This is a genomic window from Streptomyces sp. BK208 (genome assembly GCF_004364245.1).
Classification (GTDB): Bacteria; Actinomycetota; Actinomycetes; order Streptomycetales; family Streptomycetaceae; genus Streptomyces.
In genome coordinates this window covers 515,182-572,852 of record NZ_SOAV01000002.1, presented here as the reverse complement: position 1 = coordinate 572,852, position 57,671 = coordinate 515,182, and the positions used below count along the sequence as shown (strand labels likewise).

45 protein-coding genes, 2 tRNA genes and 1 pseudogene (1 of these 48 running past the window's edge) are annotated in these 57,671 nt (G+C 73.0%); 17 read left to right on the top strand and 31 right to left on the bottom strand.

All coding sequences use genetic code 11. From position 1 onward, the window contains the following. Positions 1-1,253: the 5' portion of a 2-isopropylmalate synthase gene (gene leuA / locus EV562_RS07110; RefSeq protein ID WP_133885788.1), read on the bottom strand. Its footprint begins 469 nt before the window's first position; the window shows 1,253 of its 1,722 coding nt (coding positions 1-1,253); it begins with the start codon at positions 1,251-1,253; its stop codon lies beyond the left edge, outside the window. A gap of 373 nt (positions 1,254-1,626) precedes the next feature. Between leuA and EV562_RS07105 the strand changes: the two genes are divergently transcribed. From EV562_RS07105 to EV562_RS07075, 7 genes are all read left to right on the top strand, one after another. Then, positions 1,627-2,697, top strand: coding sequence for a M4 family metallopeptidase (locus EV562_RS07105; RefSeq protein ID WP_133885787.1), 1,071 nt, complete (start codon positions 1,627-1,629; stop codon positions 2,695-2,697). 21 nt (positions 2,698-2,718) lie between these two features. Further along, positions 2,719-2,985: a protealysin inhibitor emfourin gene (locus EV562_RS07100; protein ID WP_133885786.1), complete on the top strand. Its 267-nt coding sequence runs from the start codon at positions 2,719-2,721 to the stop codon at positions 2,983-2,985. A gap of 74 nt (positions 2,986-3,059) precedes the next feature. Then, on the top strand, positions 3,060-4,388 hold the full coding sequence (locus EV562_RS07095; RefSeq protein ID WP_133885785.1) for a GH1 family beta-glucosidase: 1,329 nt from the start codon (positions 3,060-3,062) through the stop codon (positions 4,386-4,388). A gap of 105 nt (positions 4,389-4,493) precedes the next feature. Continuing rightward, positions 4,494-5,573 (top strand): PhoH family protein, encoded by a 1,080-nt coding sequence (locus EV562_RS07090; protein WP_133885784.1) that lies wholly within the window; start codon positions 4,494-4,496, stop codon positions 5,571-5,573. 12 nt (positions 5,574-5,585) lie between these two features. Then, positions 5,586-6,083 carry an rRNA maturation RNase YbeY gene (gene ybeY / locus EV562_RS07085; RefSeq protein WP_133885783.1) on the top strand — a complete coding sequence of 166 codons (498 nt, stop codon included), beginning with the start codon at positions 5,586-5,588 and terminating at the stop codon, positions 6,081-6,083. Beyond that, positions 6,080-7,384 (top strand): hemolysin family protein, encoded by a 1,305-nt coding sequence (locus EV562_RS07080; protein WP_133885782.1) that lies wholly within the window; start codon positions 6,080-6,082, stop codon positions 7,382-7,384. The genes ybeY and EV562_RS07080 overlap by 4 nt, the downstream gene beginning before the upstream one ends. Then, positions 7,381-7,752 carry an MmcQ/YjbR family DNA-binding protein gene (locus EV562_RS07075; RefSeq protein WP_133885781.1) on the top strand — a complete coding sequence of 124 codons (372 nt, stop codon included), beginning with the start codon at positions 7,381-7,383 and terminating at the stop codon, positions 7,750-7,752. Before EV562_RS07080 ends, EV562_RS07075 begins: the two co-directional genes overlap by 4 nt. Here EV562_RS07075 and EV562_RS07070 read toward each other — a convergent pair. Continuing rightward, positions 7,714-9,171, bottom strand: coding sequence for an MFS transporter (locus tag EV562_RS07070; RefSeq protein WP_166661630.1), 1,458 nt, complete (start codon positions 9,169-9,171; stop codon positions 7,714-7,716). The two genes, EV562_RS07075 and EV562_RS07070, sit on opposite strands and share 39 nt — an antisense overlap. A gap of 103 nt (positions 9,172-9,274) precedes the next feature. Between EV562_RS07070 and EV562_RS07065 the strand changes: the two genes are divergently transcribed. The 3 genes from EV562_RS07065 to era all read left to right on the top strand — a co-directional run bounded on the left by EV562_RS07065 (position 9,275) and on the right by era (position 11,596). Beyond that, a complete protein-coding gene (locus EV562_RS07065) occupies positions 9,275-10,168 on the top strand; it encodes a helix-turn-helix transcriptional regulator (RefSeq protein WP_166661629.1) in 894 nt (297 codons plus the stop codon). A gap of 38 nt (positions 10,169-10,206) precedes the next feature. Further along, positions 10,207-10,560, top strand: coding sequence for a cytidine deaminase (locus tag EV562_RS07060; protein WP_133885779.1), 354 nt, complete (start codon positions 10,207-10,209; stop codon positions 10,558-10,560). An 82-nt stretch (positions 10,561-10,642) separates the two neighbouring features. Further along, complete coding sequence (gene era / locus EV562_RS07055; protein WP_133885778.1) at positions 10,643-11,596, top strand: GTPase Era; 954 nt, start codon at positions 10,643-10,645, stop codon at positions 11,594-11,596. Between the two features lie 335 nt (positions 11,597-11,931). On the opposite strand, the gene EV562_RS07050 is transcribed toward era, so the two are convergent. The 4 genes from EV562_RS07050 to EV562_RS07035 form a co-directional block, all read right to left on the bottom strand. Then, on the bottom strand, positions 11,932-13,068 hold the full coding sequence (locus tag EV562_RS07050) for a PfkB family carbohydrate kinase (protein WP_208298318.1): 1,137 nt from the start codon (positions 13,066-13,068) through the stop codon (positions 11,932-11,934). Between the two features lie 161 nt (positions 13,069-13,229). Then, positions 13,230-14,546, bottom strand: a complete 1,317-nt coding sequence (locus tag EV562_RS07045; protein WP_243859998.1) for an MFS transporter — start codon at positions 14,544-14,546, stop codon at positions 13,230-13,232. Between the two features lie 138 nt (positions 14,547-14,684). Further along, positions 14,685-15,980, bottom strand: a complete 1,296-nt coding sequence (locus EV562_RS07040) for a glucarate dehydratase family protein (RefSeq protein WP_133885777.1) — start codon at positions 15,978-15,980, stop codon at positions 14,685-14,687. Then, the gene (locus EV562_RS07035; protein WP_243859997.1) at positions 15,977-16,873 is read right to left on the bottom strand and encodes a 5-dehydro-4-deoxyglucarate dehydratase; all 897 of its coding nucleotides are present in this window, start codon (positions 16,871-16,873) and stop codon (positions 15,977-15,979) included. The genes EV562_RS07040 and EV562_RS07035 overlap by 4 nt, the downstream gene beginning before the upstream one ends. A 251-nt stretch (positions 16,874-17,124) precedes the next feature. Here EV562_RS07035 and EV562_RS07030 point away from each other — a divergent pair, with 251 nt between their 5' ends. Both EV562_RS07030 and EV562_RS07025 read left to right on the top strand, forming a co-directional pair. Next, on the top strand, positions 17,125-17,922 hold the full coding sequence (locus EV562_RS07030) for an IclR family transcriptional regulator (protein ID WP_133885776.1): 798 nt from the start codon (positions 17,125-17,127) through the stop codon (positions 17,920-17,922). A 176-nt stretch (positions 17,923-18,098) separates the two neighbouring features. Next, positions 18,099-19,454, top strand: a complete 1,356-nt coding sequence (locus EV562_RS07025; protein ID WP_133885775.1) for an MFS transporter — start codon at positions 18,099-18,101, stop codon at positions 19,452-19,454. 16 nt (positions 19,455-19,470) lie between these two features. Here EV562_RS07025 and EV562_RS07020 read toward each other — a convergent pair whose 3' ends face one another. From EV562_RS07020 to hrcA, 9 genes are all read right to left on the bottom strand, one after another. Continuing rightward, positions 19,471-20,469, bottom strand: coding sequence for an adenosine deaminase (locus EV562_RS07020; RefSeq protein ID WP_166661628.1), 999 nt, complete (start codon positions 20,467-20,469; stop codon positions 19,471-19,473). A 20-nt stretch (positions 20,470-20,489) separates the two neighbouring features. Continuing rightward, positions 20,490-21,395: a ribonuclease Z gene (locus EV562_RS07015; RefSeq protein WP_133885773.1), complete on the bottom strand. Its 906-nt coding sequence runs from the start codon at positions 21,393-21,395 to the stop codon at positions 20,490-20,492. 16 nt (positions 21,396-21,411) lie between these two features. Further along, positions 21,412-21,765, bottom strand: coding sequence for a histidine triad nucleotide-binding protein (locus tag EV562_RS07010; protein ID WP_133885772.1), 354 nt, complete (start codon positions 21,763-21,765; stop codon positions 21,412-21,414). A 237-nt stretch (positions 21,766-22,002) separates the two neighbouring features. Further along, positions 22,003-25,200 (bottom strand): S41 family peptidase, encoded by a 3,198-nt coding sequence (locus EV562_RS07005; protein WP_133885771.1) that lies wholly within the window; start codon positions 25,198-25,200, stop codon positions 22,003-22,005. Between the two features lie 80 nt (positions 25,201-25,280). Beyond that, positions 25,281-25,796, bottom strand: coding sequence for a hypothetical protein (locus EV562_RS07000; protein WP_133885770.1), 516 nt, complete (start codon positions 25,794-25,796; stop codon positions 25,281-25,283). Between the two features lie 170 nt (positions 25,797-25,966). Next, on the bottom strand, positions 25,967-26,716 hold the full coding sequence (locus EV562_RS06995; protein WP_133885769.1) for a 16S rRNA (uracil(1498)-N(3))-methyltransferase: 750 nt from the start codon (positions 26,714-26,716) through the stop codon (positions 25,967-25,969). Further along, complete coding sequence (locus tag EV562_RS06990; RefSeq protein WP_133885768.1) at positions 26,713-27,798, bottom strand: nitronate monooxygenase; 1,086 nt, start codon at positions 27,796-27,798, stop codon at positions 26,713-26,715. Before EV562_RS06990 ends, EV562_RS06995 begins: the two co-directional genes overlap by 4 nt. 88 nt (positions 27,799-27,886) lie before the next feature. Beyond that, positions 27,887-29,023 carry a molecular chaperone DnaJ gene (dnaJ, locus tag EV562_RS06985; RefSeq protein WP_003976250.1) on the bottom strand — a complete coding sequence of 379 codons (1,137 nt, stop codon included), beginning with the start codon at positions 29,021-29,023 and terminating at the stop codon, positions 27,887-27,889. Then, positions 29,024-30,040: a heat-inducible transcriptional repressor HrcA gene (gene hrcA / locus EV562_RS06980; protein ID WP_133885767.1), complete on the bottom strand. Its 1,017-nt coding sequence runs from the start codon at positions 30,038-30,040 to the stop codon at positions 29,024-29,026. It lies immediately after the preceding gene. 149 nt (positions 30,041-30,189) lie between these two features. Here hrcA and EV562_RS06975 point away from each other — a divergent pair, with 149 nt between their 5' ends. Together EV562_RS06975 and EV562_RS06970 are read left to right on the top strand one after the other, a co-directional pair. Beyond that, on the top strand, positions 30,190-30,924 hold the full coding sequence (locus EV562_RS06975; protein ID WP_133885766.1) for an MBL fold metallo-hydrolase: 735 nt from the start codon (positions 30,190-30,192) through the stop codon (positions 30,922-30,924). A gap of 34 nt (positions 30,925-30,958) precedes the next feature. Further along, a complete protein-coding gene (locus EV562_RS06970) occupies positions 30,959-31,762 on the top strand; it encodes a DUF3097 domain-containing protein (protein ID WP_133885765.1) in 804 nt (267 codons plus the stop codon). Positions 31,763-31,838: 76 nt separating this feature from the next. On the opposite strand, the gene hemW is transcribed toward EV562_RS06970, so the two are convergent. The 4 genes from hemW to lepA form a co-directional block, all read right to left on the bottom strand. Next, on the bottom strand, positions 31,839-33,071 hold the full coding sequence (hemW, locus tag EV562_RS06965; protein ID WP_133885764.1) for a radical SAM family heme chaperone HemW: 1,233 nt from the start codon (positions 33,069-33,071) through the stop codon (positions 31,839-31,841). A 40-nt stretch (positions 33,072-33,111) separates the two neighbouring features. Next, entirely contained in the window at positions 33,112-35,199 is a 2,088-nt protein-coding gene (locus EV562_RS06960) for a SpoIIE family protein phosphatase (RefSeq protein WP_133885763.1), read from the bottom strand. Between the two features lie 307 nt (positions 35,200-35,506). Next, positions 35,507-37,384, bottom strand: coding sequence for an AMP-dependent synthetase/ligase (locus EV562_RS06955; RefSeq protein ID WP_133885762.1), 1,878 nt, complete (start codon positions 37,382-37,384; stop codon positions 35,507-35,509). A gap of 333 nt (positions 37,385-37,717) precedes the next feature. Further along, entirely contained in the window at positions 37,718-39,586 is a 1,869-nt protein-coding gene (gene lepA / locus EV562_RS06950; protein ID WP_133885761.1) for a translation elongation factor 4, read from the bottom strand. 237 nt (positions 39,587-39,823) lie between these two features. On the opposite strand from lepA, the gene rpsT reads away from it, so the two are divergent. Then, positions 39,824-40,090: a 30S ribosomal protein S20 gene (rpsT, locus tag EV562_RS06945; protein WP_133885760.1), complete on the top strand. Its 267-nt coding sequence runs from the start codon at positions 39,824-39,826 to the stop codon at positions 40,088-40,090. A gap of 310 nt (positions 40,091-40,400) precedes the next feature. On the opposite strand, the gene holA is transcribed toward rpsT, so the two are convergent. The 9 genes and pseudogenes from holA to leuS all read right to left on the bottom strand — a co-directional run bounded on the left by holA (position 40,401) and on the right by leuS (position 53,172). Next, positions 40,401-41,390 carry a DNA polymerase III subunit delta gene (gene holA / locus EV562_RS06940; RefSeq protein ID WP_208298303.1) on the bottom strand — a complete coding sequence of 330 codons (990 nt, stop codon included), beginning with the start codon at positions 41,388-41,390 and terminating at the stop codon, positions 40,401-40,403. A gap of 74 nt (positions 41,391-41,464) precedes the next feature. Further along, a complete protein-coding gene (locus EV562_RS06935; protein WP_166661627.1) occupies positions 41,465-41,710 on the bottom strand; it encodes a hypothetical protein in 246 nt (81 codons plus the stop codon). Between the two features lie 62 nt (positions 41,711-41,772). Beyond that, positions 41,773-42,654, bottom strand: a complete 882-nt coding sequence (locus EV562_RS06930) for a YceI family protein (protein ID WP_133885757.1) — start codon at positions 42,652-42,654, stop codon at positions 41,773-41,775. A gap of 692 nt (positions 42,655-43,346) precedes the next feature. Continuing rightward, positions 43,347-43,931, bottom strand: a pseudogene (locus EV562_RS35975) (N-acetylmuramoyl-L-alanine amidase); the annotation flags it as partial. A 334-nt stretch (positions 43,932-44,265) separates the two neighbouring features. After that, positions 44,266-46,824: a ComEC/Rec2 family competence protein gene (locus EV562_RS06920; protein WP_166661664.1), complete on the bottom strand. Its 2,559-nt coding sequence runs from the start codon at positions 46,822-46,824 to the stop codon at positions 44,266-44,268. Positions 46,825-47,018: 194 nt separating this feature from the next. Continuing rightward, on the bottom strand, positions 47,019-48,122 hold the full coding sequence (locus EV562_RS06915) for a ComEA family DNA-binding protein (protein WP_133885754.1): 1,104 nt from the start codon (positions 48,120-48,122) through the stop codon (positions 47,019-47,021). 167 nt (positions 48,123-48,289) lie between these two features. Next, complete coding sequence (locus EV562_RS06910; RefSeq protein ID WP_133885753.1) at positions 48,290-49,135, bottom strand: DegV family protein; 846 nt, start codon at positions 49,133-49,135, stop codon at positions 48,290-48,292. A 117-nt stretch (positions 49,136-49,252) separates the two neighbouring features. Next, entirely contained in the window at positions 49,253-50,023 is a 771-nt protein-coding gene (locus tag EV562_RS06905; protein WP_133885752.1) for a hypothetical protein, read from the bottom strand. Positions 50,024-50,277: 254 nt separating this feature from the next. Then, the gene (leuS, locus tag EV562_RS06900) at positions 50,278-53,172 is read right to left on the bottom strand and encodes a leucine--tRNA ligase (protein WP_133885751.1); all 2,895 of its coding nucleotides are present in this window, start codon (positions 53,170-53,172) and stop codon (positions 50,278-50,280) included. Between the two features lie 527 nt (positions 53,173-53,699). Here leuS and EV562_RS06890 point away from each other — a divergent pair. Continuing rightward, a complete protein-coding gene (locus EV562_RS06890; protein ID WP_133885749.1) occupies positions 53,700-54,977 on the top strand; it encodes a ferric reductase-like transmembrane domain-containing protein in 1,278 nt (425 codons plus the stop codon). Beyond that, positions 54,974-56,584, top strand: coding sequence for an NADH-quinone oxidoreductase subunit NuoF family protein (locus tag EV562_RS06885; RefSeq protein WP_166661625.1), 1,611 nt, complete (start codon positions 54,974-54,976; stop codon positions 56,582-56,584). Before EV562_RS06890 ends, EV562_RS06885 begins: the two co-directional genes overlap by 4 nt. Before the next feature lie 56 nt (positions 56,585-56,640). On the opposite strand, the gene EV562_RS06880 is transcribed toward EV562_RS06885, so the two are convergent. The 3 genes from EV562_RS06880 to EV562_RS06865 form a co-directional block, all read right to left on the bottom strand. Then, a tRNA-Ala gene (locus EV562_RS06880) sits at positions 56,641-56,713 on the bottom strand. Positions 56,714-56,849: 136 nt separating this feature from the next. Then, positions 56,850-57,083, bottom strand: coding sequence for a hypothetical protein (locus EV562_RS06875; protein WP_003976229.1), 234 nt, complete (start codon positions 57,081-57,083; stop codon positions 56,850-56,852). A gap of 380 nt (positions 57,084-57,463) precedes the next feature. Beyond that, positions 57,464-57,536, bottom strand: a tRNA-Ala gene (locus EV562_RS06865). Positions 57,537-57,671: the final 135 nt, after the last annotated feature.

The following is a 57,671-nucleotide window of genomic DNA, read 5'->3' as shown; positions in this document are numbered from 1 at the left end:
GGCAGGTCCAGGTTGTGGTCGTTCTTCAGGACGTAGGCGATGCCGCCCTTGCCGGACTGCGAGTTGACCCGGATGACGGCCTCGTAGGAGCGGCCGACGTCCTTGGGGTCGATCGGCAGGTACGGGACGGCCCACTCGATGTCGTCGACGGTGACGCCCTTGGCGGCCGCGTCGGCCTCCATCGCGTCGAAGCCCTTCTTGATGGCGTCCTGGTGGGAGCCGGAGAAGGACGTGTAGACCAGGTCGCCCACGTACGGGTGGCGCGGGTGGACCTCCATCTGGTTGCAGTACTCCCACGTGCGGCGGATCTCGTCGATGTCGGAGAAGTCGAGCTGCGGGTCGACGCCCTGGGAGAACAGGTTCATGCCCAGGGTGACCAGGTCGACGTTGCCGGTGCGCTCGCCCTGCCCGAACAGGCAGCCCTCGATGCGGTCGGCGCCTGCCATCAGCGCCAGTTCGGCCGCCGCCACCGCGGTACCGCGGTCGTTGTGCGGGTGGACGGACAGGCAGACGTACTCGCGGCGGGACAGGTGGCGGCCCATCCACTCGAAGCGGTCGGCGTGCGTGGACGGCGTGGAACGCTCCACCGTGGCGGGCAGGTTGAGGATGATCTCGCGGCCGGGGCCCGGCTGGTAGGTGTCCATCACCGCCTCGCAGACCTCCAGGGCGAAGTCCAGCTCGGTGTCGGTGAAGATCTCCGGCGAGTACTGGTAGCCGAACTCCGTCTCGGGGCCCAGCAGCTTCTCGGCGTACTCCATCACCAGGCGGGTGCCGTCGACCGCGATCTGCTTGATGTCGTCCCTGGAGCCGCGGAAGACGACCCGGCGGAAGACGGGGGCGGTGGCGTTGTACAGGTGGACGGTGGCCCGCCTGGCACCCTTCAGGGACTCCACCGTGCGCTCGATCAGGTCCTCGCGGGCCTGGGTCAGTACGGAGATGGTGACGTCGTCCGGGATGGCGTCCGGGTCCTCGATGATGGACCGTACGAAATCGAAGTCGGTCTGGCCGGAGGCCGGGAAGCCGACCTCGATCTCCTTGTAGCCCATCTTGACCAGCAGGTCGAACATGGCCCGCTTGCGGACCGGCGACATGGGGTCGATCAGCGCCTGGTTGCCGTCGCGCAGGTCGGTGGAGAGCCAGCGGGGAGCGGTGGTGATCCGCTGGTCGGGCCAGGTGCGGTCGGCGATGTCGACCTGGTCGTAGCCGCGGTACTTGGCGGTCGGCATGGGGCTGGGCTGCTGGCGGTTGGCCATGATGGCGTGGGCTCCTCGTGATGTCCGCGGTGTCAGCGGGTGACGGCGGTGTCACCGACCTCAGCGTGTGACGTCCGCGTGTCCGGAAGGACGGCCGACGGCACCACCAAGCTCCGCGGGGAGGGAGTCGGCCTCTACAGGCCCTCGCCGCGGCAGCTAAGGAGAAGCAGCCCGAATCGCATGATGCCCAGCACCTTAGCCGAGTCACGCGGGTCACGCGGGTCCGTATCAGTATGCGGGACCGAGGGGATAACCGGGACAAAAAGTGCCGTATACCACTCCCGGCCGGTCACGGGCACTTCCTGGCGCCGCTTTTCACCAATCATGGTTGCGGCTGGTGACACTGCGGTCACGCAGTGCGAAAGTGCCGGACATGACGACATACGGGGGCTTCCAGCCCGTCTTCTGCACGATCGTCCCGCCCCACGTCCTCGACCGGCTCGCCCGGCACGCGGACCCGGTGCTCGCGGGGCCGGCCCGGCGCACCCTCCAGCGCGACGCCCTGGAGCGCACCCGCCGCGGTCTGACCACGGTCATCGGCGCCCCCTCCGTCGCCCCGCCGGCCGGCGCCGAACCCGGGCAGCCGCAGCGCACGGTCTACGACGCCCGGCACGGCACCGACCTGCCGGGCCGCGAGGTGCGCGCCGAGGGCGAGGAGCCGGGCAAGGACGCCACCGTGAACCGCGCCTACGCGGGCCTGGGCGCCACCTTCGAGCACTACCTGGAGGTCTACCGGCGCGACTCCATCGACGGGGCGGGCCTGCCGCTGGACGCGACCGTGCACTACGACCGCGAGTACAACAACGCGTTCTGGAACGGCGAGCAGATGGTCTTCGGCGACGGTGACGGGGAGATCTTCCTCGACTTCACCATCGCCCTGGACGTGATCGGCCACGAGCTGACCCACGGCGTCACCCAGCACACCGCCAACCTGACCTACTACGGCCAGCCCGGCGCCCTCAACGAGTCGGTGTCGGACGTCTTCGGCTCCCTCATCAAGCAGTACTCGCTGGGCCAGACCGCCGCCGAGGCCGACTGGCTGATCGGCGCCGGGCTGCTCGCGGAGCGGGTGACGGGCGAGGCGCTGCGCTCCATGAAGGCGCCGGGCACCGCCTACGACGACGACGTGCTCGGCAAGGACCCGCAGCCCGCGACGATGGACGGCTTCGTGCGCACCGGCCGCGACAACGGCGGCGTGCACATCAACTCCGGCATCCCCAACCACGCCTTCTACCTGCTCGCCACCGCCCTCGGCGGGCACGCCTGGGAGCGGGCCGGGCAGATCTGGTACGACGTGCTGACCGGCGGGGAGCTGGCCGAGGACGCGCTGTTCGCGGACTTCGCGGCGCTCACCCTGAAGGCCGCCCGGGAGCGCTACGGCGACGCGAACGAGCTGGAGGCGGTCGGCAAGGCCTGGGAGCAGGTCGGGGTGCGGACGTCGTAGTTCCGTACTAGACACGGGTCCATGCGGATTCAGGTGAGGCGCACAGGAGGCTTCGCGGGCATCGAACGCCACGCGGAGGTCGAGACCGCGGGACGCCCCGACGCGCAGGAGTGGCACGCGCTGGCCGAGCGGGCGGTCGCCGACGGCCGGAGCACCCCGCCGGTCGGGGTGCCGGACGGGTTCAGCTACCAGCTCACCGTGGACGGGAGGACGGTGTACGCCGCCGACCCCCGGCTGACGGAGGAGCAGCGCGCGCTGATCTCGCGGGTGCTGAAGGAGGGGGCGTAGGGGACGACACCCTCTGACCCCGCCCGCGCGCACGGCCGTTGACTTCCCCGGCCGGGGGTGCGGATGATCCGCGCATGGCGACTGACGCGATGCCGCGGTTCCCGGACGGTTTCCTGTGGGGCGTGTCCACGTCCGCGCACCAGATCGAGGGTGCGGCCGGGATGCGGGGGCCGTCCGTGTGGGACGCCTTCACGGCCGAACCGGGCCGGGTGAAGGACGGCTCGACGGCGGCGGTGGCCTGCGACCACTACCACCGGTACCGCGAGGACGTGGCCCTGCTCGCGGGCCTCGGCGTGGACGCGTACCGCTTCTCGGTCTCCTGGCCCCGGGTGGAGTCCCCCGGCGGCCTGGACTTCTACGACCGCCTGGTGGACGAGCTGTGCGCGGCGGGCGTACGGCCGGTGCCGACGCTCTTCCACTGGGACCTGCCGGCCGGTCTGGACTGGCTGGAGCGGGACACGGCCGCCCGGTTCGCCGCGTACGCGGCGGTCGTCGCGGAGCGCCTCGGCGACCGGGTCGGCACCTGGATCACGCTCAACGAGCCTGCCGAGCACACCCTGCTGGGCCACGCCCTGGGCGTCCACGCCCCCGGCCGCGAGCTGCTGTTCGACGCGCTTCCGGTCGCCCACCACCAGCTGCTCGCGCACGGTCTGGCGGTGCGGGCCCTGCGCGCCGCGGGCGCGACGGACGTGGGCATCGCCAACTCCCACGGCCCGACCTGGCCCGCCTCGGACGAGCCGGCCGACCGGGATGCGGCGGACTTCTACGACGTGCTGCTGAACCGGATGTTCTCCGACCCGGTCCTCACCGGGCGGTACCCGGAGGGCATCGGCGAGCTGATGCCCGGCTCCCCCGAGGAGACCGACGCCGACCTGGAGATCATCGCCGAGCCGCTGGACTGGTACGGCGTGAACTACTACGCGCCGACACGGGTGGGCGCCCCGCAGGGGACCGAGACCGGGTCCGGCGGCGTGACGCTCCCGGCCGGACTGCCCTTCTCGGTGCGCCCGATCGAGGGCCGGCCGCAGACGGACTTCGGCTGGCCCGTGGTCCCGGAGGGGCTGACGGAGCTGCTGACCGGCTTGCGCGACCGCTACGGCGAGCGACTGCCGCCGGTCATGATCACGGAGAACGGCTGCTCCTACGAGGGCCTCGACGACCGGGAGCGCATCGCCTACCTCGACGGGCACGTCCGCGCCCTGCACCGGGCCGTGGAGGCGGGCGTGGACGCGCGCGGCTACTTCGTGTGGTCGCTCCTGGACAACTTCGAGTGGGCCGAGGGATACGCCCGCCGCTTCGGACTGGTCCACGTGGACTTCACGACGCTCGCGCGCACGCCCAAGGCGTCGTACGGCTGGTTCCGGGAACTGGTCCGTGCACAGCGGTGCCCGCCGGTCGGATAAACCCCTCGGTGCTGTCGGCGGGGAGTCGTACGCTGGAGACAGCAGACACACCCGTCACGCGGCGCACGCCGCAGAGGAGGACGAGCAGGCCTAGAGCGCCGGCCCATGACTCAGACACCCTCAGCTCGCACCCCCGCGCGGGGGCAGGCGAGAGCGCAGATCACCGTCCCCGCCCAGCACCCGATGGTGACGGTGCTGGGCTCCGGAGACTCCCTCCTGCGCGTGATCGAGAAGGCCTTCCCGGCGGCCGACATCCATGTCCGGGGAAATGAGATCAGCGCCGTCGGTGACACGCATGAGGTCGCCCTCGTACAGCGCGTGTTCGACGAGATGATGCTGGTGCTGCGCACCGGTCAGCCGATGACGGAGGACGCAGTGGAACGCTCGATCGCCATGCTCAAGGCGAGCGAGAACGGGGAGAGCGACGGCCGGGAGACCCCGGCCGAGGTGCTCACGCAGAACATCCTGTCCTCGCGCGGCCGCACGATCCGCCCCAAGACGCTGAACCAGAAGCGGTACGTCGACGCGATCGACAAGCACACCATCGTCTTCGGCATCGGCCCCGCGGGCACCGGCAAGACCTACCTGGCGATGGCCAAGGCGGTGCAGGCCCTGCAGTCCAAGCAGGTCAACCGCATCATCCTGACCCGCCCGGCGGTCGAGGCCGGCGAGCGGCTCGGCTTCCTGCCGGGCACGCTGTACGAGAAGATCGACCCGTACCTGCGCCCGCTGTACGACGCGCTGCACGACATGCTCGACCCCGACTCGATCCCGCGGCTGATGGCGGCGGGCACGATCGAGGTCGCGCCGCTGGCGTACATGCGCGGTCGCACGCTGAACGACGCGTTCATCATCCTGGACGAGGCCCAGAACACCAGCCCCGAGCAGATGAAGATGTTCCTCACCCGGCTCGGCTTCGACTCGAAGATCGTGATCACGGGTGACGTGACGCAGGTCGACCTGCCCGGCGGCACGAAGTCGGGTCTGCGGCAGGTGCAGGAGATCCTGGAGGGCGTCGAGGACGTCCACTTCTCCCGGCTCACGTCCCAGGACGTCGTCCGGCACAAGCTGGTGGGCCGTATCGTCGACGCCTACGAGCAGTACGACAGCAGGAACGGCACCGAGAACGGCGGCCACAACGGCGGCCGGACTCCCAGACACGGTGCCAAGACCAAGGGGAAGTAGACCAGCACGACCATGTCGATCGACGTCAACAACGAGTCCGGAACCGAGGTCGACGAGCAGGCGATCCTCGACATCGCCCGCTACGCCCTCGCGCGGATGCGCATCCACCCGCTCTCCGAGCTCTCGGTGATCGTCGTGGACGCCGGCGCCATGGAGCAGCTGCACATCCAGTGGATGGACCTGCCCGGCCCCACCGACGTGATGTCCTTCCCGATGGACGAGCTGCGTCCGCCGTCCAAGGACGAGGAGGAGCCGCCGCAGGGGCTGCTCGGCGACATCGTGCTCTGTCCCGAGGTCGCCGCCAAGCAGGGCGCCGAGGCGCCGACGCAGCACTCCATGGACGAGGAGCTCCAGCTCCTGACCGTCCACGGGGTGCTGCACCTGCTCGGGTACGACCACGAGGAGCCGGACGAGAAGGCCGAGATGTTCGGTCTGCAGGCGGCCATCGTGGACGGCTGGCGTGCGGAGAAGGGCATGACCGGCCCGTCCCCGGCCCCGACGGTCTCATGAGCCTCCCGCTCATCGCCGGCGCCGTCGCCCTGGTGGTGGTCGCCTGGCTGGCGGCCTGTGCGGAGGCGGGGCTCGCCCGGGTCTCCAGCTTCCGCGCCGAGGAGGCGGTGCGCAGCGGGCGGCGGGGCGGCGAGAAGCTCGCCCAGGTCGCCGCCGACCCGACGCGCTACCTGAACGTGGCGCTGCTGGTGCGCGTCGCCTGCGAGATGGCGGCCGCCGCGCTGGTGACGTACGCCTGCCTGCGGGAGTTCGACGGCACCGGCGAGGCGCTGATCATCGCCATCGCGGTGATGGTGCTGCTCTCCTACGTCGCCGTCGGCGTCTCCCCGCGCACCATCGGCCGCCAGCACCCGCTGAACACGGCGACCGCCGCGGCGTACGTGCTGCTGCCGCTGGCCCGGATCATGGGCCCGGTCCCGTCGCTGCTGATCCTGATCGGCAACGCGCTCACCCCCGGCAAGGGCTTCCGCCGGGGCCCGTTCGCCTCGGAGGCGGAGCTGCGGGCGCTGGTGGACTACGCGGAGAAGGAGTCGCTGATCGAGGCCGACGAGCGCCGCATGGTGCACTCGGTCTTCGAGCTGGGCGACACCCTGGTGCGGGAGGTCATGGTGCCGCGCACCGACCTCGTCGTCATCGAGCGCTACAAGACCATCAGGCAGGCCCTCACCCTCGCCCTGCGCTCCGGTTTCTCGCGGATCCCGGTCACCGGGGACAGCGAGGACGACGTCGTCGGCATCGTGTACCTGAAGGACCTGGTCCGCAGGACGCACATCAGCCGGGACGCGGAGAGCGACCTGGTCTCCACCGCGATGCGTCCGGCGTCCTTCGTGCCGGACACCAAGAACGCCGGTGACCTGCTGCGCGAGATGCAGAAGGAACGCAACCACGTCGCCGTCGTCATCGACGAGTACGGCGGCACGGCCGGCATCGTCACCATCGAGGACATCCTGGAGGAGATCGTCGGCGAGATCACCGACGAGTACGACCGGGAGCTGCCGCCGGTGGAGGAGCTGGACGGGGGCCGTTTCCGGGTCACCGCGCGCCTGGACATCGGCGACCTGGGCGAGCTGTACGGCCTGGACGAGTACGACGACGAGGACGTGGAGACGGTCGGCGGGCTGCTGGCGAAGGCGCTGGGCCGCGTCCCGATCGCCGGGGCGTCCTCGGTCGTCGAGCTGCCCGACGGCCGGGAGCTGCGGCTGACGGCGGAGGCCGCGGCGGGCCGCCGGAACAAGATCGTGACGGTGCTGGTGGAGCCGGTCCCCGCGGCGAAGCCGGCCGAGGAGGCCGTACCGGAATGACGCCCGGACAGCTGCGCGACCTCTGCCTGTCCTTCAACGCGGCGGTGGAGGACTTCCCCTTCAGCCCGGAGATCTCGGTCTTCAAGGTGCTGGGCAAGATGTTCGCGCTCTCCTCGCTGGACGGGCGCCCGCTCACCGTCAACCTCAAGTGCGACCCGGACGACGCGATCCGGCTGCGGCGCGAGCACCCGCGGCTGATCGTCCCGGGCTGGCACATGAACAAGCGGCACTGGAACACGGTGACCGTGGGCGGCGGACGCGAGGGCGAGCTCCCGGACCGTGTCGTCCGGGAGCTCGTCGAGGATTCGTACGACCTGGTGGTCGCGGGTCTACCGCGCGCCGACCGGCTCCGCCTCGACCGCCCCTGAGCCCGCGCGGGCGCTGCGCAGTCCCACCGCGACCAGCACGGCGGCCGCAAGCACGATCGCCGCGTCCAGGAGCAGCACCGTGTGGACGCCGGAGCGCAGGTCCGTGGCGGTGGTGGCCAGCACGCCGAGGAGCGGGATGCCGACGGTGATGCCGACCTGCTGGGTCGAGGTGACCAGGCCGGTGGCCAGGCCCTGCTCCTCGTCGGGGACGCCGGAGGTGACGGTCAGGCCGTAGGAGATGATCGCGCCGAGGTGGCACATGCTGGCGAGGGACACGGCGGCCGTGGCGAGCACCACCGACCAGCTTCCCTCCCCCAGTGCCAGCAGCGGCAGCCCCAGCAGGCCCTGCCCGGCGAGCGAGCCCACCAGCGTGCGGCGGGCGCCGAAGCGGCCGATGACACGCGGGGCGCAGGAGCCGGCCACCACCGAGAGCACGCCCTGCACGCCGAAGACCAGACCGGTCTCGAAGGCGCTCAGGTGCAGGATCTCCTGGAGGTACAGGGTGAGGACGAAGATCACGGTCGACATCATCGAGAAGGTGACGAGACCGCCCAGGTTGCCCCAGGCCACCGTGCGGCGGCGCAGCATGGGCAGCGAGACCAGCGGTTCCCGGGAGCGGGACTCGACGGCCGCGAAGGCGGCCAGGAGCAGCAGGCCCGCGCCGAGGGTGACGAGGACGTCGGTACGGCCGAAGCCGTGCTCGGCGGCCGTGGTGAGGGCGTAGATCAGGGCGAGCAGGCCGCCGGTGACGGTGACCGCGCCGGGCACGTCGAGGCGGGGGCGCTGCGGGGTCCGCGACTCGGGCAGCAGGCGCGGCGCCAGCGGCAGCACGATCAGCGCGAACAGGGCGAGCAGGCCCATGGTGGAGCGCCAGCTCAGCAGGTCGGTCAGGACGCCGCCGGCCACCATGCCGACGGTGAAGCCGAGCGAGAGCAGGGTGCCGGAGATGCCGAGGGCGCGGTCGCGGGCGGGGCCCTCCGGGAAGGTCGTGGTCAGCAGGGACATGCCGGTCGGGACGATGGCCGCCGCGCCGAGGCCCTGCAGGGCGCGTCCGGCGAGGAAGGAGGCCGGGTCCCAGGCGAGGGTGGCCAGCAGGGAGGCGGCGCCGAAGAGCGCGAGCCCGGCGAGGAAGAGCCTGCGGCGGCCGAAGAGGTCGCCCATGCGGCCGAAGAGCAGCAGGAACCCGCCGGACGGCAGCGCGAACGCGGTGACCGCCCACTGGAGGGCGGAGGTGCTCATGCCGAGGTCCGCGCCCAGCACGGGCAGGGCGACGTTCAGGACGGAGAAGTCGAGCGCGACCATGAACTGGGCCGCGCAGAGCACGAACAGGACGAGCCGGTCGCGGGAGGAGAGCCGCGGAGCGGCCGGTTCCGCCACCGCGGGGGCCGGGGTGGAAGTCGGGGTGGTGTCGATCGCCATGGACATGAGCCTCGGGCCCCCGGAATAGTTGTGGGGAGACGCCGATTGTTCTGGTGGTGCCACCACCAGGCACCGGCGGGTCGCCTACGGGGGGAGTACGCACATGCCGGACGTGATCACGAGGGACCGGGCCGCGAGCCGGGACCGGCGCCGCAGCGAGCTGCGGGAGTTCCTGATGAGCCGCCGGGCCCGGGTCTCCCCGGCCGAGGTCGGGCTGCCGGACGGCGGGGCGCGGCGCCGGACGCCGGGGCTGCGCCGCGAGGAGGTGGCCGTGCTCGCCGGGGTGGGCGCGTCCTGGTACCAATGGCTGGAGCAGGGCCGCGACATCTCCGTCTCCCCGCAGGTCCTGGACGCGGTCGGCCGGGTGCTGCGGCTCAGCAACGCCGAGCGCCGCCACCTGTACGTGCTGGCCGGGCTGAACCCGCCCGCCGCCGAGGTGGAGCCGGCGAAGCGGGAGATGTGCGACGGGCTGCGGCGGCTGATCGACACGTGGATGCCGTATCCGGCGCACATCATGGACCGGTACTACAACTGCGTGATGTACAACGACGCGGCGGCGATGGTGCTGGGCATGCGGCCCGAGACGACGTGGAACTGCATCGTCGACTACTTCACCGACCCCCTGTACCGCTCCCGGGCCCGCAACTGGGAGCGCAACGCGCGCACGGTCGTCGCCCAGTTCCGCGCCACCTGCGCGGCCAACCCGGACGACGAGGGGTTCCAGCAGGTGCTGGCGGACCTGAAGGAGGCCAGCGCCGAGTTCGCCGCGCTGTGGGAGGAGCGGGACATCGAGGACGCCGGGCAGATCCGCAAGGAGCTGGACCATCCGCTGGTCGGCCTGCTGAGCCTGGAGTCGACGGCGCTCCAGGTGCCGGCGCGGCCCGATCTGACCATCGTGCTGCACACGCCGCTGGAGGAGGCGAACACCGCGGCGAAGCTGGAGTGGCTGGCCTCGCCGGAGGGCCGTCGCGGGGCGATGTACCCGGTGGCGGGGTGAGCGGGCAGGCGTCCGGCGGGGCTCCGTATGCTCACCCCATGACCGAGACTCCCGACCTCGACCCCGAGGACCGCAAGATCGTCACCCTGGCCCGCTCGGCCCGTGCCCGCAACGGCGTGCCCGAGGGCGCGGCCGTACGCGACGAGACCGGCCGCACCTACGTCGCCGGCACGGTCGCCCTGGACTCCCTGAAGCTCAGCGCGCTGCGTACGGCGGTGGCGATGGCGGTGGCGTCCGGCGCGAAGTCGCTGGAGGCGGCGGCGGTGGTGACCGAGTCGGAGTCGGCGTCGGCGGAGGACCGGGCGGCCGTCCGCGACCTGGGCGGACCGGGGACGCCGGTGCTGGTCGCCGGGCCTGACGGCACGGTACGGACCGCGGTGAGCGCGGGCTGACGGCCGGGGTCCCGCGGCCGCCCGCGGGACGGCTGGCGACCGTGGTACGGCGGGGCTTCGGGGATCAGGGACAATGGGCGCCATGAGCGTTCGTACCCAGTCATCCGAAGAACCGGCCGAGGCTGTTCACCGGGCCGGCTTCGCCTGCTTCGTGGGCCGTCCCAACGCGGGCAAGTCCACCCTCACGAACGCTCTGGTCGGGCAGAAGGTGGCGATCACCTCCAACCGCCCGCAGACCACCCGGCACACCGTGCGGGGCATCGTGCACCGTGAGGACGCCCAGCTGATCCTGGTGGACACCCCTGGACTGCACAAGCCGCGCACGCTGCTGGGCGAGCGGCTCAACGACGTGGTGCGCGCGACGTGGGCCGAGGTGGACGTCATCGGCTTCTGCCTGCCGGCCAACGAGAAGCTCGGCCCCGGCGACCGCTTCATCGCGAAGGAACTGGCGGGGATCAAGAAGACCCCGAAGATCGCGATCGTCACCAAGACCGACCTGGTGGACTCCAAGACCCTGGCCGAGCAGCTCATCGCGATCGACCAGCTCGGCCAGGAGCTGGGCTTCACCTGGGCGGAGATCGTCCCGGTGTCCGCCACCGCCAATCAGCAGGTGGACCTGCTCGCCGACCTGCTCACCCCGCTGCTGCCCGAGGGCCCCGCGCTCTACCCCGAGGGCGACCTGACCGACGAGCCCGAGCAGGTGATGGTCGCGGAGCTGATCCGCGAGGCCGCGCTGGAGGGCGTACGGGACGAGCTGCCGCACTCCATCGCGGTGGTCGTCGAGGAGATGCTGCCGCGCGAGGACCGCCCCGCCGACAAGCCGCTGCTGGACATCCACGCCAACGTTTTCATCGAGCGCCCCAGCCAGAAGGGGATCATCATCGGTCCCAAGGGCAAGCGCCTGAAGGACGTCGGCATCAAGTCCCGCAAGCAGATCGAGGCGCTCCTCGGCACGCCGGTCTTCCTGGACCTGCACGTGAAGGTCGCCAAGGACTGGCAGCGCGACCCGAAGCAGCTGCGCCGCCTCGGATTCTGAACCCGCCCGGGCAACGGAACCCGACCACCGAGGCAACCACCCGCGTGCCCGCACCCGGCCACGCGGCGGCAGCCGCACATCGATACAGCCTGGACCTGCACGTCAAGGTCGCCAAGGACCGGCAGCGCGACCCGAAGCAGCTGCGCCGCCTCGGATTCTGAACCCGCCCGGGCAACGGAACCCGACCACCGAGGCAACCACCCGCGTGCCCGCACCCGGCCACGCGGCGGCAGCCGCACATCGATACAGCCTGGACCTGCACGTGAAGGTCGCCAAGGACCGGCAGCGCGACCAGAAGCAGCTGCGCCGCCTCGGGTTCTGAACACCCGGGGCCGTCAGGGTGTCGGGGGGCGGAAGCCGATGGTGGGGACCGCGCGGCGCAGGGGCCAGGAGCCGGGCAGGTCGTCGGGGACGAGGCCGGCCAGGAAGGCGTAGCGGCGCAGGGCCGTGGGGTCCTGGCCCTCGACGGACTGGACCTTGCGCCACCAGGTGGCGATCTCGCACCAGCCGGGTGCCGACAGCGAGCCGCCGAACTCCTGGACCGAGAGGGCGGCGGTCAGGCCGGCGAAGGCCAGGCGGTCGGCGAGCGGCCAGCCGGCCAGGGTGCCGGTGACGAACCCGGCGACGAACACGTCCCCGGCGCCGGTCGGGTCGAGGGCCTCGACCTCGATGGCCGGGACCTCGGCGCTCTCCCCCGTGCGCCGGTCCACGGCGTAGGCGCCGTCCGCGCCGAGCGTGACGACCGCGAGCGGCACGTGCTCGGTCAGGGCGTGCGCGGCGGCGCGGGGGCAGGTGGCGCCGGTGTAGCGCATGGCCTCCTCCGCGTTCGGCAGGAAGGCCTCGCAGTGCGCGAGGTCGGGCAGCCCGGCCAGGTCCCAGGCGCCGGTCTCGTCCCAGCCGACGTCGGCGAAGACGCGGGTGCCCCGGGCGGCGGCCCGGGCGATCCAGGGTGCGCTCACACCGGGTGTGAGGGAGGCGACGGCGGCACGCGCGCGGGGCGGGCATTCCGGGCTCGGCTCCCCCGGCGGCGGCTCGTGGCCGTGGGAGACCATCGTGCGCTCCCCCTCGTACGCCATCGAGACCGTGACCGGCGAGTGCCAGCCGGGCACGGTGCGGGACGGGGACAGGTCGATGCCCTCGCCCTGGGCGAGCGCGTCCCAGCAGTAGTCGCCGTAGTGGTCGTCGCCGAACGCGGCGGCCAGCGACGTGCGCAGGCCGAGGCGGGCCAGTGCGGTCGCCATGTTCGCCACGCCGCCGGGGCTCGACCCCATCCCGCGGGCCCAGGACTCGGTGCCCCGCACGGGGGCGGAGTCGAGCCCGGTGAAGACGACGTCGAGGAAGACCGTGCCCGTCAGGTACACGTCCCAGGGCGGGTCCTGCGGGACGCGCAGGGCGGCGAGGGGATCGACCTCGGGGCGGCGGCGCGCTCCCTCGCCCTGGGCGTGGCGGTGCGTTCTCTCGTCGGCGGGCAGGACGGGCGTCTCGGGCACGTCGGACGCGGTGGCCCCGGAGGCGGGGGACCCGGACGCGGTGGACTCGGTGGAGGCGGTCACGGTGCGCTCCCTGGCATGGTGCGGATCAGGCCAGTGTGCACCACGCCGTCGGCGGGGCGACGGTGTTCGGGTTCGGAGCGTCAGGCCGGGGCGGGGCCCTGACGCGCGCTGCGGGCCGCGCCCGGAGGGGTCTCGGACGCCGGTGCGGCGGGGGTCTTCGCCGGGCGGGCGCGGACGCGGTCGTTGCGTCCGCCGCCGCGCACCAGCAGGACGCTCAGCGCGGCCAGGAAGCCGACGACGGTGAGGCCGACCAGGCCGCCCTTGGTGGAGCCGGTCGAGTCCTCGATGATGCCGAAGGCCGTGGGGGCGACGAACCCGCCGAGGTTGCCGATGGAGTTGACGAGCGCGATCCCGGGGGCGGCGGCCCGTGCGTCGAGGTAGCTCTGCGGGATGGTCCAGAAGACCGGGGAGGCCGGTTTGAAGCCCATGGCGGCCAGGCACAGCGCGCCGAGCCCCACCCAGGGCGAGACGAACACGGCCAGCAGGGTGCCGCAGCCGCCGAGCAGGAGCAGGGTGATCAGGACGGGACGGCGCTTGCCGATGCGGTCCGAGATCCGCCCGCTGACGTACAGCGCGCCGATCGCGCAGATCCACGGCACGGAGGTGAGCAGTCCGACCTGGAAGTCGCTGAGGCCGCCGATGTCGTCCACGATCGACGGCAGCCAGAACGTGACCGCGTACAGGGCGACGTTGATGGCGAAGTAGATCCACAGGAAGAGGAGCATCTGCGGGTCGGCCAGCAGTTTCCAGCGGGAGACCTTGGCCGCCTTCTCGCCGCGCCGCTCGTCCCGGGCGTCCTGTTCGGCGTCGATGACGGCGGTCAGGCCGGTCTTCTCCTCGTCGGTGAGCCAGGTCGCCTGCTCGATGCCGGAGTCGAGGAAGCGGTAGACGACGAAGCCGAGGACGACGGAGAAGACGCCCTCGACGAAGAACATCCACTGCCAGCCGGAGTGGCCCCAGAGGCCGTGCAGCTCCAGCAGCGCCCCGGAGACCGGGCCGACGACGACGGTCGCGGTGCCGGAGCCCATGAGGAAGACGGACGTGGCGCGGCCCCGGTGGGAGTCGGGCAGCCAGCGGCTGAAGTAGTAGATGACCGCGGGGAAGAAACCGGCCTCGGCGACCCCGAGGAGGAAGCGCAGGGCGTAGAACATCCCGACGCTGTCGACGAAGGCCATGGCGGTGGCGACGACGCCCCAGCTGATCATGATGCGGGTGAGCCACACCTTGGCCCCGAACCGCTCCATGAGCATGTTGGAGGGGACTTCGAAGAGGGCGTACGCGATGAAGAAGATGCCGGCGCCGAGGCCGAACGCGGCGGCCGACAGACCCACGTCGGCCCGCAGCTCGTCCTGGGCGAAGCCGAGGTTGACGCGGTCCATGTAGTTCGCCACGAACATGACGAAGAAGAGGGGGACCACGCGGCGGAAGATCTTGCGGACGGCGGACTGGACGGCGGGTGGGTGCTGCACTTCGGGGGCGGGGGGCACTGCGGACACGAGCGGCTCCGGTCGTGGCAGGGGAAGGGGGTGGGCGACTCACCAACGGGGGACGGGCGGGGTGACCCACGCGGGGTCGGCGACCCGCATCGCGGCGGCGTCGTCGCGGTCGCGGAGGGTGCCGTCGTCGTCGAGCCAGCGCCGGTGGAGGAACGCGAGCTTGTCGCGGTCGAGTTCGACACCGAGACCGGGGGCGTCGGAGACGGCGACCTTGCCGCCGTCGAAGGTGAGCCGTTCGGTGAGCACGTCCTCGGACTGCCAGGGGTAGTGGGAGTCGCAGGCGTGGTGGAGGTTCGGCACGGTGGCCGCCACATGGGTCATGGCGGCGAGGCTGATGCCGAGGTGGGTGTTGGAGTGCATGGACACTCCGACGCCGAAGGTGCGGCAGACGGCGGCGAGTTGCTGGGTGTTGCGCAGCCCGCCCCAGTAGTGGTGGTCGGAGAGCACGACCTGCACGGCGCCCTTGGTGAACGCCTCCCGGATCTCGGCGAACGTCGTCACGCACATGTTGGTCGCGAGCGGCACCTCCGTCCCGGCGGCGACCTCGGCCATGGCCGGGGTGCCGAGCGCGGGGTCCTCCAGGTACTCCAGGACGTCCCCGAGTTCGGCGGCGACCCGCAACGAGGTCTCCACGGACCAGGCCCCGTTGGGGTCGAGGCGCAGGGGGTGGCCGGGGAACGCCTCGGCGAGTGCCCTGATCGCGGCGATCTCCTCGTCGGGCGGGAAGACGCCGCCCTTGAGCTTGAAGGAGGTGAAGCCGTACCGCTCGGTGAAGGTGCGGGCCTGCTCGACCACGCCGGCCGGGTCGACGGCGGCGCCCCAGTCGTCCTTCTCGCCCGCCACGCCCTCGGGGTGTTCGGCCCACTTGTAGAAGAGGTAGGCGCTGTACTCGACGGCGTCCCGGACCTTGCCGCCCAGCAGCGCGTGCACGGGCAGGCCGAGCGCCTTGCCGAGGGCGTCGAGGCAGGCGACCTCGAAGCCGGAGACGACGGACAGGCGCAGCTTGTCGGCGGTCTGGACGCCGCGCAGCCCGCCCACGTCGACCTGTCCCGAGACCCGGGAGTCGTCGACGGCGACCTCGTCGGCGAGGACGAACAGCCCGTTCAGATCGCTCACCTGACGCCCCACCAGCTTGTCGGCGAACGGGCGTGCCAGCTCCAGGTACTTGGCGTCGCCGTAGGTCTCCCCGACGCCGGAGATCCCGTCGGCGGTCTCGACCTCGATGATCAGGCGCGGGGTGTACGGCTGGTGCACGCCCTGGGTGTTGAGCAGCGGCGGGTCCGCGACGAGGATCGGCGTGAGGTGAACGGCCGTGATGGTGAGGTCGGCGGTCACAGGGTGGCTCCTACGAGGTCGAGTCCGGTGGCGAGCAGGGTCTTCAGTTCGGCCAGTTCGGCGGCGCTGGGGTCGGTGAGCGGGGCGCGGACGGGGCCGACGGGGCAGCCGCGCAGCCGGGCGGCGGCCTTCACGAGCGACACCCCGTAGCCGGGGGCGCGGTCGCGCAGTTCGACGAAGGGCACGTAGAAGTCGCGCAGCAGCTTGTCGACCGTGCCGTGGTCGCCGGCGCGCAGGGCGGTGAGGAAGGCGTTCGCGATCTCGGGGGCGAAGGCGTGGACGGCGGAGGAGTAGGCGGGGACGCCGACGGCGGCGTAGGCGCGGGCCTGGACCTCGGCGGTGGCGGCGCCGTTGAAGAACAGGAAGTCCCCGGGGGCGGCGAGGACCGTGCGCTGGAGGCGGTCCAGGTCGCTGTGGCCGTCCTTGAGGCCGATGACGCCGGGGACGGCGGCCAGGCGCCGGACGGTCTCGGCGGTGTAGGCGACCTGGCCGCGCTGGTAGGCGATCAGCGGCAGCCGGGTCCCGGCGGCGATCCGCTCCACCTGTGCGACGAGTCCGTCCTGCGGGGCGGGCGTGAGGTAGTGCGGCATGACGAGGAGCGCGTCGGCGCCGGCCTCCTCGGCGATGCGGGCGAACCGCAGGGCCTGCGCCCAGCCGTACCCGGTCCCGGCGACCACGGGCACCCGGCCGGCCGTCTCCTCGACGGCGATGGTCACGACCCGCCGGTACTCGTCCTCGTCCAGGGAGAAGAACTCGCCGGTGCCGCAGGCGGGGAAGAGGGCGCCGGGTCCGGCGGCGAGCCGGTCGGCGACGTGGGCGCGGTAGCCGTCGGCGTCGAGGGAGCCGTCCTCGTGGAAGCTGGTCAGCGGGAAGGACAGCACGCTCACCGCCATGCCTTCCCGCAGCCGCCGGACGACGGTCGCCCGGTCGGCGTCGCCGTCGGCGAAGCCGTCGGAGCCGCTGCTGGTGCTGATGCCGGTGCCGGTGCCGGCGCTGGTCGGGGCGTCGGGGCCGGGGCCCTCACTCGTCGTCTCCACTGCCCTCACTGTCTCCGTATGTAGATGGCGTCTACGTATGGAGATGGAGATTAGAGACGTGACCGGTGGGCGTCAATGGGTCGGGCAGCTCCGATTACGATCGGCCCATGTCGGAGACTGGGGACGCGACGGCGGGCGGCGTCCGCGAGGTGAAGTCCGCGGCGCGCACGGTGGAGCTGCTGGAGGTGCTCGCCACGCGCGGGGACCGCCCGGCACGCCTCCAGGAACTGGCGGACGAGCTGGGTGTGCCGCGCAGCTCGATGTACGCGCTGCTGCAGACCCTGATCTCCCGCGGCTGGGTGCGCACCGACGTCACCGGCTCCCTCTACGGCATCGGCATCCACGCCCTGCTCACCGGCACCAGCTACCTCGACTCGGACCCGCGGGTGCGGGCGGCGCGGCCGTTCCTCGACGAGGCGTCCCAGACGCTGGGCGAGACGGTCCACCTGGGGCGGCTCGACGGGCACGACGTGGCCTACCTGGCCACGCGCGAGTCGCACGAATATCTGCGCACGATCAGCAGGGTGGGGCGCCGGCTGCCCGCCCACGTGGGCGCGCTGGGCAAGGCGCTGCTCGCGGAGCGGCCGGACGCGGAGCTGCCGGACGGCCCGTACGAGGCGCTCACCCCGAACACCCACACCACCCGCGAGTCCCTGGCGGCCGACCTCGCCCGGACGCGGGAGCGCGGCTACTCGGTCGACCGGGAGGAGGGCGTGACGGGCATCGTCGGCTTCGGCTTCGCCCTGCGCTACGAGGTCCCCGCCCTGGACGCGGTCAGCTGCTCGGTGCCGGTGGCCCGGCTGACGCCGGATCACGAGGCGCGCATCGTGGCGGTGATGCGGGAGATCAGGGGCAAACTGGAGGCGACGATTCCGGCCGGGAGCGGCTCGGTGCACTGGCGTTAGCGCCCGCTGCTACCCAGCCTTCCGACCCCCAAACGGGTATGTGACCCAGATCACATAGTCCCGGCTTCTGTGCGCCTCCCCGCGCTTGATACAAATTGCCCGCGCGTTCCTGTCAGTCGACGGTCGTCGCCCCCCTCTTCTCCCCACCGTCCCTTTCGCATGCCCTGGGAACGCCCGTGTTCGCCCCCCGCACCACACCCTGGCCCCTCGTCGCCCTTTTCACGGCCGGGTACCTGCCTCCCTATCTGCTGCCCACCACCGTCGGCCGGCTCGACACCGGTCTCCCGCTGTCCACCACGCAGGCGGGCGCCGTCGGCAGCGCCCTGCTGCTGAGTTCGGCGACCGCGGGCTTCCTGCTGGCCTCCCGGGTCCAGTCGGCCGGCGCGCGGACGCTGGCCCGCCTCGGGCTCGCGCTGGCCTTCCTCGGTTACGGCGCCGCCGCGCTCACGACCGCCGTCCCGGCGGTCGTCGCCGGCGCGGTCGTGGGCGGTTTCGGGTCGGGGACGGCCACGACCGTCGCCGCCACCCGCATCGCTGCCGAGCGCGACCCGCACCGGGCGTCCACGCTGGGCCTGTTGAGCGTGTCCGCCCTGGCGGGCGCGGTGTACCTGACGGTGCCCCACCTCGGCCGGGCGCACGGGCTGCCGCTCGCGGCGATCGCCCTGACCGCGCTGGCGGTGTGGCCGTTCACCGCCCGGCTGCCCGGCGCGGCGTCCGACGCCCCGGCCGCGCACGGCGCCGGTGCCGGCACCGGCACCCCGCTCCCCCATCGCCGTTCGGGGCTGGTCCTCGCCTCCACGGTGCTGTGCTGGTCCCTCGCGCAGAACTCCCTGTGGGGTGTCAGCGGCCGGATCGGTCTGACGCAGGCCGGTCTGGGCGACGCCACCCTCGGGGTCGTCTTCGCCGTCGCGCTGGGTGCGGGCCTGCTGGGCGTCCTCGGGGCCGGCGCGCTCGGCCCCCGGCTGGGGCGGGCGATGCCGGTCGGCGCCGGCACCGTGCTCATCGCGGGCTGCATCGTGGTGAGCGCGTCCGCGACGACCCCGGCGGCCTTCGCGACCGGCGAGATCGCGTGGAACACCGTCTACCCGGTCGTGCTGTCGTACCTGATCGGCCTCGCCGCCTCGCTCGACCCGCGGGGCCGGTGGGCGGTGCTCGTCGGCTCGGCCTCCTCGCTGGGCACCGCGGCCGGGCCACTGACCGGCAGCGTGCTGTCGGCGCAGGCCGGCTATCCCGTCATGGGCCTGGTGCTCGGCGCGGGGCTGCTGCTGGTCGCCGCGCCGATGACCGCCGTCGCCCTGCACACCGGCGGGCGGCCGCTGCTGCCCGGCGCGATCCGCCGCCGCGGCGGCACCCCGGCGGCGCTGGTCGCGGCCGCCACGGGTACGCCGAGCGGTGCCGTGCCGGAGGTGGGCGCCGTCGAGCAGCCGGTCGTCGAGATCGAGGTGGAGGCCCCGGCGGTGGCCGTGCAGGGTGCCTACGACACGGCGGGACCCCGGCAGGCGGCGGCCGCGCCGGGGTCCGGGACGGGCTGAGCCCGCCGCGAAGACGCTACGCGGCGGGGAACTCGTACGCGTCGACCTCCGCGAGGTACCGCGCCCGCAGCTCCTCGTCGTCCTCCAGGAAGGAGGCGAGGAACGAGTTGCGGGCCAGCTCGCGCAGCCGCTCGCCGGTGAGGCCGAGGGCCTCGCGCACGGCGTCGAAGTTGTCGCCCGCGTAGCCGCCGAAGTAGGCGGGGTCGTCGGAGTTGACCGTGCACATCAGGCCCGCTTCGAGCATCGCGGGCAGCGGGTGGTCGGCGAGGGTGTCGACCGTGCGCAGCCGCACGTTGGACAGCGGGCACAGGGTGAGCGGGACGCGCTCGCGCACCAGCCGCTCGACCAGCGCCGGGTCCTCCACCGAGCGCAGCCCGTGGTCGATCCGCTCGACGCCGAGGACGTCGAGGGCCTCGACGACGTACGCGGGCGGCCCCTCCTCGCCGGCGTGCGCGACCCGGTGCAGCCCGAGGGCGGCGGCGGCCTCGTACACCTCGCGGAACTTCACCGGCGGATGACCGACCTCGGCGGAGTCCAGGCCGACTCCGGTGATGCGGTCGAGGTACGGCTTGGCGGCGTCCAGTGTCTCCAGGGCCGACGCGGCGGACTCGTCGCGCAGGAAGCAGAGGATCAGCCGGGTGGAGACCCCGTGGTTCTCGCGGCTGCTGCCGAGCGCCCGCCACAGCCCCTCCACGACCGTGCCCATCTCCACGCCCCGGGCGAGGTGGGCCTGCGGGTCGAAGAAGATCTCGGCGTGCCGCACGCCCTGTGCGGCGGCGCGGGCGAGGTAGGCGTTCGCGAGGTCCTCGAAGTCCCGCTCGGTGCGCAGGACGGCCATCAGCTCGTAGTACAGGTTCAGGAAGGACTGGAGGTCCTCGAAGCGGTACGCCTCGCGCAGCGCGTCCTCGTCCGCGTACGGCAGGGACACGCCGTTGCGGGCGGCCAGCGCGAAGGCCAGCTCGGGTTCCAGGGTGCCTTCGATGTGGAGGTGCAGTTCAGCTTTGGGCAGGGGCATCAGAGCATCGTACGGCGCTTTCACCGACGTTTCGGAACCGGTACGCGGGTGAGATCGCGGGCCACGGTCAGCTCGCCCTCGTAACCGGCCGAGCGCGCCTGCCGCTCGAACTCCCCGGGGTCGGAGTAGCGCTGGCTGAAGTGGGTGAGGACCAGGTGGCGTACGCCCGCGTCCCGGGCGACCCGCGCGGCCTGACCGGCGGTGAGGTGGCCGTGGTCGGCGGCGAGGCGCTCGTCCTCGTCGAGGAAGGTCGACTCGATGACGAGCAGGTCGCAGCCCTCGGCGAGCGCGTGCACGCCCGCGCAGAGCCGGGTGTCCATGACGAACGCGAACCGCTGGCCGCGGCGGACCTCGCTGACCTCGTCGAGCGGGACGCCGTTCAGCGAGCCCTCGCGCCGGATGCGGCCGACGTCGGGCCCCTTGATGCCGTGCGCGGCGAGGCGGTCGGGCAGCATGCGGCGCCCGTCGGGCTCGGTGAGCCGGTAACCGTACGACTCGACGGGGTGGGACAGCTTGCGGGCGTCCAGGGTGTAGGCGGGCGTGACGGCGAGGGGGCCGTCGGTGTCGACCGGGGCCTCGGAGAGGGCGACGGTCTCGCGGTAGGCGGTCGCGTACCGCAGGCGTTCGAAGAAGCGCTGCCCGGAGCGCGGGTAGTGGGCGGTGATCTCGTGCGGGACCTGGTCGAGGTTGATGCGCTGGATCACCCCGGCGAGGCCGAGGCTGTGGTCGCCGTGGAAGTGCGTGACGCAGATCCGGTTCAGGTCGTGGGCGGCGACCCCGGCGCGCAGCATCTGGCGCTGGGTGCCCTCACCGGGGTCGAACAGGATGCCCTCGCCGTCCCAGCGCAGGAGGTAGCCGTTGTGGTTGCGGTGCCGGGTCGGGACCTGGCTGGCGGTGCCCAGGACGACGAGTTCGCGTACGGACACGGTGTTCCGTTCCGGGCTAGCCGGGGGGCCACTGGAGGCCGCGGCCTCCGACCACGTGGGCGTGCGCGTGCCAGACGGTCTGTCCGGCGCCGCTGCCCGTGTTGAAGACGGTGCGGTAGCTGTCCAGCCGCTCCTGGTCGGCGACGGCCTGCGTCTCGCGCAGCACGTCGGCGGCGAGTTCCGGGGCGGCGGCGGCGAGGGCGGCGGCGTCCTTGTGGTGGGCCTTCGGGATCACCAGGACGTGGGTGGGCGCCTGGGGGTTGATGTCCCGGAAGGCGACGGTGGTGTCCGTCTCGCGGACGATCGTCGCCGGGATCTGCCCTGCGACGATCTTGCAGAACAGGCAGTCGTCCTGGGGTTCCCCTGCCATGGGGTGCTCCTCACGCCGGTGATCTTCTCGGGGCATCGTATCGGCCGCCCCGGCCGGGGGCAGTCGCCGCTCATGCTGCGCCCACCCGGGCGCCGGCATGGCCGCCGGGGGCCTTGGGGTGCCGCGCGCCGGGGCGGACGGCGGGTGGGCGGGCCCGCCGGCGCTTGCCGGGTGCCGCCGCGCCCGCCCGTGCCTCCCCCAGTGCCTGAACGGCCCGGGAGGTACCCCCAGGGCCGGTTACGGCAGTGTGGGCGGTGTCTTCGCCGGGGTTTCCTCCAGTGCTGCCAGCGCCAGCGCGATCGCCTCGTCCAGCTGGGGGTCGCGGCCCGCCGCATGGTCCTGCGGGCGCTGCGGCACCTCCACGTCCGGGTCGACGCCGTGGTTCTCCACGCCCCAGCCGTAACCCTCCAGCCAGAACGCGTACTTCGGCTGCGTGATCAGCGTGCCGTCCACCAGCCGGTAGCGGCTGTCGATGCCGATGACGCCGCCCCAGGTGCGGACGCCGACGACCGGCCCGATGCCCAGCGCCTTGATCGCCGCGTTGACGATGTCGCCGTCCGAGCCGGAGAACTCGTTGGCGACGGCCACGACCGGCCCGCGGGGCGCGTCCAGCGGGTAGCTGGACGGCCGCATGCCGCGCGGCAGGTCCCAGCCGACGATGCGCCGGGCCAGCTTCTCCACGACCAGCTGGGAGGTGTGTCCGCCGCGGTTCTCGCGGACGTCGACCACCAGGCCCTCCCTGGCCACCTCGACGCGCAGGTCGCGGTGGATCTGGGCCCAGCCGGGCGCCTGCATGTCGGGGACGTGGAGGTAGCCGAGCCGGCCGCCGGACTTCTCGTGGACGTAGGCACGCCGGTCGGCGACCCAGGCGTGGTAGCGCAGCGGCTCCTCGTCGGCGAGCGGGACGACGACGGCGTGCCGCACCTCTCCGCCGCCCGACGGGGAGACGGTCAGCTCGACCGGCTTGCCCGCCGTGCCGACGAGCAGCGGCCCGGGCCCGGTGACCGGGTCGACGGCCTGCCCGGCGACCGCGACGATCGCGTCCCCGGCGCGCACGGCGACTCCGGGCGCGGCGAGCGGGGAGCGGGCGTCGGGGTCGGAGGTCTCCGAGGGCAGGACGCGGTCGACGCGCCAGGTGCCGTCCTCGTGCCGGGAGAGGTCGGCGCCGAGCAGGCCCTGCCGGGCGCCGGAGCCGTGTCCGCCGCGCGGGGTGACGTAGGCGTGCGAGGTGCCGAGTTCGCCGTGCACCTCCCACAGCAGGTCGACCAGGTCGTCGTGGGTGGCGAGGCGGTCGAGGACGGGCCGGTAGCGGTCCAGGACGCCGTCCCAGTCGACGCCGTTCATGTCGGCACGCCAGAAGTGGTCGCGCATGATGCGGCCGGTCTCGTCGAACATCTGCCGCCACTCGGCGGCCGGTTCGACGGTCTGCCGGACCCGGCCCAGGTCGACACTGATGTTGGTGTCGCTGTCCTCGTCGCCGGAGGCCCGCCGGTCGCTGGGCACGACCTTGAGCCGCCCGTCGGTCCACAGCAGTACCCGCTTGCCGTCGCCGCTGACCTCGAAGTGGTCGGCGTCGCCCGCGAGGTGCTCGACGCGCTGCTGGACGAGGTCGTACCGCTCGAGCTCGGTGTTGGGGTCCGGGTCCTCCGGGTTGGCGCGGGAGGAGCCGAGGACGCCGGTGAGCGGGTGGCGCAGCCACAGGACGCCGTCCTTGGCGGCGCGCAGCCGGGAGTAGCGGGCGGCCTCCACCGGGAAGGGCACGATGCGGTCGGCGAGGCCCTCGATGTCGATCCGGGTGCTGGGGGTGCCCTCGCTGTCGGGGGTCTCCTCGCGGTCCGGGGTCTCGAAGGGGCGGCCGTGACGCTGCGGGCCGAACGGCGAGGGGGTGGCCGCGGCCAGCGTGATCAGGTACGGCCGGGCGCCCTCGACGAAGGCGAGGTCGAAGACGTGCTCGTCGTAGACCGGGTCGAAGGACCGGGTGGAGAGGAACGCGAGGTGCTTGCCGTCCAGGGTGAAGGCCGGCGAGTAGTCCTTGAAGCGCAGCGGCGTCGCCTCGCTCACCGACAGGTCGGTGGTGTTGGCGAGCTTGAGCTGCCGCAGCGGCTCCGGGCCCGGGTGGGACCAGGCGAGCCAGGCGGAGTCGGGCGAGAAGACCAGGCCGGAGGCGTCACCGTCCTCGCTGCGGTCCACCTCGCGGACCTCGCCGCTCTCCCGCTCGACGAGCAGGACCCGCCCGTCGTGCGAGGCGACGGCGACCCGGCCGCCGTCGGGGGCCACGGCGAGGTGCAGCACCCGGCCGAGCTGTCCGGCGGCCAGGCGGCGTGCGGTGGCGCCGGGGGCGAGGCCGGTGGCGGGCGCGAACTCCAGGGCGTCGTCGCCCTCGGCGTCCGTCACCCACACCACCCACTCCTCGCCGTCGCTGCGGAAGGTGCGCGGCAGCCGGGTGCGTACGCCGGGGGTGGCCGCGAGCGCGCGGGCCGGTCCGGCGCGGTGGGTGACCCAGTGCACGCCGCCGCGTACGGCGACGGCGCTGCCGCGCGCGGTGTGGTCGGGGGACGCGGTGCCGAACCAGCGGGCGGCGTTGACCGGGTGGGGCCGGAGGTCGACGCGGGCGCCGCCGAGCCGGATGTCGAGGCGGCGGGGCTCGGCGCCGTCGAGATCGTCCAGCGTCCACAGCTCACCGGCGGACGAGTAGACGACGCGGCTGCCGTCGGTGGCCGCGTGGCGGGCGTAGAAGCCGTCGAGAGGGGTGTGCCGGCGCAGGTCGGAGCCGTCGGCGAGGGAGGAGTAGAGCGCGCCGGTGCCTTCGTGGTCGGAGAGGAAGGCGATCCGGTCGCCGACCCAGAAGGGGTACTCGATGTTGCCGTCGAGGTCGGCGTGCAGGCGGACGAACTCGCCGTCGTCCTCGGGGTCGATCCACAGCTTGCCCGCGGTGCCGCCCCGGTAGCGCTTCCACCAGGCGGCCTCGCGGCCCATCGGGGCGGACAGCAGCACGGTGTGCGGACCGTGGGCGACGTCGCCGACGGGTCCGTAGGGCAGGGTGGTGGACGGTCCGCCGTCGAGCGGGACGGCGCGGGCCCAGCTGCGGCGCAGGCTGGCCTCGCCGTAGGTGCTCAGGGCGAGGACGTGGCCCTCGGCCGTCCAGCCGCGCACCTGGGTCCTGATGCTGCCCCAGTGGGTGAGGCGCCGGGCGGGGCCGCCGTCGACGGGGGCGGCGTGCACCTCGGGGGCGCCGTCGCGGGTGGAGGTCCAGGCGAGGGTGGTGCCGTCGGGCGAGATGCGCGGGTGGTTCACCGGCACGTTGTCGGCGCTGACCCGCCAGGCGCGGCCGCCGTCGAGCGGGGCGAGCCACACGTCGTCCTCGGCGGTGAAGGCGACCAACTCGCCGTGCGGGTGCGGAAAGCGGAGGTAGGCAGGCGTCGCTGGCTGAGTCACCCCCTCACCCTATGCAGGGGCGCCGCCCGCCGACAGAGGTTTGGATCACTTCCCGGCCGAGGACGCGGGGCCGCCGGTTCTCACTTCCCTTCGACCGGTCGGCAGTGCGGGTCGTCGGGGCACCAGATGGTCCGGGTCACGGTCACGGTGGGCCCGGGCCCGTTCGGGGAGGGCCGGCCCGCGGGCGGCGCGGTGGTGGCGTCGCAGTCGCCCAGCCCCTTCACCCGGAACCACTCCTTGCCGTCCACCTTCGCGGTCAGGTCGCCGCGCACACAGGCGCCGTCGACGACCCGGGTGACCTTGCCGTCGACGGTGATGTCCCGGCCCGCGTCCGTCCTGCCCTCGCAGTGGACGGAGGCGACGGTGTTCCCGGTGGCCGAGGCGGTGGCGCCCTTGTCGCCGTAGTCGGCGGTGCAGGTGAGCCAGCGCACCTCGGCCTTCTGCCGCTCCAGTTCACGGGTCACGGTCCGGTCGGTCGTGTAGGCCACGGTCGCGGAGCTGAGTCCGCCCGGTTCGCACGCGACGACGGCCCCGACGGCGACGACCGAGCCGACGACCACCGGAGCCGTGCGCCAAATCCGCCTCAATGCCCCCATGGAGGGCAGCTTCCCACCCCCGCGGGACCGGCGGTAGGGCGCATACGGCCACTCCTCACCACCGTGGGCTCCATGGGCGACGACCGGCGGGCAGCGCAGGCTCGCCGTGGACGACCTGGCCGTCCGCCTGGGGAGGCAGGGGGCGTCAGGACCCCGTGCCCCCGGGGCCGTCAGGACCAGCGGCCGGTGCGGGCCAGCAGGACGGCGGTCGCGGCGGTGCCCGCGGTGGAGGTGCGCAGGACGCTGCGGCCCAGCCGGTAGGGCAGGGCACCGGCCTCGGCGAACAGGGCCAACTCCTCCGGGGACACGCCCCCTTCGGGACCGACGACGAGCACGATGTCGCCGGTGGCGGGCAGTTCGGCGGCGGACAGGGGCGCCTCGCCGCTCTCGTGGAGTACGGCGGCGAAGTCCGCGTCGGCCAGAAGTGAGGCAACCTGCTTGCTCGTCGCCGCGTCCGCGACGTCGGGGAAGCGGACCCGGCGGGACTGCTTGCCGGCCTCCCGGGCCGTCGCCCGCCACTTGCCGAGCGCCTTCTGGCCCCGCTCGCCCTTCCACTGCGTGATGCACCTGGACGCCGCCCACGGCACGATCGCGTCGACGCCGACCTCGGTCATCGTCTCGACGGCGAGCTCACCGCGGTCGCCCTTGGGCAGGGCCTGGACGACGGTGATGCGGGGCTGCTCGGCGGGCTCCTCGCGCACACCGTCCGCGACGGTGACGACGAGGCGGTCCTTGCCCTCCGCGGCCTTCACCGAGCCCTCGGCCCAGCGCCCGCGCCCGTCGGTGAGGACGACGTCCTCGCCCGCCCGCAGCCGCTTCACGGAGACGGCGTGCCGTCCCTCGGGGCCGTCGAGGACGTACTCCCCCGCGGGCAGGTCCTCAGGCCGCAGGGAGTCGACCACGAACACCGGTGCCGTCATCGGGCGCCGCCTCCCGTCGCGTACCCCGACAACGCTGTCCCCGCGGCGGCGAGTTCTGCCGCCAGCACCTCCACGAGCCGCCCGGCGGGCAGCTCCCGCGCCATCCGGTGCCCCTGGCCCGCCCACAGCGCCATGCCCTGCGCGTCGCCCGCCTTCGCCGCCGCCCTGCGCACCGGCGAGGTGAGGTGGTGCACCTCGGGATAGGCGGCGGGGGCGTAGGGGCCGTGCTCGCGCAGGAAGCGGTTGACCAGGGCGCGGGCGGGGCGGCCCGAGAAGGCGCGGGTGAGTTCGGTGCGGACGAACAGCGGGTCGGTCAGCGCCCGCTTGTGCAGGTCGTGCGCGCCCGACTCGGGGGTGGCGAGGAAGGCGGTGCCGAGCTGGGCCGCGCTCGCGCCCGCCGCGAGGACCGCGGCGATCTGGGCGCCGCGCATGATGCCGCCTGCGGCGACGATCGGCAGGCTCACCGCCTCCCGGATTTGGGCGACCAGCGACAGCAGCCCGGTGCCCGCGCCGCCGGTCTCCGGGTTGTCCCGGTGGGTGCCCTGGTGGCCGCCGGCCTCGACGCCCTGAGCGATCACCGCGTCGGCGCCGGACTCCTCGACGGCCCGGGCCTCGTCCGCGGTGGTCGCGCCGACCAGGGCGAAGGTGCCCACCCGGTGGAGGGAGTCGACGACCTCACGGCTCGGCACGCCGAAGTGGAAGGACACCACCGGCACGGGGTTGTCCAGCAGGACGGCGAGCTTGGTCTCGTAGCCGTCGTCGCGTCCGCTGTCCGGGTCGCCCAGCTCCGTCTCGTACCAGGCGGCCTCTCCGGCCAGCTGGTGGGCGTAGACGTCGACGGCGGCGGAGTCGGCCGCCTCGGGCTGCGGGAGGAAGAGGTTGACGCCGAAGGGGCGGCCGGTCAGTCCCCGCAGGTGCTTGATCTCCTGGTACATCCCGTCCGCGGTCTTGTACCCGGCGGCGAGGAAGCCCAGCCCGCCCGCCTCGGACACCGCCGCCGCGAGCCCTGGCACGGAGACGCCGCCCGCCATGGGCGCCTGCACGATCGGGTAGGGGAAGAGATCGGTCAGTGCGGAGGACATGACGGCATGTTGTCACGTCCTCCACACAAGTCCGAATCCGGGCTTCCGACGGCATACGCCAGGAGCATCCGCATCCCCGGAAGGCCCGTCACCGCCCGTTGAAAGCGTCCTTCAGGCGGGAGAACAGACCCTGCTGCCCCGGCTGGAACTGACCCGTCGGGCGCTCCTCGCCGCGGAGCTTGGCCAGCTCGCGCAGGAGGCGTTCCTGCTCGGGGTCGAGCTTGCCCGGGGTGGTGACCTCGACGTGGACGATGAGGTCGCCCCGGCCGCCGCCGCGCAGGTGGGTGACGCCCCTGCCGTGCTTCGGGATCGACTGGCCCGACTGGGTGCCCGGGCGGATGTCGACCTCCTCCATGCCGTCGAGGGTCTCCAGCGGCACCTTCGTGCCGAGGGCCGCCGCCGTCATCGGGATGGTGACCGTGCAGTGCAGGTCGTCACCCCGGCGCTGGAAGGTCGAGTGGGGCAGCTCGTGGATCTCGACGTACAGGTCGCCGGCGGGACCGCCGCCCGGGCCCACCTCGCCCTCGCCCGCCAGCTGGATCCGGGTGCCGTTGTCGACGCCGGCCGGGATCTTCACGGTCAGGGTGCGCCGGGAGCGGACCCGGCCGTCGCCCGCGCACTCGGGGCACGGGGTCGGGACCACGGTGCCGAAGCCCTGGCACTGCGGGCAGGGACGCGAGGTCATGACCTGACCCAGGAAGGACCGGGTGACCTGGGACACCTCGCCGCGGCCGCGGCACATGTCACACGTCTGGGCCGACGTGCCGGGGGCCGCGCCCTCGCCGTTGCAGGTGTTGCAGACGACCGCCGTGTCGACCTGGATGTCCTTGGTCGTACCGAAAGCGGCCTCGTCCAGCTCGACCTCGATGCGGATCATCGCGTCCTGGCCGCGGCGGGTGCGCGAGCGCGGTCCGCGCTGCGACGCCGTACCGAAGAACGCGTCCATGATGTCCGAGAAGTTCCCGAAGCCACCCGCGCCGAAGCCGCCCGCGCCGCCGCCGGCGGCCTGCGAGAGCGGGTCGCCGCCGAGGTCGTAGACCTGCTTCTTCTGCGGGTCCGACAGCACCTCGTAGGCGGCGTTGATCTCCTTGAACCGCTCCTGGGTCTTCGGATCGGGGTTGACGTCCGGGTGTAGCTCGCGGGCGAGCCTCCGGAACGCCTTCTTGATCTCGTCCTGGGAAGCGTCGCGGCGCACGCCGAGTACGGCGTAGTAGTCCGTGGCCACCTACGACTCCGCCAGGATCTGTCCGACGTACCGTGCCACTGCGCGTACCGCTCCCATCGTTCCCGGGTAGTCCATGCGGGTCGGTCCGACCACGCCGAGCTTGGCAACCGCCTCGCCGCCCGAACCGTAGCCGACCGACACGACGGACGTTGAGTTGAGTCCCTCGTGGGCGTTCTCATGACCGATCCGTACGGTCACGCCCGGATCCTTCGCCTCGCCGAGCAGCTTGAGGAGCACGACCTGCTCCTCGAGTGCCTCCAGCACCGGCCGGATCACCAGGGGGAAGTCGTGCCCGAAGCGGGTCAGATTGGCGGTGCCGCCGATCATCAGCCGCTCCTCGTTCTCCTCGACCAGCGTCTCCAGGAGAGTGGAGAGCACGGTGGAGACCGTACCGCGATCCTCGGCCTCGAACGCCTCCGGCAGGTCCTCGACCAGACCGGGCACGTCCGTGAAACGGCGTCCCGCGACCCGGCTGTTGAGCCGCGCCCGCAGGTCGGCCAGCGACGCCTCGCCGAACGGCACGGGACAGTCGACCATGCGCTGCTCGACCCGGCCGGTGTCGGTGATCAGCACCAGCATCAGGCGCGCGGGTGCGAGCGAGAGCAGCTCCACGTGCCGCACCGTCGAGCGGGTCAGCGAGGGGTACTGCACGACGGCGACCTGCCGGGTCAGCTGCGCGAGCAGCCGCACCGTGCGGGCCACCACGTCGTCGAGGTCGACGGCGCCCTCCAGGAAGTTCTGGATGGCACGCCGCTCGGGCGCGGTCATCGGCTTGACGCCGGCCAGCTTGTCGACGAAGAGCCGGTAGCCCTTGTCGGTCGGGATGCGTCCCGCGCTGGTGTGCGGCTGCGCGATGAACCCCTCGTCCTCCAGGGCCGCCATGTCGTTGCGCACGGTGGCCGGGGAGACGCCGAGGTTGTGCCGCTCGGTGAGGGCCTTGGAACCGACCGGTTCCTCGGTGCCGACGTAGTCCTGGACGATGGCGCGCAGCACCTGGAGCCTGCGTTCACTGAGCATGCGGCGCGCACCTCCAGCTGTCGTCCGCCCGTTTCCGGCCTGTCTGTCCTGGCACTCACGGCTTGCGAGTGCCAGACTTCCCCGGCCCAGTGTACGGCCGTGGGGTACGCCCCCGGCAAGGCCGGGGGCGAGCCGTTAGCGTCGGCGCCGTGACGGTGACTTGGGAAGAGCTGGGCTGGGAACGGCTGGCGGACGGCGTGGGCCGGTGCCGGCTGCCGGGGTGGGACTGCACGGCGGGGCTGGTGTTCGGCGCGGGCGGGGCGCTGATGGTGGACGCGGGGTCGAGCCTGGCCGAGGGCGCCCGGCTGGGCGAGGCGGCGCGGCGGCTCGCCGGCCGCCGTGTGACACATCTCGCGCTGACCCACCCGCATTTCGACCACGTCTTCGGCGCCGCGGCCTTCGCGGGCGCGGAGGTGTACGGCGCGGTGGGCATGCGCGCGCTGCTCGCGCCGGACGGACGGGAACGGGCGGCGCTGCGCGCGGACGCGGTGGCGGAGGGGCTGGACGCGCCGACGGCGCGGGAGGCGGCCGACGCGCTCGTCGCCGTCCCGCACGAGATCGGCGGCGAGCACGTCCTCGACCTGGGCGGTGGCCGGCGGGTCCTGCTGGCCGACCTGGGCCCGGGGCACACCGGTCACGACCTGGCGGTCCTGGTGCCGGGCTCCCCGGACGTCGTGTTCTGCGGCGACCTGGTCGAGGAGTCCGGCGAGCCGCAGGCGGGCCCCGACGCCGTACCGTCGCGCTGGCCGGCCGCGCTGGACCGGCTGCTGGCGTGGGGCGGCGCGGACGCGCTGTACGTCCCCGGTCACGGAGCGGTGGTGGACGCGGCGTTCGTGCGGGCCCAACGGGACGCGCTGGCCGTCCGGTTCGGCGTGTCGCGCTGATCACGGCGCGGGCGTTCCTCGTATCGTCGGGAGAATGCGCCAGTACTCCGCCGACCTCACCCCTCCGTGGAAGAAACCGCAGCCCGTTCCCGAGGTGCCCGCCGATCCCGGCCTGGTGGTCGAGGAGCCCGCCACCGGGTTCTGCGGCGCGGTGATCGGCTGCGAGGCGGGCACGGTGACTCTGGAGGACCGCTTCGGCAAGCACCGCGTCTTTCCGCTGGAGCCGCGCGGCTTCCTGCTGGAGGGCCGCGTGGTGACGCTGGTCCGCCCGGCCGCGTCCGGTCCGGCGCGCCCCTCCCGCACGGCGTCCGGTTCGGTCGCCGTCCCCGGCGCTCGTGCGCGGGTCGCGCGCGCCGGGCGCATCTACGTCGAGGGGCGGCACGACGCCGAGCTGGTCGAGAAGGTCTGGGGCGACGACCTGCGCATCGAGGGCGTCGTCGTGGAGTACCTGGGCGGCGTGGACGACCTCCCGTCGATCGTGGCCGAATTCGCCCCCGGCCCGGACGCGCGGCTGGGCGTCCTGGTGGACCACCTGGTGCCGGGTTCCAAGGAGTGGCGCATCGCGGAGGCGGTGACGAGCGAGCACGCGCTGGTCGTGGGCCACCCGTACATCGACATCTGGGAGGCGGTGAAGCCGTCGTCGGTCGGCATCGACGCCTGGCCCCGGGTGCCGCGCGGCCAGGACTGGAAGACGGGGGTGTGCCGGGCGCTGGGCTGGCCCGCGGAGAACACCGGGGCGGTGTGGCAGGCGATCCTGGCCCGGGTGGGGTCGTACAAGGACCTGGAGCCGGAGCTGCTGGGGCGGGTGGAGGAACTGATCGACTTCGTGACGGCGTGACGTTCCTTCGCCCGTGGATCCAGCCCCTCCGGCGAGGGGCGGGGACGTTCCCCGTCACGCTCCCGTCAGCCCTCCGTCAGTCCACCAGGTCCCGCACCACCGCGTCCGCCAGCAGCCGCCCGCGCAGCGTCAGCACCGCGCTCCCCGCCGCGTACGGCCCCTCCTCCAGGAGGCCCTCCGCCAGCGCCCGCCGCGACGCCGCGAGCCCCGCCTCCCGCAGCAGCGACAGCGGGACGCCCTCCCGCAGCCGCAGCTCCAGCAGGATGCGCTCCACCCGCCGGTCCTCGTCCGTCAGGACCTCGCGCCCGGCGCCCGGCGACTTCCCCGCCGCCAGCGCCCCCGCGTACGCCCCCGGATGCTTCACGTTCCACCACCGCACGCCCCCCACGTGGGAGTGCGCGCCCGGTCCCGCGCCCCACCAGTCGGCGCCCCGCCAGTACAGCTCGTTGTGCAGGCAGCGGCCGACGTCGGAGGTGGCCCAGTTCGACACCTCGTACCAGTCGAAGCCCGCGGCCGACAAGGCCTCCTCGGCGATCAGGTACCGGTCCGCGTGGACGTCGTCGTCGGTCATCGGGACCTCGCCGCGCCGGATGCGCCGGGCGAGCTGGGTGCCCTCCTCCACGATCAGGGCGTACGCCGAGACGTGGTCGGGTCCGGCGCCGAGCGCGGCGTCCAGGGAGGCGCGCCAGTCGTCGTCGGACTCCCCCGGGGTGCCGTAGATCAGGTCGAGGTTGACGTGGTCGAAACCCGCCGCGCGGGCCTCGGCGACGCAGGCCTCGGGGCGGCCGGGGGTGTGGGTGCGGTCCAGGATCTTCAGGACGTGCTGCTTCGCGCTCTGCATGCCGAAGGAGATCCGGTTGAAGCCGCCCTCACGGAGAGTGGCGAGGTACGCCGGGTCGACCGACTCCGGATTGGCCTCCGTCGTCACCTCCGCGTCCGCTGCCAGGCCGAACTCGTCGCGGACCGCGCCCAGCATCCGCACCAGGTCACCGGCGGCCAGCAGGGTGGGCGTACCGCCGCCGACGAAGACCGTGCGGACCTCGCGGGGGTCGTCACCGAGCACCTTGCGGGCCAGGCGCACCTCGTCGACGAGCGTGTCGGCGTAGTTGTCGCGGGAGGCCAGGACGCCACCGGTGCCGCGCAGCTCGGTGGCGGTGTAGGTGTTGAAGTCGCAGTAGCCGCAGCGGGTCGCGCAGTACGGCACGTGCAGGTAGAAGCCGAGGGGACGGCCGGCGGCCCCGGTGAGCGCGGACGCGGGCAGGGCGCCGTCGGCGGGGACGGGCTCGCCGTCGGGGAGTGCGGAGGGCATGCGTTCCATTGTCCCGCACCCGCGCGGATCCCCGTCCCGCTCACTCGGCCTGGAGCACCAGCAGGGCCAGGTCGTCCTCCGGCGGCCGGGGCCCGAACTCGTGCACCAGCCGCCTGATGCGTTCGGCGACCAGCTCGGCGTCCAGGCCCGCGCACCCGGCCAGCGCCGCCGCGAGTCCGTCGCCGTCGTCGAACTGGCGGGAGCCGCTGCGCCGCTCCGTGACCCCGTCCGTGACGCACAGCAGGGTGTCGCCGGACCGCAGCTCGAAGGTCTCGCTCACGTACGTCGCGTCCTCGACGACGCCGAGCAGGGTCTGCGGGCACGCGACGGCGGACACGGCGCCGTCGGGCCCGAGGAGCAGCGGCAGCGGGTGTCCGGCGGACGCGAGGGTGCACCGGACGCCGCCCCGCACGGGGACCAGCTCGCCGTAGAGCAGGGAGAGGAAGCGGGTCTGCGGTCCGTCGCCCGGGGCAACCGGTGGGCCGCCCGCGGCGACCAGCGCGCGGGCGGCGGCGTCGGCGGCCTCGGTGGCGTCGTCGAGGAGGAGCTGGTTGAGGCGGTCGAGGACGTCGGGGACGCCGTACTGCTCGCGGGCCAGCAGGCGCAGCCAGGGCCGGGCGAGTCCGATGACGACGGCGGCCTCGGGGCCCTTGCCCTGGACGTCGCCCACGGCGAAGCACCAGCGGCCGTCACCGGCCGGGAAGAGGTCGTAGAAGTCGCCGCTGGGGCCGCCCTTGTCGCGCGGTTCGTAGACGAGGGCGCTGCGTACGCCGGGGATCTCGGCGACGGCGCCGGGCAGCAGGCCGCGCTGGAGTACGGCGCTGATGGTGGCCTGCCGGGCGTACTGGCGGGCGGCGCCGATGGCGAGCGCGACCCGGCGGCTGAGGTCCTCGACCAGACCGGTGATCTCGTCGGGGAAGCCGGGGAAGCCGCTGCCGTCACAGGTGTCCGGGGTGCCGGTGGTGTCCGGGGTGCCGGCCCGTCCGATGACCAGGGTGCCCAGTGGCCGGCCGCCGGCGACCAGGGGGTAGGCGAGCGCGGTGCCGTGCGGGGCGTCGGGGCCGAGCGCCTCGCCGGGCCAGGGGTGGCCGACGGGGCCGGAGCGCCACGGGTCGCGCGGGCGGGGCGGGTCCTTCTCCAGGGCCGCGCGCAGCTCGTCGAGGTATCCCTCGCCGGCGTGCCACACGCGGGCCAGCCGGGCGCCGACGGCCGCCCCGGAGTCGTCGCTCCAGGCACCCCGGCCCAGGGCCTCGTCCTCCAGCCACACCCCGCACCAGTCGGCGAGCCGGGGCACGATCAGCTGGCCGGTGAGGGAGGCGACCAGGTCCTCGTCGAGCTGCCCGGCCAGCAGGTCGGAGGCCTCGGCGAGGAAGGACAGCGCGCCGCGGCCCAGCCACTCCCGGTCGCGCGGGCGGCGCCGGCCGGGCCCGGTCGGCCCGCCGGACGCGCTGCCCGGGCCGCCGTCGGCCTCCCGTCCCGCCGCACCCGCGGGCGACGTGCCACGGCTCTCCACGGCGTACGCCGCGCCCCGCTCCCCGCATCCGGCCGGCTCGACGGCGTCGCCGCCCGCGCGGGCGGCGGCCTCGGCGATCCCGGCGGCGCCCGCCGCGACGGCGCCGGCGGGCTCCGCGCCCTGGGCCGGCAGCCGCGCCCACACCGTCTTGGTGCCCGGGCGGTACGTGATGCCCCAGGCCTCCGCGAGGGCGGCGACCAGGGGCAGACCGCGCCCGTACTCGGCGGGGTCGTGCGGCTGCTCGGGACCGGCGCTCCTCGGCGCACGGGACGGGTGCTGGTCCGCGGCCTCGACGACGAGGGTGCCGTCCTCCTCCACCCGGAGGCCCACCTCGACGTCGGTGCCGGCGTGCACGACGGCGTTGGTGACCAGCTCGCTGACGACGACCAGGGCGTCGGCGGCGAGGTGCTCGGTCAGGTGTTCCGTGCCGGGCAGGCCGAGAGCGGACCATTCGGCGAGCGCGGCCCGCACCATCGCGCGGGCGGCGCCGGGCGCCAGGGAGCTGCCGAGCAGGGTCACGCGCGCCCGCGCGTACTCCTCGGCGCCCTCCGCGGTGTGCGCCGGCGCCGCGCCGGCGCGGGAGGCGGTCTCCCGCTGCGTCGGAATGGCCCCCATGGACGTCTCCCCGGACAGTTCGTGCGAGTTCCTCGCAGTCGATGCCGACAGAGTGACAGACCGACCCCGTTCATAAGCGCGGAGTTACCGAAGTCGGCCGCCATGGACGAGAACCGTGCTAGGCGAACGTTCGAAGACGGGCGGAAACCGACCGTAAACCGGACTTCTTCGAACGCTCGCCGCACGGGCGGCGACATGCGCGGGCCCGAGGGTCCACGCGCGGGCCCGAGGGTCACGCGCGGGCCCGAGGGTCACGCGCGGGCCCGGAGGCCCATTCGCGGGCCTGGGCGCCGCGAGGCGCCGTGCGCTACGCCTCGCGCGAGCCCTCGTACATCTCCTCGATCAGGTTCTTGTACTCCCGCTCCACCACCGGCCGCTTCAGCTTCAGGCTCGGGGTGATCTCCCCGTGCTCGACGTCGAGGTCACGGGGCAGCAGGCGGAACTTCTTGATGGTCTGCCAGCGCTGGAGGCCCTGGTTGAGCTCCTTGACGTAGCCGTCGACCATCTCGACGGTCGCCGGCGCCGCGACGATCTCGGCGTACGGCTTGCCCTCCAGGCCGTTCTCCTTGGCCCACTCGGTGATCGCGGCCTCGTCGAGGGCGATGAGCGCGGTGCAGAAGTTCCGGTCGGCGCCGTGCACCAGGATGTTGGAGACGTAGGGGCAGACCGCCTTGAACTGGCCCTCGACCTCGGCCGGCGCGATGTACTTGCCGCCGGAGGTCTTGATGAGGTCCTTCTTGCGGTCGGTGATGCGCAGGTAGCCGTCGGCCGAGAGCTCGCCGATGTCGCCGGTGTGGAACCAGCCGTCGGCCTCCAGCACCTCGGCGGTCTTCTCGGGCAGCTTGTGGTAGCCCTCCATGATGCCGGGGCCGCGCAGCAGGATCTCGCCGTCGTCCGCGATGCGCACCTCGGTGCCGGGCAGCGGCTTGCCGACGGTGCCGGTGCGGTAGGCCTCGCCGGGGTTGACGAAGGACGCGGCGGAGGACTCGGTGAGGCCGTAGCCCTCCAGGATGTGGATGCCGGCGCCGGCGAAGAAGAAGCCGATCTCGGGCGCGAGGGCGGCCGAGCCGGAGACGCAGGCGCGCAGGCGGCCGCCGAAGGCCTCGCGGATCTTGGCGTAGACGAGCCGGTCGGCGACGGCGTGCTTGGTGCGCAGACCGGTGGGGGCGCTCGCGGTGCCGGTGCGCTTGAAGTTGTCCTGGGTGACCTTGGCGTACTCGCGGGCGACGCCCGCCGCCCACTGGAAGATCTTGTACTTCGCGCCGCCGCCCGCGCGGGCCTTGGCGGCGACGCCGTTGTAGACCTTCTCGAAGATGCGGGGCACGGCCGCCATGTAGGTCGGCCGGACCACCGGCAGGTTGTCGATGATCTTGTCGACGCGGCCGTCGACGGCGGTGACGTGACCGGCCTCGATCTGGCCGGAGGTGAGCACCTTGCCGAAGACGTGCGCGAGCGGCAGCCACAGGTACTGCACGTCGTCCTTGGTGACCAGGCCGGTCGCGGAGATCGCCTTGGCCATGTAAGACCAGCAGTCGTGCGGGAGGCGGACGCCCTTGGGCCGGCCGGTGGTGCCGGAGGTGTAGATGAGGGTGGCGAGCTGGTCCTTGGTGATCGCGCCGACCCGCTCCTTGATCAGCTGCGGTTCCTGCTCCAGCCGGGCCGCGCCCCTGCGCTCCAGCTCGTCGAGGGTGAGGACCCACTCCTCGGAGGTGTCCGCGCCGGCCGCGTCGATCACGACCACGTGGGTGAGGTCGGGCAGCTCGGCCCGCTTCTCCCTCGCCTTGGCCAGCTGCGCGGCGTCCTCCGCGATCAGCACCCGGCTCTCGGAGTCGGAGAGGATGTACGCCGATTCGTCGGCGTTGGTCTGCGGGTACACGGTGGTCGTCGCCGCGCCCGCGCACATGATGCCGAGGTCGGCGAGGATCCACTCCAGGCGGGTGGAGGAGGCCAGCGCCACCCGCTGCTCCGGCTGCACGCCCAGCTCGATCAGGCCGGCCGCGATCGCGTGGACCCGCTCGGCGGCCTGCGCCCAGGTCAGCGACTTCCAGTCGTCGGGGCCCTCGCCCGAGGCCGGCGGCACCGGGTAGCGGTACGCCTCGGCGTCCGGCGTGGCGGCCACCCGTTCCAGGAAGAGTCCCGCCACGGAGGGCGGACGGTTCTCGATCAGTGTCTGTGTGTCGCTCACGACATCCTCCGGGCCCGCGACGGTGCGGCTGACTCGTTGCGGCTGGCTCAGGTGCGGCTGGTTCACTCTCGGGCGGTGTTCAGATGGGGTGCGGGTGACGAGGTGTGGGTGATGTGCAGGCAGTCACGGGGACTGTTGCCCGATCACTTGTTTAACTCACGAGTAACTACGGGGCAGGCATCAGAGTAAAGGGCGACCGGCCCCCGCGTAAGTGCCCGCGCCCTGTCATTTCCTACAGACGCCTGCCCGTGACATGCGAAGAGACCCGCCGCACTTTCGTACGACGGGCCCCTCGGTGTCCGTTTTGGCCGGACTCCGCGCGCGGTGCGGCGGTTACTTCTTGCCCTTGCCCGACCCCGCGCTGTCGTCGCTGGACAGGACCGCGATGAAGGCCTCCTGCGGAACCTCCACGGAACCCACCATCTTCATCCGCTTCTTGCCTTCCTTCTGCTTCTCCAGCAGCTTCCGCTTACGGGAGATGTCACCGCCGTAGCACTTGGCGAGGACGTCCTTGCGGATGGCGCGGATGGTCTCGCGGGCGATCACGCGGGAGCCGATGGCGGCCTGCACCGGCACCTCGAAGGCCTGCCGCGGGATCAGCTCCTTGAGCTTGGCGACGAGCCGTACGCCGTACGCGTACGCCTGGTCCTTGTGGGTGATCGCCGAGAAGGCGTCCACCTTGTCGCCGTGCAGCAGGATGTCGACCTTGACCAGGCTGGAGGTCTGCTCGCCGGTGGGCTCGTAGTCGAGGGAGGCGTACCCGCGCGTCTTGGACTTCAGCTGGTCGAAGAAGTCGAAGACGATCTCCGCGAGCGGGAGGGTGTAGCGGATCTCCACCCGGTCCTCGGAGAGGTAGTCCATGCCGAGCAGGGTGCCGCGCCGGGTCTGGCACAGCTCCATGATCGCGCCGATGAACTCGGTCGGCGCCAGGACCGTGGCCCGCACGACCGGCTCGTAGACCTCGTCGATCTTGCCCTCGGGGAACTCGCTCGGGTTGGTGACGGTGTGCTCGGTGCCGTCCTCCATGACCACGCGGTAGACCACGTTGGGCGCGGTGGCGATCAGGTCGAGGTTGAACTCGCGCTCCAGCCGCTCCCGGATCACGTCGAGGTGGAGCAGGCCGAGGAAGCCCACGCGGAAGCCGAAGCCGAGGGCGGCGGAGGTCTCCGGCTCGTAGACCAGGGCGGCGTCGTTGAGCTGGAGCTTGTCCAGGGCCTCGCGCAGCAGCGGGTAGTCGGAGCCGTCCAGCGGATAGAGGCCGGAGAAGACCATGGGCCTCGGGTCCTTGTAGCCGCCCAGCGCCTCCTCGGCGCCCTTGTGCTGGCTGGTGACGGTGTCGCCGACCTTGGACTGGCGGACGTCCTTCACACCGGTGATCAGATAGCCCACCTCACCGACGCCGAGGCCGTCGGCGGCCAGCATCTCCGGCGAGTTGGTGCCGATCTCCAGCAGCTCGTGCGTGGCGCCGGTGGACATCATCCGGATCCGCTCGCGCTTGTTGAGCTGGCCGTCGATGACACGGACGTACGTCACGACACCGCGGTAGGAGTCGTAGACCGAGTCGAAGATCATCGCGCGGGCCGGGGCGTCCTTGACGCCGACCGGAGCGGGGATCTCCGCGACGACCTTGTCGAGGAGCGCGTCGACGCCGAGACCGGTCTTGGCGGAGACCTTGAGGACGTCGTCGGGGTCGCAGCCGACCAGGTTGGCCAGCTCCTCGGCGAACTTCTCGGGCTGCGCCGCCGGCAGGTCGATCTTGTTCAGCACGGGGATGATCGTGAGGTCGTTCTCCATCGCCAGGTAGAGGTTGGCGAGGGTCTGGGCCTCGATGCCCTGGGCGGCGTCGACGAGGAGGATGGTGCCCTCGCACGCGGCCAGCGAGCGCGACACCTCGTAGGTGAAGTCGACGTGCCCCGGGGTGTCGATCATGTTGAGGATGTGCGTGGAGCCCTTGTCGTGGGTCGGGGCCCACGGCAACCGCACCGCCTGGGACTTGATCGTGATGCCGCGCTCGCGCTCGATGTCCATGCGGTCGAGGTACTGGGCGCGCATCTGCCGCTGCTCGACCACACCGGTCAGCTGGAGCATCCGGTCGGCGAGCGTCGACTTGCCGTGGTCGATGTGCGCGATGATGCAGAAGTTGCGGATCAGCGCCGGGTCGGTACGGCTCGGCTCGGGCACATGGCTGGGGATCGCGGGCACGCAGGGTCCTGATTCTTGAGGCGTCCGCAGGGTCTGCGGTCTCGGGTCTCGGGTCGGAGCGATACGTAGCCTCCATGGTCCCACGGGTGGGGACCCGGCATGGGTTTGGGACCCTCGACGACCCGCTGGTAGTGTGGGTGGCTGTGTCTCTTGCCCTCTCAGCGGGAGGCACTCCTTCAAGAAATCACCGGCACGGGTCCCTCGCGGCCTCGTGCCTGAACCTGCAAAGGCTCATTCGTGGCGAACATCAAGTCCCAGATCAAGCGGAACAAGACCAACGAGAAGGCCCGGCTGCGCAACAAGGCCGTCAAGTCCTCTCTGAAGACCGCGATCCGCAAGGCCCGTGAGGCCGCTGCCGCGGGTGACACCGAGAAGGCCACCGAGTACCAGCGCGCCGCTTCGCGTCAGCTGGACAAGGCCGTCTCCAAGGGCGTCATCCACAAGAACCAGGCCGCCAACAAGAAGTCGGCGCTGGCGCAGAAGGTCGGCGCTCTCAAGGGCTGAACCCCTTATCTGGTCTGATCGCCGGAGGGACTCCGAGCGGGCCCTCTCTCATCCGCTCCCGTCCGGCACCCAGGATCCGTGCGCGGCCTGCGTTCGCCACGCGGGCATGGATCCGCGAGCTTGATCCGAAGGCCCCGGTGGCCGTCCTTCCCCAGGACGGCGGCCGGGGCCTTCGGTGTGCCGGGCGTGAGGCCGGGCGTGAGGCCGGGCGTGAGGGGGACGGCGGGGCAGGCAGAGGCGGTGCGGGTACAGGGCGGTGCGGGCGGAAGCGGGCGGGCGGCCCGGGGTGGGCGGCAGGTCCGGTGGGGACCTACGACCGTCCTCGTGAACGGGCCGCCCGGGCGATGGCCACCACGGCCTTCTCCAGGGCGTACCCGGGGTCGTCCCCGCCGCCCTTGACGCCCGCGTCCGCCTCGGCCACCGCGCGCAGGGCGACGGAGACGGCGTCCGGGGTCCAGCCGCGCATCTGCTGCCGGACGCGGTCGATCTTCCAGGGCGGCATGCCCAGCTCGCGGGCGAGGTCGGCGGGGCGCCCACCGCGGGCGGAGGACAGCTTGCCGATGGCCCGCACGCCCTGCGCGAGGGCGCTGGTGATCAGCACCGGTGCCACCCCGGTCGCCAGCGACCAGCGCAGCGCCTCCAGGGCCTCCGCCGCGCGTCCCTCGACCGCCCGGTCGGCGACCGTGAAGCTGGAGGCCTCCGCCCGTCCGGTGTAGTACCGCCCGACGACCGCCTCGTCGATGGTCCCCTCGATGTCGGCGATCAGCTGGGACACCGCCGAGGCCAGCTCCCGCAGGTCGCTGCCGATCGCGTCTACCAGGGCCTGGCACGCCTCGGGCGTGGCCGACCGCCCGGCCGTGCGGAACTCCGAGCGGACGAAGGCCAGCCGGTCGGCGGGCCTGGTCATCTTCGGGCAGGCCACCTCGCGCGCGCCCGCCTTGCGGCCGGCGTCGAGGACGCCCTTGCCCTTGGCACCGCCCGCGTGCAGCAGGACGAGGGTGATCTCCTCGGCGGGGGCGGTGAGGTAGGCCTTGACGTCCTTGACCGTGTCGGCGGACAGGTCCTGCGCGTTGCGCACGACCACGACCTTGCGCTCGGCGAAGAGCGAGGGGCTGGTCAGCTCGGCGAGGGTGCCGGGCTGCAGCTGGTCGGGCGTGAGGTCGCGTACGTCCGTGTCGGCGTCGGCGGCCTTCGCGGCGGCCACCACCTCCTGCACGGCACGGTCGAGCAGGAGGTCCTCCTGGCCCACGGCAAGGGTCACCGGGGCGAGAGGGTCGTCGTTCGCAGTCTTCCTGGCCATCGCGACAAGCATCGCACGCGCCACCGACAACGAACGCGGGCCGGCGGGACGGGACGGGGCGAGCGGCTGGGCGGCTAGGGCTCCTCGCGCCAGCCCTCCCACTCCCCCGCGAACGCGTCCAGCTCCACGGGCTCCAGGCGCTCCCGCTCGTCGTGCAGGACGACCAGCCACTGGGCGTCCTCGGCGTCGTCCTCACCGGCCAGGGCGTCCCGGACGATCCGGGGCTCCTCGTCGGTCCCGAACCGCTCCCCGAGTGCCTGGGCCACCTCCTCCGCGGCGTCCCGGTCGGGCAGTACCAGCACATGTCTCACGTCGCTCACGGGAGCCATTGTCGGTCAGCCGGTGCGAACGGTGCCGGTCAGCCCGTGCGAACCGGTGTCGGTCAGCCCTTGGGGACGGTCTGCACGTCGAGGTCGATGCGGATGCTGGGGCCGACCACCGCGATCCCCCGCGCCAGCATCGTCTGCCAGCTCACCGTGAAGTCGTCACGGTGCAGCTCGGTGGTGGCGCGGCAGGCGGCCCGCGTCTCGCCCTCCATGCCGTTGCCGAGCCCGAGGTACTCGGTGTCCAGGGTGACCGTGCGCGTCACTCCGTGCAGGGACAGCGCCCCGGTGACGGCCCACCGGTTGCCGCCCCGGTGCGTGAACCGGTCGCTGAAGAACTCCAGGGTCGGGAACCGCTGCACGTCCAGGAAGTCGGCCGACCGCAGGTGGTCGTCGCGCATCTTCACGTTGGTGTCGATGGACGCCGCGTCGATCACCACGTGCATCGCCGACTGCTCCATCGTGTCCGCGATCCGCACCGCGCCGGCGAAGGAGTTGAACCGGCCGTGGATCCGGGCCAGCCCGATGTGCCGCGCGGTGAACGCGATCGAGGAGTGCGCCGGCTCGATCTCCCAGTCGCCCGGCGCGGGCAGCTCCGGCGGCTGGGCCACCTGGAGCGTCACGTCACCGAGCGAGGCCAGCGTGTCGGGCACGACCGTCACGGAGGCGCGGTAGGGGGTGTAGCCCTCGGCGGACACGGCGAGCCGGTACTCCCCCGCGGGCATCGCCGCCACGAACGACCCGAAGGGGTCCGTACCGCCGCCGACCACCTTGCGTCCCATGGTGTCGCTCACCGTGAACTCCGCGTTCGGCACCGGCGTGTTGACCGGGTCGAGGACGCGGCAGCTCAGCACGCCCGCGTCCGGCGGGGTGTGCACCGCAGCCAGGGGACCGGTCCGTTGCATCCGCTTCGTACGGCTTCCCAGCAAGCGGCCGATCATTTGAGACACCCTCTGCACTACACGAGAAACCAGTTGACGGAGAAACATTCGATCACCGATGTGGCTTTCGAGGCAACACGGGGCCACATCACGCGAAACCGTCACATGTGCTGGGAGTGCACGGCAGTGGCCCCGTGTGGTGCGGTATCGCCGGACCGGGTACGAATTCTCACCGCCGGGACACAGGCGGCCCGGGCGGCCGGATCAGGCCGGGGGCGGGTGGGACGGGTTGGACCGACGGGCCCGGGCCGGACTCCTGGTCACCTCTCCCAGTACAGGCCGCGCACCTTCGCGCTCGTGACCGTGATCGGGGCCCGGTCGGCGGCGTCGGCCGGGTAGTAGACGCACTCGAAGCGCAACCGCTCGTTCGCGGCGATCGACCCGCTGTTGCCGAAGTCCGGGAAGCTGCTGCCCTCGGTGCCCACCCGTTCGACGATCGGACCGGTCCATCGGGTCCCGTCCGGACGCAGGTGATAGAAGCGGCCCTGGAGTGTGGCGCCGACGGGAACGTCCGCCCGGAGATGGGCCGTCGCCTGGTAGTGGGACGCGCCCGTCAGCAAGTCCGCCCCGCCGACGGTGAGCGTCGTCCACGTCCGGGGCGTGATCTGCTGGGCGTCGTCGTCGGAGCGGCTGATCGCTCGCGGCATGTCTTCCTCCTCGGCATCGCCGGGCGTCCAGCCGGCGGGGTGGGTGAGGCGTTCTTCGACCCGGGCGCGCATCGAGGTCATCGTGAAGCCGCGCGGGTCGACCTTTCCGGGCTGCCATTCGAGGTGGCCGATGACGGACCGCCCGCTCCAGCCGTGGTGGCGGCACACGGCCGCGGCGGCCCGCTCGATGGCGTCCAGTTGTGCGGCCGGCCACGGGTCGTCGCCGTCACCGAGGTTCTCGCACTCGAAGCCGTAGAAGTGCCGGTTGCCGTCGGTGTTGGCCTCGTTGTCCGGGGGCAGCGCCTGCTCCGCGACGACGGCACGCAGCACGTCGTCGTCGCCGAGCCCGGCGTGGTTGGCCCGGCCGTAGCCGACCAGGTACACCCGGCCGTCCTTGGTGATGACGCCGTGGCACAGCGGGCCGGGCAGGCTTTCATAGCCCTTGCGGCAGATCTCCACCGTGGCGGCACTGCCCCGGGTCACCGTGTGATGGATCATCACGCCGTTGACGGGGCCCCAAGCGCCCTTGTGGTTGCGGTTGTGGTTCCGCCAGTCGCCGACCTCGACGACGACCAGGCCCTCGTCCCGCAGGGCCTTCAGGAATCCGCCCGCGCTCATGGGTGTGGCCATCACGCACGCTCCGGCCGAGGCCGGGGGGACGGACGGCGGTCGTCCTCCTCGCCGAGCCGGTGCAGCACTGTGCGACCCTGCCTGGGGGGTGAGGGCATCGGTTTCTCCTTCTGCCGATCGGAGCGGACGGGTCCCGTCGTGCGCCCGTCGCGTGAAGTCGGCGACGATCAGGGCCGCTTGCGCGGCCATGCGGTGGCGCGGCGCGATGTCGTCTTCCACGCCTCCTTCCGTGCTGGACTGAAAATTCCCGGTGCCCGCCCGCCTACGCCTCCCACGGCACAGCAGACACCGGAACGACCGTGATCCGGCTGGCCACCGGTCCGGCTCTCTTCCCTCAGTCACCCCCCGCCACCCGCAACTCCCGGCCCGTGCCGGCGACCGCCACCGCCCCGTCCCGGTCCGTGCGCCGCACCGTCGTGCCCTGGGCGAGCAAGGCCGCGACCGTGCCCGGCGCCGGGTGGCCGTAGGTGTTGTCCGCGCCGCAGCTGATGAGCGCCAGACGTGGCGCGACTTGCCGTAGGAGAGCGAAGTCCTGGTGGGCGGAGCCGTGGTGGGCCACCTTCAGCACGTCTACGCCGGCCAGGGCCGCTGCCGCCGGGGAGCGGGCCAGCTCTCGCTGGGCCGGGGGCTCCAGGTCCCCGAGGAGGAGCAGACGCAGGCCCGCCGTGCGGACCAGGAGGGTGACGCTGGCGTCGTTGGCCCCGCCTTCCGTGTCCGGTGCCGCGGCCGTCGCGTGGCCCGTTGGACTCGTTGGGCCCGTTGGGCCCGTTGGGCCCGTTGGGCCTGTTGGACTCGTCGGGCTCCCAGGAGTCGGAGGGGGCCAGACCACCTGCCAGGACAGCGGTCCTGAGCGCCGATGCTCTCCGGCGGCGGCCTGCCGCAGCGGGACGCGATGGGTGGTCGCTTGCCGGTGGACGAACTCGGCTTGGTCGGCGGGCTCTTCGAGGGCGGTGGTCTCGATCGCCCCCACCGAGCGGCCCCGCAGCACCCCGGGGAGCCCCGCCACGTGGTCGGCGTGGAAGTGGGTCAGCAGCACGAGAGGGACGCGGGTGACGCCCAGCGTGCGCAGACAGCGGTCGACCAGGGCGGGGTCCGGCCCCGCGTCCACGACCACCCCGGCTCCCTCGCCCGCGGCGAGGACCAACGCGTCGCCCTGCCCCACGTCGCACATCACCATCCGCCAGCCGGGTGGGGGCCACCCCTTGATCACCCGGGCCAGCGGCGGCGGTTGCACCACCACGAGGACCAGCAGCAGGGCGCAGACACCGCACCACCACGGATGCCGCACCAGCCGCCTGCCTGCCGGCAGCACGACCACCGTGACGAGGGCGAGCAGCGCCGCCCCCGCCCAGCTGCCCGGCCAGTCCACTCCCGCGCCGGGCAGCGCCGCCCCGGTGCGGGCGATCCCCGCGATCCACTCGGCCGGCCAGCCTCCGCACCAGGCCAGTACCTTGGCCGGCGCCATCGCCACCGGCGCCGTCGCCAGCGCCGCGAAGCCGAGCACGGTCGCCGGGGCCACGGCGAACTCCGCCAGCAGGTTGCACGGCACCCCCACCAGGCTCACCCGCGCCGACAGCACGGCGACGACCGGCGCGCACAGGGCCTGCGCGGCGCCCGCGGCGGCCAGCGCCTCCGCCAGCCGGGGCGGTACCCGGTGTCGGCGCAGCCCCGCGCTCCACCGTGGGGCGAGCGTGAGCAGCGCCCCCGTGGCCAGCACCGAGAGCAGGAAACCGTAACTCCGGGCCAGCCAGGGGTCGTACAGGACCAGCAGCAGGACCGCCGTCGCCAGGGCGGGGAGGAGGGATCTGCGGCGTCCGGTCGCCAGGGCGAGCAGGGCGACGGAGCCGCAGGCCGCCGCCCGCAGCACGCTCGGGTCGGGGCGGCACACGACGACGAAGGCGAGCGCCAGCACTCCGCCGAGCAGCGCGGTCGTCCGCAGGTGCAGGCCGAGCCGGGGTGCCAGGCCTCGGCGCTCGCTGCGCTGGGCCAGGCCCGGCGGGCCGAGGAGCAGCGCGAGGACGATGGTGAAGTTGGCGCCGGACACCGCGAGCGTGTGCGTCAGGTCGGTTTCCCTGAACGCCTCTTCCAGGTCCGGCGTGACGCGCCGGGTGTCCCCCACCACCAGCCCCGGCAGCAACGCCCGCGCGTCGGTAGGCAGGTCCTCGGTCGCCTCGCGCAGGCCGGCCCGCAACCGGCCCGCCAGACGTTGCGCCGTCGAGGGCGGCGCGGCCTGCTCCGGCGGCTGTCGGCCGGCCCGCACGCGCAGCACCGCGGCGATCCGGTCGCCGCGCTGCCTCGGGGGTGACAGCCGGGCGGTGACACGGAGCCGTGTGGTCGGCAGCAGGTCGAGCCAGCGGGAGGGTGCGGGCCGGGTGCGGGACCGCTCGTCCTCCTCGCCGACGTCCACGAGGACGAGGACCGGCGTCCGGGTCGTCACCGCCGTCCCGCCGCTCTCGGTCAACCGCCGCACGTCGGCCTCGATCAGCACCGTGGGCGGCACCGCGCGGTCACCCCGGACGCGTGGCCGGGTCAGACGGGGGTCGGCGGTGACCTCGACCTCCGCGGTGACGGTGGCGTACCGCCGCGCCAGCTCCGGCACGGGCCCCCTGCGCAGGTCCGCGCCGTGCAGTGCGGCGGAGGTGGCGGACGCGGCGACGCAGAGGAGCAGCGCGGCGACCGGTACCCGCACCCGGCCGCGCGACGACACCAGCAGCAGCGCGCCGGACAGGAGCAGGGCGCCGATCGCCACGCCCACCGCCCAGCCGGTCGGCACGTCCAGCACCAGCGCCGCCGTCGCCCAGGCCGCCAGGGCGGGCGGCACCAGGCGCAGGTCGGCGGGGCCCTCCTGCCGAGGGTGGGCCGCGCCCAGCCGATGCCCGGAGGCAACGTGCACGGCGGCGCGCGCGGGCCTCGCACGTGGCCGCACCGGCCCGACGACGGCGCCCGGCCCGACGACGGCGCCCGGCCCGACGACGGCGTCCGGCCCGATGGTGGTGGGCCCGGCGACGGTGTCCGGCCCGGCGGCTGCGTATGGTCCGGCGGTTGCGTCCGGCCCGTGCGGCCTCGCCGTCCGCGTCACGTCCGTGTTCATGGCCGCACGAGATCCCGCAGGTCGGCGAAGCGGCGCTCGCCGATGCCGTTGACCTCGCGCAGTTCGTCCACCGAGCGGAAACCGCCGTGCTGGGTGCGGTAGTCGATGATGTGCTGGGCGAGGACCGGGCCGACGCCCGGCAGGGTGTCGAGCTGCTCGGTGGTGGCCATGCTGAGGGAGACCGGTGCCGCGGGTCCCGCCCCCGCCTGCCCGCCGGGTGCGGGTTGCGCTCCGGGCGGCGGGGGCGCGGGTGCGGACGCTCCGACGATCACCTGCTCGCCGTCCACCAGGAAGCGGGCCTGGTTCAGTCCGTCGGTCTTCGTGCCGGGGCGCACGCCTCCGGCGGCACGCAGGGCGTCCGCGACACGTGAACCGGCGGGGAGGGTGTGGATGCCGGGCTCGCGGACCTTGCCGCCGACGTCCACCACGATCTCGGCCCCCGCCGTGGGCGAGGGCGCTGACCCGGACCTGGACGCTCCGGTGGTGGCGCCCTCCCCGACGCCGCCCTCCCCGGTCTTCGGCGCCGCGTCCCCGGCTCCGTACGCCGCCGCCTCTCGCACCACCTCGGGGGCGGCCACGGGCTGGGTGCGACCGGCCCGGAAGTGCTGCACCGCGAAGACCGCCGCGACGACGAGCAGCACCGAGAGCGCGGCCACGCTGCGGCGCTCCAGCCCGCACCGGGCCTGCAGCCACAGCGGCATCCGCTCCCGCAGCGCCTGTCCGGTCCGCTGCCGCCAGGTCGTCCCGGCGCCGTCAAAGCAGGGGTCGGCGGTGCCGGTGCCGGTGCCGGTGCCGGCAGTGGCGTCGACGCCGGGCGGCGGCGGGCCCTTCCCCGTCTCCTCCTGCGACCCGTCGTGCGCGGCGTGCTCGGCATGCTCGGCATGCTCGCCGTCCTCCGCGCGCCCGGCGAACAGCGCCTCCGCCCTGCGGCGCAGCTCCTCCGGCGGTACGCGCCGGCGGCCGTGCCGGGCGTGGGAGCGCAGGCGGGAACGGGAGCGGGAGCCGGACGCGCGACGGTGCGCGAGGCGGCCGTCGGAAGCCGGGGCGCGACCCGGGCCACTGGTCGCGTTCGCGGTGCGGGAGTGTGATCGAAGAGCCATGCGACGAGGATCGGACACCTCGCCCCCACCGCGACGATCATGGTCGATTACCGGGGACTACCCACGGGTTGTGGAAAACTCCGACCACCGCACGAGTGTCACACGACGACGCTCATCACACCGGTCCACCGCGCACGCCGCACCCCCTCACCGCGACCGCACCGCCCTCACCGCGTGGAGACCACGACCCCCAGCAACCCCGGCCCCGTATGCGCGCCGATCACCGCGCCGACCTCGCTCACGTGCAGGTCCGCCAGCCCGGGCACCCGGTCCCGCAGGCGGTCCGCGAGGGCCGACGCCCGGTCGGTGGCGGCGAGATGGTGGACCGCGATGTCGACGGGTGCGCTGCCCGCCCGGTCGGCGGCGATCTCCTCCAGGCGGGCGATGGCCTTGGAGGCCGTCCTGACCTTCTCCAGGGGTTCGATGCGGCCGCCCGCCAGCTGCAGCAGCGGCTTCACGGCGAGCGCGGAGCCGAACAGCGCCTGGGCCGCCCCGATCCGGCCACCGCGGCGCAGATAGTCCAGGGTGTCGACGTAGAAGTAGGCCGAGGTGCCCGCGGCCCGCTTCTCGGCCGCCGTGACGGCCTCGTCCACCGTGCCGCCCGCCTCCGCCGTCTCCGCGGCGGCGAGCGCGCAGAACCCGAGGGCCATCGCGATCATGCCGGTGTCCACGACCCTGACCGGGACGGGCGCCTCCCGGGCCGCGACGACGGCCGCGTCGTGGGTGCCGGAGAGTTCGGCGGAAAGGTGCAGGGAGACGATGCCGTCGGCCCCGGACTCGGCGATCCTGCGGTAGGTCTCGGCGAAGAGCGCGGGGCTGGGCCGGGAGGTGGTGACCGGCCGCCGTTTCTGCAGGGCCCGGGCCAGGGAGCGGGTCGAGATCTCCGTGCCCTCCTCCAGGGCGCGGTCGCCCAGGACGACGGTCAGGGGTACCGCGGTGATGCCGTGCCGCTCCATCGTCCGGGCCGGGAGGTAGGCCGTTGAATCCGTGACGATAGCGACATGGCGGGACATGAGCTGGAGGTTACCTGGCGTAGTGCCCGTACGGCAGTCCGGCCCCGTGCCCGTACGGCAGTCCGGCCCCGACGACCGGGCGTTCACCGCGCACGGCCGGCCGGCAGGCAGGCCGGGTCAGGTCGTGCTCTCCGGGCGGGTCTTCTTCTGCCACGGGTACACGGGACGCGCGGCGGGCGGTGTGATGGCGGGCCGCGCGGGGTCCGCGGCCTGTGCCTGTGCCTGTGCCGGGGAGTCCGGCCAGGTCTGCCGGGCGGGCGGGGCGTCGGCGGACGGCGCGTCGGGCCAGGACGGCGACGCGACGGTCCGGTCCTCGCCCGGCGTCGTCCCGGTCTCCGTCTCCCGGTCCGTCCAGTGCCGCAGGGCGCCAGCCTCCACGTCGATCTGGGCGCTCAGCGAGTCCAGGTCGTCGTCGGCGAAGTGGCGGGCGCGGTCGCGGGCCGCCCAGCGCAGGGCGTCCGCGGACCGGGTGATGCGCTCGGTGCGCTCGCGCAGGCCGGGCAGGCGCTCGGCGAGGGTGGCGCGGTCCGGCTCGGACTCCAGCCGCCGCAGCTCGCCGTCCAGCTCGAAGCCGTGGGCGCTGAGCCGCTCGAAGAGGGCGAGGGACTCCTTGAGGGACGCGTCCTCGGCCACGCGCGCGTGCAGCGCGTCCTGGGTGGCGCGCATGGAGGTGCGCAGCGTCAGCCGCAGCTGGGCCAGCTCGGCCGCCGGGCCCACCTGGACGAAGGACTTGGCCCGCAGGGTGTGGTCCTCCACGGTGCGGCGGGCCTGGGTGAGACCGCGGTCCACGCTGCGCTTGGCCGCACCGACCGCCTTCACCGTGGCGTAGACGCCCAGCACCACGGCGAGCAGGAAGAGCAGGGCGAACACTGTGAGCGCTGCTTCCACGGAGCTCCTCCTTCGGACGTCCGGCCCGCGCACCGGCGGTCGGCGGCGCATGTCGCGCCGCTCTTCCACCGTAAACGCACCGGGCAGGCCCGAGGTTCCGCGAGAACCCCGAACCTGCCCGCACCCGACCCGTAGGGGACGCCCGGGCGCCCCGGTCACCGCACACGCGGTCCCGGGCGCACCGGTCACCGCACACGCGGTCCCGGGCGCACCGTCACCGCACCACGCGGCTCCCCGGGCGCCCCGGTCACCCGCTACGCCGGGACGATGTTCACCAGCTTCGGCGCCCGCACGATCACCTTGCGGATCCCGGCCCCGTCCAGCGCGGCCACGACCTTCTCGTCGGCCAGTGCCGCCTTCTCCAGGTCGCCCTCGGAGATGGACGGGGCGACCTCCAGCCGCGCCTTGACCTTGCCCTTGATCTGCACGACGCAGGTCACGGTCTCGTCGACGACGTAGGCCGGGTCGGCGACCGGGAAGTCCTGGTGGACGACCGAGGACTCGTGCCCCAGCTTGCGCCACAGCTCCTCGGCGACGTGCGGGGCCAGCGGCGCGACCAGCAGCACCAGGCGCTCGGCGACCGACCGCGGGACGGGGCCTCCCACCTTGGTCAGGTGGTTGTTCAGCTCGGTGACCTTGGCGATGGCGGTGTTGAAGCGCATGCCCTCCAGGTCCTGCCTTACGCCGTCGATGGCCTTGTGCAGGGCGCGCAGGGTGCCGGCGTCGATGTCGCTCTCCGCGACGTCGGCCACGGACAGCTCACCGGTGTTCTCGTCGACGACGTTGCGCCACAGCCGCTGCAGCAGCCGGAACTGGCCGACCACCGCGCGGGTGTCCCACGGCCGGGACACGTCCAGGGGGCCCATCGCCATCTCGTACAGGCGCAGCGTGTCGGCGCCGTACTCGGCGCAGATCTCGTCGGGGGTGACCGCGTTCTTCAGGGACTTGCCCATCTTGCCCAGCAGCCGGGAGACCTTCTCGCCCTGGTAGTAGTACGCGCCGTCGCGCTCCTCGACCTCGGCGGCGGGCACCGCGATGCCGCGGCTGTCCCGGTAGACGTAGGCCTGGATCATGCCCTGGTTGAACAACTTGTGGAACGGTTCGGACGAGGAGACGTGGCCCAGGTCGAACAGGACCTTGGACCAGAAGCGCGCGTACAGCAGGTGCAGCACGGCGTGCTCGGCGCCGCCGACGTACAGGTCGACGCCGCCGTGCGGCAGGCCCTCGCGCGGGCCCATCCAGTACTGCTCGATCTCGGGGTCGACCAGCTGCTCGCTGTTGTGCGGGTCCAGGTAGCGCAGCTCGTACCAGCAGGACCCGGCCCAGTTGGGCATGGTGTTGGTCTCGCGGCGGTACCGGCGCGGGCCGCGGCCGTCGCCCAGGTCCAGGGTGACGTGGACCCAGTCCTCGTTGCGGGACAGCGGGGTCTCGGGCTTGGTGTCGGCGTCGTCCGGGTCGAAGGTGCGCGGCGAGTAGTCCTCGACCTCGGGCAGCTCCAGCGGCAGCATCGACGCGGGCAGGGGGTGGGCGATGCCGTCCTCGTCGTAGACGATCGGGAAGGGCTCGCCCCAATAGCGCTGGCGGCTGAACAGCCAGTCGCGCAGGCGGAAGTTGACGGTGCCCTCACCGGCGCCGGTGCGCTCCAGCCACTCGGTGATGCGCTCCTTGGCCTCGACGACGGACAGGCCGTCCAGGCTGACCTCGTCGTTGGACGACGCCATGATCTTCGCGTCGTAGGAGGCGAAGGCGTCCTCCCACGTCGCGGTGTCGGTGCCGCGGCCGTCGGTCGGCTCGACGATGCAGCGGATCGGCAGCTCGAAGGCGCGGGCGAACTCGAAGTCGCGCTGGTCGCCCGCCGGGACGGCCATGATGGCGCCGGTGCCGTAGCCCATCAGCACGTAGTCGGCGATGAAGACCGGGACCTGCTCGCCGTTGACCGGGTTGGTCGCGTACGCGCCGATGAAGACGCCGGTCTTGTCCTTGGCCTCGGCCTGCCGCTCGACGTCGGACTTCGAGGCGGCCTGCGCGCGGTACGCGGCCACGGCCTCGGTCGGGGTGGCGTGACCGCCGGTCCACGCCTCGCGGGTGCCCTCGGGCCAGGCGGCCGGGGTGAACTTCTCGACCAGCGGGTGCTCGGGCGCCAGCACCATGTAGGTCGCACCGAACAGGGTGTCGGGGCGGGTGGTGAAGACGGTGATGCGCTCCCCGTCGACGGGGAAGTCGACGCGGGCGCCCTCGGAGCGGCCGATCCAGTTGCGCTGCTGCAGCTTGATGGCCTCGGGCCAGTCCAGCTGGTCCAGGTCGTCCAGCAGCCGGTCGGCGTAGGCGGTGATGCGCATGTTCCACTGGCGCAGCTTGGACTTGAAGACGGGGAAGTTGCCGCGCTCGGAGCGGCCGTCGGCGGTGACCTCCTCGTTGGCCAGCACGGTGCCCAGTCCGGGGCACCAGTTGACCGGCGCGTCGGAGGCGTAGGCCAGGCGGAACTCGCCCAGGACGTCGGCGCGCTCGGCCTCGCTCAGCGCGCTCCAGGTGCGCCCGCCGGGCACCGCCCGCTCACCGGAGTCGAACTGCGCGACCAGCTCGTCGATCGGACGGGCCCTCTTCGCCTCGTCGTCGTACCAGGAGTTGAAGATCTGCAGGAAGATCCACTGGGTCCACTTGTAGTACTCGGGGTCGATCGTGGCGAACGACCGCCGCTTGTCGTGACCCAGGCCCAGCCGGCGCAGCTGGCTCACCATGTTCTTCATGTTGGCCTCGGTCGACACGCGCGGGTGCGTGCCGGTCTGCACCGCGTACTGCTCGGCGGGCAGGCCGAAGGCGTCGAAGCCCAGGGTGTGCAGGACGTTGTGGCCGGTCATCCGCTGGAAGCGGGCGAAGACGTCGGTGGCGATGTACCCCAGGGGGTGGCCGACGTGCAGGCCCGCACCGGAGGGGTACGGGAACATGTCCATGATGAACTTCTTGGGCCGGGCGACCAGCTCCGGGTCGCCCGCCAGGTCACCCTTGGGGTTCGGTGCGGTGTAGGTCCCCTCGGCGTCCCAGAAGTCCTGCCAGCGTGCCTCGATCTCGGCGGCCATGGCAGCCGTGTAGCGGTGCGGCGCGGCGTCCGCCGACACAGGGGCGGTCGCCGCGGGGTTCGTCTCGCTCATGATCCTCAAAGCTCCATCGATCGTCTCTGCCAGCGGCTGCGACCTTCATGTCCAGCGGCTGCGGGGCCGGGAAATGAAAAATCCCCTCGCACAGGAGGGGACGCCGCGCCGATTCCGGCCTCCGGATACGACCGGGGTCGGGACTGATCAGCGCGGCTCGCTAAGCAGAAGGCGTACGGCACGCATGGCGTCAGGGTACCGCAGTCGCCGAGCGGGCCGCGACGGGCTTCGGGGCCACCGGAACGCGGGTCCGGGGACCCGGTAACCGGGGGCCGCTCCTGAACCAGGGTCAAAGGTTACTTCGCGTAACGACCACTAAGGGACGCCACTACAAGCGGACTGCCATTTGATAACAACGCAATAACTCAAACCTCCTACCCACGGGTATGGCGCCACTTAGAGTGCGGCAGCGGGACCGCTTTCCCGAACCGCTCCGGAGTTGCCCCCATGAACCCTCCCCCGCTCCACCCTCGCGACACCAGTTCGCCGCCTCCCCGCGCGTCCCTGACGTGGGGAGGCCGTTCGTCATGACGAACGACAGCACGGTGGACGACACCTTCGCCCAGTTCCTCGACTTCGGCGCAGGGGTCCTCTCCCTGGTCTTCCTCAGCTGCTCGGTGATCTGGGGCCTGCTCGCCCAGGACCGGATCGTCCTCGACACCCGGCAGCGGATCCTGGCCCAGGCGGTGCACCGGACCACCGCGGTCGCCTCGGTCGTGTTCCTCCTGGTGCACATCGTGGTCAAACTCCTCCTGGACCACACCACCTGGGTCGCCGCCGTGATCCCGTTCGGGCTTCTGGCCACGGAGGACGAGGCGTTCGGCGGCCGGGCCGTCCTCATCGGCTTCGGCACCCTGGCCAGCATGCTCATGATCTTCGTGAGCGTCACCGGAGCCCTGCGCAACCGCTTCGCCTCCCCGGCTCCGGTGGCGGCCCGCTGGCGGGCGATGCACATGCTGGCCTACCCGGCCTGGTGCCTGGCCCTGCTGCACGGGCTCTACGCGGGTCGAGCGGCGAAGCCGGTCTTCGTGGTGCTGTACGCCCTGTCCGTGGTCGGCGTCATGGCGGCACTGGCGCTGCGCGCGGCGCCCCGCCCGGTCAAGCGCAAGGTCGCCGACCGGATCGCCGGCCTCCTGGGAACCGCGCAGCGACCCGCCCGTGAGGCCGAGGCCGACAGCCGGCCGACGGGCGCCTCCGCCCTGCCGGGCCACGAGCGCGCCGGGGCCTCCCGGTCACGCGGCGCGTCCCCGTCCGCCCCGTTGTACGAACCGGCGGAGCGCCTCACTCCGCCGGACGCCGCGGGCGGCTTCGCGGCGGCCTACCGCGCCGTGTCCGGGCCCTCGGGCGCACGCCGGACGCCGCTGACTGCCGACCCGGCCGCGTCCGCCGCCCCGCTCCCGCCGGACATGCGGCCCACCGAGGCGATGCCCCTCGTGGACGGCGGCGGCAGCACCTCGGGCAGCTGGCCCATACCGTCGCCGCCCCCGGTCGGCGAGGCTCCCCCGTCGCACTACGACCCGCTGAACGACACCGGGTACACCATCCCGGTGTACGGCGCCACGGACGCCTCGGGTCACTCCGCGGCGTACTCGGCCCAGTACTCCTCGCCCCCCGCCTCGGGCTACGGCTCGAGTGACGTGTACGACACCCGTGAGACGAACGCCGCCTTCGACACGTACTACCCGGACGACACGTACAACAGCGGTCCCACCCCTGAACCAACTCCCGGTGCGCCCTCGTCCCGCGACTTCGACGCACCGGGTTCCGGTGAACCTTGGAACACGCCTTCCGGAGGCTTTGAGTGAACGAGGCCCTGCCCGACGTCCCCGAGGTCCGCGTGGTCGGGCTTCCCCAGCTCACGTCGGGCTTCGACCTTGTCGAGCGGCTTGATCTGCCGATGCACCTGAAGGTGCACGGTCCGCTCGAACCGATGGGCGGGGAGCAGCTCGCGCAGCTCTCCGAACGCATCAACCTGAGGGGCCGCGGCGGCGCGGGCTTCCCCTTCCACAAGAAGCTGCGCTCGGTCGCCGAGGCGGCGATCAAGCGCGGCGTACGGCCGGTCGTGGTGGTCAACGGCAGCGAGGACGAGCCGGCCTGCCGCAAGGACACGGTGCTGATCAACCGCGCGCCGCACCTGATCCTGGACGGCGCGCTGCTGTGCGCCGAGGCCATGGGCGCCCGCACGCTGGTCATCGGCGTCACGCGCGAGTCGACGCAGCGCTCCATGGAGGCCGCCCTCGCCGAGCGCGGCCTGAGCAACGGCCGCCGGTCCGCCCTCCGCGCGCGCGTGCAGCGCAACCCGGTGCGCATGGTGACCGGCGCGGCGGCCTCGCTGATCCGATCCATCGACGGCGGCCCGGCCATCCCGCCGGGCCGCAAGGTGAGCGCCTCCAGGAGCGGCGTCGGCGGCGCGCCCACCCTGCTGTCCAACGCCGAGACCTTCGCCCAGCTGGCGATCGCCGCCCGCATCGGCCCGGAGCGCTACGGCAACACCGGCCTGTACGACGAGCCGGGCACCGTGATGCTCACCGTCTCCGGCGCGGTGGCCCGCCCGATGGTGATCGAGGTCCCCACGGGTGTGCCGCTGCGCTACGTCCTCCAGCTGGCCGGCGCCCCGCCGGTGCCGCAGGGGGTGCTGACCGGCGGTTACCACGGCAAGTGGATCGACGCGGCGACCGTCGACGAGGCGATCGTCTCCCGCAACTCGCTGCAGCAGGTGGGCGGCTCGCTCGGCGCGGGCGCGATCCTGCCGATCGGTCAGGACACCTGCCCGCTGGGCGAGTCGCTGCGGGTGGCGCAGTGGCTGGCCCAGGAGAGCGCCGGCCAGTGCGGCCCCTGCTACCTGGGCCTGCCGGCCGCCGCGCGGGGCCTGGAGGACATTCTCAACGGGGGCGGTCCCGCCGCCCTCGAAGCGGTCAAGCAGGTCGCCGGCAACGTGAAGCGTCGCGGCGCCTGCTCGCACCCGGACGGCTCGGCGATGTTCCTGGAGTCGACCGTCAAGGCGTTCACGGACGACCTGGCCGCCCATGTCCTCGGCAACGGCTGCGGACGGCCCGTGGAGGGCGTCCTGCCGCTCTTCGAGGGGGGCAGGACCCCGACCGGCGTCCCGGGCGGCGGGGAGGAGAACGGGCCCAGTCGCCAGAAGATCCACGTCGACTGGACGCTGTGCCGGGGCCACGGGCTGTGCGCGGACATCCTCCCGGAGGTCTTCCAGCTGGGCGCCGACGGCTTCCCGACCGTCGCGCAGGCCGAGGTGCCGCGCTTCGCGGAGGCCAAGGCGGTGCGCGCGGTGCGCCGCTGCCCTGCGCTGGCGCTGCGCATCGAGGAGGACACCCGCGGGCAGGCCCCGTCCTCGCGCACCAACCTGCCGGTGCTGTCCCAGGGCCGCGGCCGCCGGGCGCTCGGCCGCTGAGACGGAGCACGCGAAAACCCCCCGGATCGAGGATCCGGGGGGTTTCCCTGTCACTGTGGAGCTAAGGAGAATTGAACTCCTGACCTCCTGCATGCCATGCAGGCGCTCTACCAACTGAGCTATAGCCCCTTGTTGTCCGCCGCCCGGTCTCCCCGGCGGCGACGCCAACATTACACGGTCGACCGGGCACAACACCAAATCGTTTCCGGTTTGCCCGCTTTGCCCTCTTGCGGGCTCCGGTCAGGCCGCCGGACCCGGGGCGCGGCTACGCCGTCACGAACGAGTAGAACCGCTTGAGCGTGCAGTGTTCCTCGAGGAGCCGGCCGTAGATCGGCTCGCCCTCCAGCTCGCGGTACGTCTCGATGGGGTCGCCTTTTATGATCAGCGCCCGCGCGCATTCCTCGCACCAGTACTGGTAGTCGGGGTTGACCGGCTCCATGTCGCGCACGATGGGCGTGCCGCTGCCGCACCAGTCGCACTTCCGCCTGTGTGCACCCATCGATCAGCTCCAGCTGTGGCCGCAGGCCGTGCACACGTACGAGACTCCGCCGTTGTCGCCGAGGACTTGGGCCACGTGCCCGGAACCGCAGGAGGGGCAGCTGAGACGAGTGACGGTGTTCCTTGCCATCGCTCCACCGAGGAGGTGACCGACCTCCTCGAGGATGCTCCCAGGCATCGCCACTCCCTCCCGTCGGGCCGCGGTCCCCTTCCGGCCGTTTGATTCTGCCACGACCGGGCCAATACGGTCAGCGACGCCTCAGTACCGGTCCGGACACGGAGGCCCCGCAGATCTATACGCCCGTGGGACGTGTGTTGCTCAAGCGGACGCGGAACGAAAAATCCCGCCCCCCGAAGGGGACGGGATTCGTCCGTGGGCTGTGGAGCTAAGGAGAATTGAACTCCTGACCTCCTGCATGCCATGCAGGCGCTCTACCAACTGAGCTATAGCCCCTGGTGCCACGCGACCCTGGCCGCATGGTCCTTCACTTCGCTCCGCTCGGCGGGGCGAACAAGAAGAACTTTAGCCTGCGACCTGCCGGAAAGTGAAATCCGGGGGCCCGGGCCACCGGCCGGGGCACGGGCGCCG

Excerpts from the sequence above, each read along its gene's own strand:
- EV562_RS07105 (WP_133885787.1), top strand. The coding sequence starts at position 1,627 with ATGACGACATACGGGGGCTTCCAGCCCGTCTTCTGCACGATCGTCCCG.
- EV562_RS07100 (WP_133885786.1), top strand. The coding sequence starts at position 2,719 with ATGCGGATTCAGGTGAGGCGCACAGGAGGCTTCGCGGGCATCGAACGC.
- EV562_RS07095 (WP_133885785.1), top strand. The coding sequence starts at position 3,060 with ATGGCGACTGACGCGATGCCGCGGTTCCCGGACGGTTTCCTGTGGGGC.
- EV562_RS07090 (WP_133885784.1), top strand. The coding sequence starts at position 4,494 with ATGACTCAGACACCCTCAGCTCGCACCCCCGCGCGGGGGCAGGCGAGA.
- ybeY (WP_133885783.1), top strand. The coding sequence starts at position 5,586 with ATGTCGATCGACGTCAACAACGAGTCCGGAACCGAGGTCGACGAGCAG.
- EV562_RS07080 (WP_133885782.1), top strand. The coding sequence starts at position 6,080 with ATGAGCCTCCCGCTCATCGCCGGCGCCGTCGCCCTGGTGGTGGTCGCC.
- EV562_RS07075 (WP_133885781.1), top strand. The coding sequence starts at position 7,381 with ATGACGCCCGGACAGCTGCGCGACCTCTGCCTGTCCTTCAACGCGGCG.
- EV562_RS07070 (WP_166661630.1), bottom strand. The coding sequence starts at position 9,171 with ATGGCGATCGACACCACCCCGACTTCCACCCCGGCCCCCGCGGTGGCG.
- EV562_RS07065 (WP_166661629.1), top strand. The coding sequence starts at position 9,275 with ATGCCGGACGTGATCACGAGGGACCGGGCCGCGAGCCGGGACCGGCGC.
- EV562_RS07060 (WP_133885779.1), top strand. The coding sequence starts at position 10,207 with ATGACCGAGACTCCCGACCTCGACCCCGAGGACCGCAAGATCGTCACC.
- era (WP_133885778.1), top strand. The coding sequence starts at position 10,643 with ATGAGCGTTCGTACCCAGTCATCCGAAGAACCGGCCGAGGCTGTTCAC.
- EV562_RS07045 (WP_243859998.1), bottom strand. The coding sequence starts at position 14,546 with ATGTTCGTGGCGAACTACATGGACCGCGTCAACCTCGGCTTCGCCCAG.
- EV562_RS07035 (WP_243859997.1), bottom strand. The coding sequence starts at position 16,873 with ATGGCGGTGAGCGTGCTGTCCTTCCCGCTGACCAGCTTCCACGAGGAC.
- EV562_RS07030 (WP_133885776.1), top strand. The coding sequence starts at position 17,125 with ATGTCGGAGACTGGGGACGCGACGGCGGGCGGCGTCCGCGAGGTGAAG.
- EV562_RS07020 (WP_166661628.1), bottom strand. The coding sequence starts at position 20,469 with ATGCCCCTGCCCAAAGCTGAACTGCACCTCCACATCGAAGGCACCCTG.
- EV562_RS07010 (WP_133885772.1), bottom strand. The coding sequence starts at position 21,765 with ATGGCAGGGGAACCCCAGGACGACTGCCTGTTCTGCAAGATCGTCGCA.
- EV562_RS07000 (WP_133885770.1), bottom strand. The coding sequence starts at position 25,796 with ATGGGGGCATTGAGGCGGATTTGGCGCACGGCTCCGGTGGTCGTCGGC.
- EV562_RS06995 (WP_133885769.1), bottom strand. The coding sequence starts at position 26,716 with ATGACGGCACCGGTGTTCGTGGTCGACTCCCTGCGGCCTGAGGACCTG.
- EV562_RS06990 (WP_133885768.1), bottom strand. The coding sequence starts at position 27,798 with ATGTCCTCCGCACTGACCGATCTCTTCCCCTACCCGATCGTGCAGGCG.
- hrcA (WP_133885767.1), bottom strand. The coding sequence starts at position 30,040 with ATGCTCAGTGAACGCAGGCTCCAGGTGCTGCGCGCCATCGTCCAGGAC.
- EV562_RS06970 (WP_133885765.1), top strand. The coding sequence starts at position 30,959 with ATGCGCCAGTACTCCGCCGACCTCACCCCTCCGTGGAAGAAACCGCAG.
- hemW (WP_133885764.1), bottom strand. The coding sequence starts at position 33,071 with ATGCCCTCCGCACTCCCCGACGGCGAGCCCGTCCCCGCCGACGGCGCC.
- EV562_RS06960 (WP_133885763.1), bottom strand. The coding sequence starts at position 35,199 with ATGGGGGCCATTCCGACGCAGCGGGAGACCGCCTCCCGCGCCGGCGCG.
- holA (WP_208298303.1), bottom strand. The coding sequence starts at position 41,390 with ATGGCCAGGAAGACTGCGAACGACGACCCTCTCGCCCCGGTGACCCTT.
- EV562_RS06930 (WP_133885757.1), bottom strand. The coding sequence starts at position 42,654 with ATGATCGGCCGCTTGCTGGGAAGCCGTACGAAGCGGATGCAACGGACC.
- EV562_RS06915 (WP_133885754.1), bottom strand. The coding sequence starts at position 48,122 with ATGGCTCTTCGATCACACTCCCGCACCGCGAACGCGACCAGTGGCCCG.
- EV562_RS06910 (WP_133885753.1), bottom strand. The coding sequence starts at position 49,135 with ATGTCCCGCCATGTCGCTATCGTCACGGATTCAACGGCCTACCTCCCG.
- leuS (WP_133885751.1), bottom strand. The coding sequence starts at position 53,172 with ATGAGCGAGACGAACCCCGCGGCGACCGCCCCTGTGTCGGCGGACGCC.
- EV562_RS06890 (WP_133885749.1), top strand. The coding sequence starts at position 53,700 with ATGACGAACGACAGCACGGTGGACGACACCTTCGCCCAGTTCCTCGAC.
- EV562_RS06875 (WP_003976229.1), bottom strand. The coding sequence starts at position 57,083 with ATGGGTGCACACAGGCGGAAGTGCGACTGGTGCGGCAGCGGCACGCCC.